The following is a 50,726-nucleotide window of genomic DNA, read 5'->3' as shown; positions in this document are numbered from 1 at the left end:
TCCGGAGGCAGGCCCGGGCCGGAGGTGGCCGAAGGCCAGGGCGAAGCCCCGAAGCCTCCGGGGTGGGCCTGCCGCAGGGCCTGCAGGCCATGGCGCCTCAAGAGGCGAGGGGACCCACACACCACGGGGCGGCCCCACGAAGCGCGCAGGCCCCGACACCCGCACCTCAAAGGCCCGTCAAGCCCCCCGGGGCCCCACACGACCAACCACCAGCACCAAGCACCAAGCACCAAGCACTCAACACTCAACACTCAACACTCAGCAGCAACCCGCTACCCCCGCGAGCGGGCCTTGAACGCCGCCTTGCGCGCCTCCTTGGCCGTCCCCTTGTCCGGGTGCATGCGCCCGACCGCCTCCAGCACGTCCGCCACGTCGGGGTGGTCCACCCGCCAGGCCGACGCGAGGAAGCCACCGTCCCCGCCGGTCAGCCCCACCATCAGAGCGGTCACGTCCTCGGAGCCCGCCCCCGCACCCGCACCGACCGTCTCCGCCCCCGTCCCCCCATCGGCCGCGAGCTGGGCCGCGATCGTGTCCACGGCCAGCCAGAACACGAGCTCCTCGCCGGGCGCCGGCACATCGGCCGCGCCCCGCTCGACCAGCCACACCCGGGCCAGCCCGCCCAGCTCCCGGTCCGCCAGCACCGCACGCACGGACGGCTCCGCGGCCGCCCCCGTGAGGGCGAGCGCCTGCTGGCAGCGCAGCCGTCGCAGCGGCGCGCCCGGGTCGGCCCCGCGGGCCGCGGCCAGCAGCTCGGCGGCGGCCTCCGTGGCCGTACGGCCGACGAGCCAGCCCTCGACCTCGGCGCGGGCGGCCGCCTCGGGGTAGTGCGCGATGCCCGCCAGCAGCGCGTCGGCCCCCTTGTCGGCGAACGCGCCGACGGCCGGCGCCTCGTACCCCGCCTCCAGCAGCCGGGCCCGGATCCCGAAGAGCCCGAGCGGGGTCAGCCGGACCAGTCCGTAGCGGGCGAGGTCCTCCACGGCGTCCGGCACATGGGCTCCGGCGGCGAGCTCCTCGTCGTCCGCCTCCGCCATCAACTCCTCGTCGACCGGGCGGAAGTCCACCAGCCCGATGGGCTCCAGCACCCGGAACCGGTCGTCGAGCCGCATCATCATGTCCGAGACCTCGGCCAGCACGTCGTCCGTCGGGGCGCCCATGTCCGTCGGTACGACGAGCGAGGCGGCCAGCACCGGCAGCGGCACCGGCACGGAGCGCCCGGGGTACGCCCCGGGCCCGCCCTCGGCCACGGTCAGCCGGTACAGCTGCGTCAGCACCGCCTCCAGGAACTCCCGTTCGCGCCGCGGATCCCAGTCCAGCACGGCGAGGTCGACACCGCCTCCGGAGTCGAGGGCTCCGGCGAGTTCGCCGAGGTCGTCCAGGTCCGGTACGGCGGCGTCGGCGAGCACGGTGTCGAGGGCGGTGAGCCAGAGGTCGAGCACGTCGCCGGGCGCCCCGGCGACCATCGCGAGCCGCGGCCCGGGCACGGCCGCGCCCCCGGCCTCGGCCTCGGTCACCGCCGCCAGCCCGCAGTCGACCGCCACCCGCCAGGCCTCGCTCGCCCGCGCGCACCCCTCGTCGTCGGCCGCCAGCCCCAGCGCGGCCGCTGCCTGCGGCAGTCGGGACGCCGGCAACTCGCCGCCCGCCCCCACCGGCGTGGCCGGGCCGGCCCAGCGCGCGATGCGCACCGCACGCACGAACAACGGCGCGGTGAGGGCGTCGCGGGCCAGTTCCGCCTCGGACGGCAGCCGAACCGGCGGCAGCGAGGGGCGCTCTGCGGACATGGCTGGTTCTCCTCGGATGGAGCGGTGTGGGAGCGACGAAACGGGTCGGCGGCGGATCGGCGGTGCATCGACCAGGGACCGACCGGACCGACCGGACCGACCGGACCGACCGGACCGACCGGGGAGCGACGACTACGGAGGCGGGGACCGACGACAACGGACGTGGGGATCGACGACTAAGGGCGAAGAACCCGGCCGTTGCGGACCCATCCATTCCGCTCTCCGACAAGGGGAATTCGAGGGGCATCCGGCCGGCCGACGCACGCCCCAGCCTAGACGCAATTCGCCCCATCCCGTCCGGTTCATGTACACGTCAGCCGCCGTATACCCGCCAGACCTTGACAACTGCCCCGGCCACGCAAGAGATTGACGCGCGTAGAACTCAACAGTGGCTCTACCCACCCCTCACCCTCCACACACCGGAGTAGCCTGACCATGCGTTCCCGTCCCGCCGTGACTGGATCCCTGCCCCGCTCCGCCGCCGTCGCCGCCGTCGTCGCCACCGCTCTGGCCGGCGGCCTCCTGGCCGGTTCCGCCTCCGCCGCCGACACCTCGACGGACGGCACGACCGCCGCGACCCGCATCCACGACATCCAGGGCACCACGCGTATATCCCCGCTCGCCGGCAAGCAGGTCACCGGCGTCGAGGGCATCGTCACCGGCGTCCGCACGTACGGCTCCCGCGGCTTCTGGATGCAGGACCCCGAGGCCGACGACGACGCCGCCACCAGCGAGGGCGTCTTCGTCTTCACCAGCTCGGTCCCGACCGTCGCCGTCGGCGACGCCGTGTCCGTCTCCGGCCTCGTCGGCGAGTACGTCCCCGGTGGCCTGAACTCGGGCAACCAGTCGGCCACCCAGATCTCGAAGCCGAAGGTGACCGTCCTGTCCTCGGGCAACGAGCTCCCCGAGGCCGTTCAGATCAACGAGTACTCCGTCCCCGCGGAGTACGCCCCCCAGGGCGACGCCGCGGCGGCCAACAGCATCAACGGGCTCACCCTCGAGCCCGGCACCTACGCCCTGGACTACTACGAGTCCCTCGAGGGCATGAACGTCCGCATCGGCACCTCCCGCGTCGTCGGCGCCACCGACCCGTACGCCGAGCTGTGGGTCACCGTGAAGGGCTGGGAGCACAACACCCCGCGCGGCGGCACCCTCTACAACTCGTACGAGTCCCAGAACACCGGCCGCCTGCAGATCCAGCAGCTCGCGCCGCTCGCGCAGCAGCCGTTCCCGGTCGCCAACGTCGGCGACAAGCTGACCGGCACCACCGAAGGCCCGCTGGACTTCAACCAGTTCGGCGGCTACACCCTTGCGGCCCGCACCCTCGGCACCGTCCAGTCCAAGAACCTGCAGCGCGAGCGCACCGCCCCGCAGAAGCAGGGCGAGCTCGCGGTGGCGACGTACAACGTCGAGAACCTCGACCCGACCGACCCGCAGGACAAGTTCGACGCGCTCGCCAAGGGCGTCGTCGAGAACCTCTCCTCCCCCGACGTCGTCGCGCTGGAGGAGATCCAGGACGACAACGGCGCCAAGAACGACGGCACCGTCTCGGCCGGCGAGACCCTGCGCAAGTTCACCGACGCGATCAAGGCCGCGGGCGGACCGGCGTACGAGTGGCGCTCGATCGAGCCGGAGAACCTCAAGGACGGCGGCGAGCCCGGCGGCAACATCCGCCAGGTCTTCCTCTTCAACCCCGCGCGCGTCTCGTTCACCGACCGCGACGGCGGCAACGCAACCACCGCCACCGGCGTGGTCCGCGAGGCGGGCCACGCGGCCCTGACCCACTCCCCCGGCCGCATCGACCCGGCCAACCCGGCCTGGCAGGACAGCCGCAAGCCGCTGGCCGGCGAGTTCGTCTTCCGCGGTCGCACGGTCATCGTCATCGCCAACCACTTCAGCTCGAAGGGCGGCGACGAGGGCCTGACCTCCAGCCACCAGCCGGTGCCGCGCTCCTCGGAGACCAAGCGCCACCTGCAGGCGGAGGCCGTGAACTCCTTCGTCAAGGACGTCCTGGCCGTCCAGCCGAACGCGAACGTCATCGCCCTCGGCGACATCAACGACTTCGAGTTCTCGGAGACCGCGCAGAAGCTGGAGGACGGCGGCGCGCTGTACTCCGCGATCAAGTCGCTGCCGCGCGCGGAGCGGTACTCGTACGTCTACCAGGGCAACGCCCAGGTGCTGGACCAGATCCTGACCAGCCCCGGCATCAAGAAGTTCTCGTACGACAGCGTGCACATCAACGCGGAGTTCGCGGACCAGAACAGCGACCACGACCCGCAGGTCCTGCGCTTCATCCCGTAAGCACACGGATCCCGTCACCACAGGCCGGCGCCCCTGAGGCGCGCCTGAACCAGGGGCCCCGGCCGCCGTCCCGGCCGGGGCCCCTGCGACACTCCGTGCATGATCTTCCGCACCGCCACCCGCCAGGACCTGCCGGCCGTGCTCGCCCTGCTCGCCGACGAGGAGCGGGTCGTCGACCCGGCGTCGGTCGCGGTGGGCGAGGCGTACGAGCGGGCCTTCGCCGCGATCGGGGCCGACCCGCGCAACGAGCTGCTGGTCCTGGTCGAAGCGGGGGCGTCCGGGGCCGGCACGGTCGTCGGCTGCCTCCAGATCACCTACATCCCGGGCCTGGGGCAGGGCGGCGCCGAGCGGGCCCTGGTCGAGGCGGTACGGATCCGCGCCGACCGGCGCGGCGGAGGCCTGGGGCGCGACCTGATGCGGCGGGCGGCGGAGCGGGCCCGGGCGCGCGGCTGCGCCCTGGTGCAGCTGACCAGCAACAAGCGGCGCTCCGACGCGCACCGCTTCTACGAGTCGCTCGGGTACGCCCGCAGCCACGAGGGCTTCAAGCTGCCCCTGACGGACTGAGCGCGACCACCGCAGCCAGGACCCACGGACCGAGCGGACCAGATCTCCGGGCGAATCAGGACAGACTCGGGACTTTCGACCCTGGCGTGATGTGCGACACACACCCCTGCCCGAGAGGCCGGTCTTGGTGTTGAGTGTCCTGAACGTCCGATCGCGCGTACCAACGTCGCACTCCCGTTCGGAGGACCGCGTGTTCACCTCCATGTCGCTCGCTCAGGAAATCGGCCTCGGCGTGCTCGTCGTGGCCGCCGTCGTCTGGGTGCTCGGCCTCGGGCACATGCTGTGGGACAGCCGCTTCCACCACCCCGAGCCCGCCGCCCCCCAGGGCCTGGCCTTCATCCCGTCGCAGCGCGGCGTGGAGTCCCACCCGATGGAGCGCGTGGAGCTGACCGAGGAGGAGAAGCGCGCCTTCGCGGGCCTCGTCCGCTCGATCCCCCTGAGCTGAGCCCACCCCCGCGCCGGCCCGGTACGCCGAAGCCCCCGACCGGCATCCCGGTCGGGGGCTTTCGCGTCCGTACGGCGTCCGTACGGCGGGACCGCCCGCGGCGTCAGTTGTGGCTGTGCAGGACGTCGTTCAGGCCGCCCCAGACCGCGTTGTTCGGGCGGGCCTCGACGGCGCCCGTGGTGGAGTTGCGGCGGAAGAGGATGTTGCTGGCGCCGGAGAGCTCCAGGGCCTTGACGACCTGGCCGTCCGGGAGGGTGACGCGGGTGCCCGCGGTCACGTACAGGCCGGCCTCGACGATGCACTCGTCGCCCAGCGCGATGCCGATGCCGGACTCGGCGCCGAGCAGGCAGCGCTCGCCGATGGAGATGATCTGCTTGCCGCCGCCGGAGAGGGTGCCCATCGTGGAGGCGCCGCCGCCGATGTCGGAGCCGTCGCCGACGACCACGCCGGCGGAGATGCGGCCCTCGACCATGGAGGTGCCCAGGGTGCCCGCGTTGAAGTTGACGAAGCCCTCGTGCATGACGGTGGTGCCCTCGGCGAGGTGCGCGCCGAGCCGGACGCGGTCGGCGTCGGCGATGCGCACGCCCTTGGGGGCGACGTAGTCGGTCATGCGCGGGAACTTGTCGATCGAGGTGACCTGGAGGTGCAGGCCCTCGGCGCGGGCGTTCAGGCGGACGGTCTCGACCTGGTCCACGGCCACCGGGCCGAGGGAGGTCCAGGCGACGTTGGTCAGGAGGCCGAAGACGCCGTCCAGGTTCTGGCCGTGCGGCTTGACCAGGCGGTGGCTGAGCAGGTGCAGGCGCAGGTAGGCGTCGTGCGCGTCGAGCGGCTTGTCGTCCAGGGAGGCGATGACCGTGCGGACGGCGACGACCTCGACGCCGCGGACGGCGTCCGTGCGGATCGCCTTCGCGGCGGCCGCGCCCAGCAGTTCGACGGCCCGCTCGGCGGAGAGCCGCTCGGTGCCGGCCTCGCCCGGCTCGGTGACGAGCTCCGGGGCGGGGAACCAGGTGTCGAGGACGGTGCCGTCGGCGGTGATGGTGGCAAGTCCGGCGGCGACGGCGCCGGTGGTACGCGTAGTCATGTAGGAAACGCTAACCAACGACGGGCGCTGCGGGCGAACCGGTCTCATGTGCCGGTCGATCATCGGGGACGGTCAGGCGGGCGGTACGGCGTGCGGTACGGGCGCCCGCGGCGAGCACGATGGCCCCGGCGGCCGCGCCCAGCACCGCGCACAGCGGCCACAGCAGGCCCGGGGCGGCGGCGTACAGACCGGCCCCGAGCGGGGCGGCGAGCACGACGCCGCTGACGGAGACGCCCGCGTACAGGCTCTGGAAGCGGCCCACGGCGTGGGCGGGGGCCTCGTCGGCGACGTACGCGGTGGCCGTGGTCTTGTAGAGGATCTCGCCGAGGCTGACCAGGACCATCATGGCGACGGTGGTGGCCACGCCGGCGCCGAGCAGCAGCATCGCGTAGCCGGCGGCGACCAGGACGAGGCCGGTGCCGATGATGTGCAGCGGTGAGCGGGAGCGCAGGGCCAGGGCGGCGGGGATCTCCAGCAGCAGGATCACCCCGCCGTTGATCGCGATGAGCAGCCCGTAGGCGCGGGTGTCCATGCCGTGGTCGGCGAGGTAGGCCGGGAAGGTCGAGTACTGCTGCCGGTAGACGAGGTCGATGACGAGGATCGCGCCGAGCAGGGCGAGCATCGCGGGCCGGGCGCGCAGCTCGTGCCAGAGGCCCGGCCCCTGGCCGGCGGCGACCGCGGTGGTGGTGGTCCTGGTGGCGCCGCGGGCGGGGACGGCGCGGGCGGTCCAGAAGGCGAAGAAGAGGGTGCCGATGCCGTCCGCGACGAAGATCCAGTCGTACGACAGGGTGGTGGCGATCAGCGCGCCGAGGGGTGGCCCGACGGTGAACCCTCCGTTGGAGACGCAGCGGATGACGGCGAAGGCCTGCCGGCGGGCGCCCTCGGGGACGGTGACGGCGACCAGGGCGGAGTTGGCGGCCCGGACGACCCCGCTCGCGTACTGGGCGGCGGGCAGCGCCGCGCACAGCAGCGGGGTGGACAGCAGCGGCAGGGCCAGGAGGGCCGCGCCGCCGAGCGCGGAGGCGGTGAGCAGCACCCGCCGGTGACCGAAGCGGTCCCCGAACCAGCCTCCGGTGAAGTTGCCGGCCACCAGGCCGATGCCGCTGACGCCCATGACCAGGCCCGCGGCGGCGGCGCCGAAGCCGCGGGGACCGGTCAGGTACACGAAGACGAAGACGAAGGTGAAGCTGACGACGGCGTTGACGAACACCCCGCCGGCCAGCAGCCACACGACCTTCGGGACCTCCCGCAGCCCCTGCGGACCTGCGGCGCCCCGCTCCTCCCCCGACCCGCCACCCCGGCCCCTGAACCCTGCACCACGCTCCTCACGTGCCGTCCGCCGACGCCTCACGCCCGCTCCCCCTCCTCGACCGACTAAGTTCCTTTTGGGAACTGACTCTGCCAGCATGGGACCGTGGGGGTCAACGGCTTTCGGCACGGAGGGGAGTGGGGCGGATGGCCCAGCGGACGCGGCTCGACGACGCGGACTGCGCCATCGCGCAGGCCCTGGACGTCGTCGGCGACTGGTGGACGCTGCTGATCGTGCGGGACGCGGCCCGCGGGCTGACCCGCTTCGAGGAGTTCCAGGGGGAGCTCGGGGTGTCCCGCAAGGTGCTCGCGGAGCGGCTGCGGCTGCTCGTGGAGGCCGGGGTGCTGGGCCGCGAGCCCTACCAGGAGCGGCCGGTGCGGTACGCGTACCGGCTGACCGCGCGCGGGCGGGCCCTGGTGCCGGTCCTGATCGCGCTCCAGGACTGGGGCGACCAGTGGCTGCTGGGCGAGGGCGAGCTGACGGCCACCGCCGGGGACTCCTCGCGCGAGGCCGAGCGGGTGCACGCGCTGGTGGGCACCCGGGTGCCGGAGCTGGCGCTGCCGGACCAGGACGGCTCGCCGCGGGACCCGGTGGCGGCGGCGGAGTTCACCGTCCTGTACTGCTTCCCGGGGGCGTACGCGCGCGGCGAGTCGTATCCGCCGGGCTGGGGCGGCATCCCGGGTGCGGGGGGCTGCACGCTGGAGTCGCGCACGTTCCGGGACCGGCTGGCGGAGTTCACGGCCGCAGGCGCGGCGGTGCGGGGCGTCTCGACGCAGCGGCCGGACGAGCAGCGGGAGTTCGCGGCGGCCGAGGGTCTGGGCTTCCCGCTGCTGTCGGACGCGGAGCTGGGCCTGGCGGCCGCCCTGCGGCTGCCGACGTTCCGGGCGGCGGGAGCGAGCCGGCTGAAGCGGCTCACGCTGGTCGTGGACCGCGGGCGCACGGTACGGGCCGCCCTCTATCCCGTGACGGACGTCGCGGGCAGCGTGGCGGCGGCCCTGGACGCGGTCCGGGGCTGACGCGACCAGGGGCCGTCACCGCAGGCCACCGCTCAGCGCAGCACGCGCCGCAGCATGTCCGCGACGTACTCCGGGTCGTACGGCGCGCCGGTGAGCAGCACCTGGAGGCCGAACCCGTCCATCATCGCGACCAGTGCCCGCGCCGTCCGCGGATCGGTCCGCCGGGACAGGTGCGCGGTGACCGCCTCGCACCACTCGGCCGCGACCGGTCGCAGCGCGGGTCGGCGCAGGGCGGCGAGGTAGAGCTCGTACTCCAGCTCCACGTCGGTGCGGTCGCCCGCCGGGCTTCCCGCCAGCCACTCCCCCAGCAGCCGGGCGAGCTCGTCGGCCAGGTCGACGTACGGGTCGTCGAGGGCCGTGCTCGCGCCGACCCGCTCGGCGAACCGGGCGTTGATCCGCCGCAGCGCGGCGACCAGCAGGTCGTCGAGCGTCGCGAAGTGGTAGGTGGTGGAGCCCAGCGGCACGTCGGCCTCGGCCGCGACGGCCCGGTGGCCGAGCCCGGCGATCCCCTTGGTGCCCACCACGCGGATCGCCGCGTCGAGGATGCGCTCGCGGCGCTCGGGGTCGTACCGGCGGGCGGCGGCCATCAATGGGCCCCCGCGCCGCCCATGTTGAGCAGCACCACCCCGGCGATGATCAGCACGATCCCGGCCAGGCGCGCGGCGTTGGCCGCCTCGCCCATGAAGAGCATCCCGATGGTGGCGATGGCCGCCGTCCCCACGCCGGACCAGATCGCGTACGCCGTGCCCACCGACATCGACTTGAGCGCCTGGGCGAGCAGGGTGAAGGCCACGGCGTAGCCCACGAGGGTGCCGAGCGAGGGCCAGAGCTTGCTGAAGCCGTGGCTGTACTTCATCGCGGTGGTCCCGGCCACCTCTGCCGCTATGGCCGCGGCCAGCAGGACGTAAGGCATGCGTACGAGCGTACACAACGATGCGTACACCCGTACACAACGATACGAACGCACGTGCGCGGCGGGTGTGGGTACCGCCGTCCGGGGGAACGGGACACCCGGGCTACCGTGTCCCCTCCAGGGGGAGAAGAATCCAGCCACACGGAGTACAGGCATGACGCAGAACCAGGGGTGGGGACCACCGCCGTCGGACCCGAACGGCAGCAACCAGAACGGCGGCGACGCGAACCGCGGCAACCCGAACGGCGGCGCCCCGTACGGACAGCCCCACGGCGCCCCGTACGGAGCGCCCTACGGGGCACCCGGCGGCTGGGCGGGCGGCTGGGCGCCCCCGCCGCCCCGGCCCGGGGTGATCCCGCTGCAGCCGCTCGGCCTCGGCGACGTCCTCTCCGGGGCGTTCTCCACCTTCGGCCGCTACTGGAAGCAGCTGGTCGGCGTCATGCTGGCGGTCCAGGGCGCCGGGCTCCTCGTCCTCGTGGGCGCGGCAGCCCTCGGCCTCGCGCTCGTGTGGGAGCACCTCGACGGCGTCTTCGACCTGCCGGCCGGAGCGACCCCGGCCGACGAGGACCTGGTGCCGGTGCTGTGGACGCTGATCCCGCTGGGGCTGCTCCTCTGCGCGCTGATGCTGCTGGGCTGGGCGGTGATCAGCGCGCTGGTCCCGAACGTGCTCCAGGAGGCCGTACTGGGCCGCCGCACCACCTTCGGCGCGATGTTCCGCCGGTCCTGGTCCCGGCTGCCGGCCATGCTCGGCACCCTGCTGCTCACCATGGTGACCGCGGGCCTGCCGTGGCTCGTGGCCCTGGTGGTCGGCATCGTGGTGGCCGCCACCGCGGACTACACGCAGCCCGAGCCGCCCGCGGCGCTCCTGGCCCTGCCGCTGATCGTCCTGCTCGCGCTCCCGCTCACCGTCTGGTTGGGCGTCAAGTTCAGCCTCGCCCCGGCCGTCGTGGTGATGGAGAAGCTCGGCCCGGTCGCGGCGCTGCGCCGCTCGTCCCGGCTGGTCAAGGGCTCCTGGTGGCGGATCTTCGGCATCACGCTGCTGACCCTCGCGATCGCCGCCGTGATCGGCTACCTCATCCAGCTGCCGTTCATGCTGGTCGGCTTCTTCGCCATGGTGCCGACCGCGTTCGCCGCGGCCGACCCCGACGCCGGGACCGGGGCCCTGGTCGGCGGGGTGGTCGTCTACTTCCTGTCCATCCTGATCGGCAGCGTCGTCTCGCAGGTCTTCCAGATGGGCCTGCCGCAGCTGGCGAGCGGCCTGCTCTACGTCGACCAGCGCATCCGGCGCGAGGACCTCGCGCCCGCCCTGGCCGCCGCGGCGGCGGCCGCACCGGCACAGCCGCCGGTGCCCGGCGGACCCCCGCCGGGCACCTTCTGACGGTCCGGAGGACCGGAACGACGGGGTGTCCGGTCAGCCGATCGTGAACCAGGCGGACCGGGACTTCTTCCACTCCGGGTGGGTGAGGTCCTTGGCCTCGACACCGTCCCCGTAGAGGTCGGCGGAGCCGCTGTCGGTGATCAGCTGGACCCGGGCACCGGGCACGGTCAGGTCCGGGACCTCGACCACGGACTCCCAGCCGCCCGCGTCGGCGGTCGGCAGGTCCTCGACCTCGACCGGCGCGTGGCCGGCGACACCGTCCCAGGAGTACAGGGCGTACGGGTCGGTGTTGTCGTCCGCGGCCCAGCTGCCGGCCAGGACCAGGTACTGGCCGGCGGCGTTCTTGCGGATGTCGCGGAGCGACAGGCCGCCCAGGTCCAGCTCGATCGGCGCGCCGAAGACCGCCTTGGCGCCGGTGGCCAGCACCTGGTCCATGTTGGTCACCGGCACGACCAGTGCCTTGCCGCCGGGCACGGCCGGGGCGAGCGGGGCGCGGAAGCCGATGTACGCGGTGGTCGTCGAGCCGGGCGCGAACTCCAGGCCCTCGACGTTGAAGCCGTCGATCTGCTTCGGCGCCTGGCCGGTGGCCGTGCCGGCCGCGAAGCCGTAGCGGTTGCCGTTCGCCTTGTCCCAGGCCACCAGGTCGTCGCGCAGCTTGCGGTACGAACGCCCGTAGGTGAGCTGGGCGTTCGCGCCCGTACCGGTGACCTTGGTGGTGAAGACGGTGTTGCGGTCGGCCTTGTACTCGCCGTCCTTGTTGTTGCCGAGCGAGCCGGTCCAGTAGATGATGTCGCCGACCCGGGCCGCGCCCTCGATGTCGATCTCCTTGGTGGCGCCGATCTGGGAGCTGAAGTCCCAGGTGCGCACCGGCGCGCCGGAGCGGGAACGGTCGTACAGGCGGAGCACGTTGGACTCGTCGTCCGCGACGACCGCGTAGCCGCCGCCGAGGTCGACCGCGGCCGAGGCGTCGGAGGAGCCGGTCAGGTAGCGGGCGTCCGCCGGGTTCTGCACCGCGGCGGAGGCGGCGTACGACAGGGTCTTGGTGGCGGTCTTGCCGCCCAGGCCGGTCACCTTGACGGTCAGGTTGGCGTAGCCGCGGCCGCGCGCGGCCACCGCGAGGGTACGGACCGCGCCGGTACCGGTGACGGTCACGTCCGAGGTCGCGGCCACCGAGCTCTTGCTGCTGGCCGACGCGGCCACGGTCAGCGCGCTCGCGTCCGCGCCGCTCTGACCGACGGTCACGGTGACGACCGGGTCGCCCACGCCCCCGACGGCACCCGACAGGTAGGCCGCCGACAGGCTGATGGTCGGCGTCCCGTAGGTCACGGCCTGCGCGGGCGTGGTCAGCCCGGCGACCAGCAGGGCGGCTGCGCCGGCGAGCCCGGCGGCGTGGCGAACGGTCACGGCGGTTTCCTCTCACGTGCGCCGTCACGGCGTGACGGCCGTGAGAAGGCTCGGCTCGCCGCGCCAACTCCGCGTGCACGCCACCCGTACGGCGGACGAACACCCGGCGGCCCCCCGCCGGAACGCGCGAAGGCCCCCGACACCGAGGTGCCGGGGGCCTTCGCGAAGCGCCTGGAGGGCGGTACCCGAACGGACCGTGCTCGAACGGGCCGTGCTCAGACGTTGAAGCCGAGGGCGCGGAGCTGCTCGCGACCGTCGTCGGTGATCTTGTCCGGGCCCCACGGGGGCATCCAGACCCAGTTGATCCGCAGCTCGTTGACGATGCCGTCGGTCGCGGACTTGGCCTGGTCCTCGATCACGTCGGTCAGCGGACAGGCCGCGGACGTCAGGGTCATGTCCAGGGTCGCGATGTTGGCGTCGTCGATGTGGATGCCGTAGATCAGGCCCAGGTTCACCACGTCGATGCCCAGCTCGGGGTCGACCACGTCGTAGAGGGCCTCGCGGACCTCCTCCTCGGTGGCCGGCTTCGTGGTCACCTCGGGCGTTGCGTTCTCGCTCATGCCGTCTTCCTCTCGGCGCCCTCGCCCAGGGCCTGGGCGGTCGCGTCCTTCCACGCCATCCAGCTCAGCAGCGCGCACTTCACGCGGGCCGGGTACTTCGAGACGCCGGCGAACGCGACCGCGTCCTCCAGCACCTCCTCCATCGCCTCGTCGGGCTCGATCTTGCCCTTGGACTGCATCAGCTCCAGGAACGTGCTCTGGATCTTCTGCGCCTCGGCGAGCTCCTTGCCGACCATCAGCTCGTTGAGGACCGACGCGCTCGCCTGGCTGATGGAGCAGCCCTGGCCCTCGTACGAGACGTCCGTGAGCGTCTCGCCGTCGTACTTCACCCGCAGCGTGATCTCGTCGCCGCACGTCGGGTTGACGTGGTGCACCTCGGCGTCGCCGTCACGCAGACCGCGGCCGTGCGGGTGCTTGTAATGGTCCAGGATCAGCTCCTGGTACATCGAATCCAGCTTCACTGAAGCGCTCTCCTACCCGAAGAAGTTGCGTACGTGCTCCAGGCCGTCGACCAGGGCGTCGACATCGGCCGGGGAGGAGTACAGGTAGAACGACGCTCGCGTGGTCGCAGGAATTCCGTAGCGCAGGCAGACCGGGCGCGCGCAGTGGTGTCCCACGCGGACCGCGATGCCCTGCTCGTCCAGGACCTGGCCGACGTCGTGCGGGTGGATGTCGCCGAGCACGAAGGAGATCGCGGCGCCGCGGTCCTCGGCCGTGGTGGGGCCGATGATCCGCAGGTCGGGAACCTCCTGCAGGCGCTTCAGCGCGTACTCGGTGATCGCGTGCTCGTGAGCGGCGATCTTGTCCATGCCGATGGCGTTCAGGTAGTCCACGGCCGCGCCGAGGCCGACGGCCTGGGCGATCGGGGGCGTGCCCGCCTCGAACTTGTGCGGCGCCGGGGCGTACGTCGAGGAGTGCATCGAGACGGTCTCGATCATCTCGCCGCCGCCGAGGAACGGCGGCAGGTCCTCGAGCAGCTCCTGGCGGCCCCACAGGACGCCGATGCCGGTCGGGGCGCACATCTTGTGACCGGTGAAGGCCACGAAGTCGGCGCCCAGCGCCTGCACGTCGAGCGGCATGTGCGGGGCGGCCTGGGAGGCGTCGAGCAGCACCAGCGCGCCGACCTCCTGGGCCCGGCGCACGATGGTGTCGACGGGGTTGACGGTGCCGAGCAGGTTGGAGACCAGCGCGAAGGAGACGATCTTCGTCTTCTCCGTGATGAGCTCGTTGATGTTCGACAGGTCGAGGCGGCCGTCGTCGGTGAGGCCGAACCACTTCAGCTTCGCGCCCGTGCGCTGCGAGAGCAGCTGCCACGGCACGATGTTGGAGTGGTGCTCCATCTCCGTGATGACGATCTCGGTCTCGTGGTCCACCCGGTAGGGCTCGTCGGCCCAACCGAGCATGTTCGCGACCAGGTTGAGCGACTCCGAGGCGTTCTTGGTGAAGATCACCTCGTCGCGGCTCGGGGCGTTGATGAACGCGGCGACCTTGTCGCGCGCGCCCTCGTACAGCGCCGTGGCCTCCTCGGCGACCAAGTACACGCCACGGTGGACGTTGGCGTTGTGCCGCTCGTAGTACTCGTTCAGCGCGTCGAGCACCTGGCGCGGCTTCTGCGAGGTCGCCGCGGAGTCCAGGTAGACGATCTTCTTCCCGTCGTGGACCACACGATCCAGCAGGGGGAAGTCCTTGCGGATCGCCTCGGTGTCGAGGAGGCCAGGCAGCTGTGTCACGCGGTCGCGCCACCCTTCACGTACTTGTCGTAGCCCTCGGCCTCGAGCTGGTCCGCGAGCTCGGCGCCGCCGGACTCGACGATGCGGCCGTTCGCGAACACGTGCACGTAGTCGGGCTTGATGTAGCGCAGGATGCGCGTGTAGTGGGTGATGAGCAGGGTGCCCACGTCACCGGTGTCGCGCACGCGGTTGACGCCCTCGGAGACGATGCGCAGGGCGTCGACGTCCAGGCCGGAGTCGGTCTCGTCGAGGATCGCGATCTTCGGCTTGAGGAGCTCCAGCTGGAGGATCTCGTGGCGCTTCTTCTCACCGCCGGAGAAGCCCTCGTTGACGTTGCGCTCGGCGAAGGCCGGGTCCATGGAGAGACGCTCCATGGCCTCCTTGACCTCCTTCACCCAGGTGCGCAGCTTGGGGGCCTCGCCGCGGACGGCGGTGGCGGAGGTGCGCAGGAAGTTGGAGACCGAGACGCCGGGGACCTCGACCGGGTACTGCATGGCGAGGAAGACGCCGGCGCGGGCGCGCTCGTCGACGGACATCTCGAGGACGTCCTCGCCGTCGAGGGTCACGGTGCCACCGGTGATCGTGTACTTCGGGTGGCCGGCGAGGGAGTAGGCCAGGGTCGACTTGCCGGAGCCGTTGGGGCCCATGATGGCGTGCGTCTCGCCCTGCTTGACGGTCAGGTCGACGCCCTTGAGGATCTCGCGGGAGCCGTTCTCCGCCTCGACGGAGACGTGCAGGTCGTGGATTTCAAGCGTAGCCATGGGTGCCTCAGGACTCCTGGGTGAGGGAGACGAGCACGTCGTCCCCTTCGATCTTGACGGGGTAAACGGGGACGGGGCGCGTCGCGGGGAGGCCGGACGGCTTGCCGGTGCGCAGGTCGAAGGCCGACCCGTGCAGCCAGCACTCGATCTGGCAGTCCTCGACCTCACCCTCCGACAGGGAGACGTTCGCGTGCGAGCAGATGTCGTTGATCGCGAACACCTCGCCGTCGGTGGACACGATCGACACCGGGGTGCCGTCGAGCTCCACCCGCTTGGGGGTGTTCTCCTCCAGCTCGCTGAGCGCGCACGCCTTGACGTAGGTCATCAGACGGCCGCCTCGAGCTCGTTCTCGATCTTCGCGATGAGTCGCTCCTCCAGGTCGGCGACGCCGATCTGCTGGACCAGCCCGGCGAAGAAGCCGCGGACCACCAGGCGGCGGGCCTCGTCGGCCGGGATGCCGCGCGCCTGGAGGTAGAAGAGCTGCTCGTCGTCGAAGCGGCCGGTCGCGGAGGCGTGGCCGGCGCCGACGATCTCGCCGGTCTCGATCTCCAGGTTCGGCACGGAGTCGACCCGCGCGCCGTCGGTGAGCACGAGGTTGCGGTTGAGCTCGTAGGTGTCGGTGCCCTCGGCGGTCTTCTCGATGAGGACGTCGCCGATCCAGACGGCGTGGGCCGCCTCGCCCTGCAGTGCGCCCTTGTAGACCACGTTGGACTTGCAGTGCGGCACGTTGTGGGTGACCAGGAGGCGGTGCTCCTGGTGCTGGCCGGCGTCGGTGAAGTACAGGCCGAGCAGCTCGGCCTCGCCGCCGGGGCCCGCGTACGCGACGCGCGGGTGGATGCGGACCAGGTCGCCGCCGAAGGTCACGACGAAGGACTTGAAGCTCGCGTCCCGGCCGACCAGCGCGTTGTGCTGGGAGCAGTGGACGGCGGTGTCGTCCCAGTCCTGGATGGAGACGACGGTGACCTTGGCGCCGTCGCCGACGAGGAAGTCGACGTTGGCGGCGCGCACGCCGTCACCGGTGTGGTCGATCACGATGACGGCCTCGGCGAACGGCTTCACGTCGAAGACGGTGTGGCCGAAGGTGGTGCCGCCCTCGCCGTGCAGCGAGACGCGCACGGGCTCGGTGAGGACGGTCTCCTTGGGCACGGTGACGACCGTGGCCTTGGCGAAGGACGAGAACGCCTGGGCGGCGACGCGGTCGACCGGCGTGCCGGCCTTGCCGACGCGCTCGTCGGCGCGCTCCACCGACTCGACGGTGACCCCTTCGGGGGCGTCGATCTGGGCCTTCATGCTGCCGTTGGCGGTCGCGGTGCCGTCGTGGAGTCCGCGCAGGCGCTCCAGCGGGGTGAAGCGCCACTCCTCCTCGCGGCCGTGCGGCACGGGGAAGTCCGCCACGTCGAAGGACGGGGGTGCGCTCATCCGGGTGGCGACGGTGGACTCCGCGGCCACCGCGATCGCTCCGGCGGTGGTCGACCCCGCCGGGATGTTCTGAGCCTCAGCCATGGCTGTCGTTTTGCTCTCTTCCTACGTCGTTGCGGTCCTCGGCCCGCGAGGGACGGACCGTGGAGCTGGTGGTGGGGCGGGTGGCGGTCAGCCGACCGCGCCCTCCATCTGCAGCTCGATCAGCCGGTTGAGCTCCAGGGCGTACTCCATGGGCAGCTCCTTGGCGATCGGCTCGACGAAGCCGCGCACGATCATGGCCATGGCCTCGAACTCGGTCATGCCGCGGCTCATGAGGTAGAAGAGCTGGTCCTCGGAGACCTTGGAGACGGTGGCCTCGTGGCCCATCGACACGTCGTCCTCGCGGACGTCGACGTACGGGTACGTGTCGGAGCGGGAGATCTGGTCCACGAGCAGCGCGTCGCAGAGCACGTTGGACTTGGAGCCCGAGGCGCCCTCGCCGATCTCGACCAGGCCGCGGTACGAGGTGCGGCCGCCGCCCCGCGCCACCGACTTGGAGACGATGTTGGAGGAGGTGTTCGGCGCCATGTGGACCATCTTCGAGCCGGCGTCCTGGTGCTGGCCCTCGCCGGCGAAGGCGATGGAGAGGGTCTCGCCCTTGGCGTGCTCGCCCATCAGGTAGACGGCCGGGTACTTCATGGTGACCTTGGAGCCGATGTTGCCGTCGATCCACTCCATGGTCGCGCCCTCGTACGCCACGGCACGCTTGGTGACGAGGTTGTACACGTTGTTCGACCAGTTCTGGATCGTCGTGTAGCGGCAGCGGCCGCCCTTCTTCACGATGATCTCGACGACGGCGCTGTGCAGCGAGTCCGAGGAGTAGATCGGGGCGGTGCAGCCCTCGACGTAGTGGACGTACGCGTCCTCGTCCACGACGATCAGCGTCCGCTCGAACTGGCCCATGTTCTCCGTGTTGATGCGGAAGTAGGCCTGCAGCGGGATCTCGACGTGGACGCCCTTGGGCACGTAGATGAACGAGCCACCGGACCACACGGCGGTGTTCAGGGAGGCGAACTTGTTGTCGCCGACCGGGATGACGGTGCCGAAGTACTCCTTGAAGAGCTCCTCGTGCTCCTTCAGCGCGGTGTCGGTGTCGACGAAGATGACGCCCTGCTCCTCCAGGTCCTCGCGGATCTGGTGGTAGACGACCTCCGACTCGTACTGGGCCGCGACACCGGCGACGAGGCGCTGCTTCTCCGCCTCCGGGATGCCGAGCTTGTCGTACGTGTTCTTGATGTCCTCGGGCAGTTCCTCCCAGGAAGCGGCCTGCTTCTCGGTGGAACGCACGAAGTACTTGATGTTGTCGAAGTCGATGCCCGACAGGTCGGAGCCCCAGGTCGGCATGGGCTTCTTGTCGAACAGCTTCAGGCCCTTGAGGCGGAGCTTCAGCATCCACTCGGGCTCGTTCTTCTTCGACGAGATGTCCCGGACGACGTCCTCGCTGAGACCGCGCTTGGCGGCGGCACCGGCCGCGTCGGAGTCGGCCCAGCCGTACTCGTACTTGCCCAGGCCCTCGAGCTCAGGGTGAGCAATCTCCGTGGTCATGCGGGGTTCCTCCCGGCCGTGCTTGCAGATGCTGATGAAGTGGTCTGTGGGGCGGCGCCGCGCGGAATGAACGTGGTGCACACCCCGTCGCCGTGGGCGATGGTGGCGAGCCGCTGCACATGGGTCCCGAGCAGCTTGGAGAAGACCTCGGTCTCCGCCTCGCAGAGCTGCGGGAACTGCTCGGCGACGTGGGCGACCGGGCAGTGGTGCTGGCAGAGCTGTTCTCCGCTGTGCGGACCGGGAGCGCTCTTCGCCGTAGCAGCGTACCCGTCCACGGTCAACGCCTTGGCGAGGGCCTCGGTACGGTCCGCGGGCTCGGCCGCGTCCACGGCCTGCCGGTAGGCCTCCGCCTGGGCGGCCAGCCGGTCGCGCGCGAACGCCGCGACGGCCGCCTCGCCCTGTTCTCCGCCGCCCGCGGCCTTCGAGATCCAGCGCAGGGCGTCGACGGCGAGCTTGTCGTACGACTGGTCGAAGGCGTCGCGACCGCAGTCGGTGAGCGCGAACACCTTGGCGGGTCGGCCCCGGGTGCGCGCTCCGTAGACGCGCTGCTCACGGGGGGCGACCACGTCGTCGGCGACGAGTGCGTCGAGGTGGCGGCGGACGGCGGCCTGGGTGAGGCCGAGTCGCCCGGCGAGGTCGGCCACGGTCGAGGGACCGTGGTCCAGGATCGAGCGCGCGACCCGGTTGCGGGTTGACCGCTCCCCGGTAGCGAGGTCCCCGTGAGGGGTCTCGATCATCCGTGCCTCGTTTTTCACAACGCCATTGTTGCGTAATTGCCGAAGAGCCGACAAGCCGTGACGAGCGCCACTCCAGGTGTCTTCTATCACTAAGGGTTACCTAATCTGTCGACGCAGAGTAATTCGGAGTCTGGAATTCCGTATTCGTTCCGGTCCGTTCCGGTGACTGCGCCGCAGGCCGGGGCACCCGTGGCCGCCGGGACCCGTCCGGGAACCGACCCCCCGCTCCCCCGACGGCCCGGGCCGCCCCCCACGCTTCGTAGACTCGCCCCCATGAGTGATGACACGGCCGGCCCCGCCGTGCGCGTACGGGGCCTGGTCCAGCGGTACGGCGACAAGACCGCCGTCGACGGACTCGACCTCGACGTCCGGCGCGGCACCGTCACCGCGGTGCTCGGCCCCAACGGCGCCGGCAAGACCACCACCGTCGAGACCTGCGAGGGCTACCGCCCGCCCGCCTCCGGCACCGTCCGCGTCCTCGGCCTCGACCCCTACACCGACGCCGAGGCCCTGCGCCCCCGCATCGGCGTGATGCTCCAGTCCGGCGGCGTCTTCTCCGGCGCCCGCGCCGTCGAGATGCTGAGCCACATGGCGAAGCTGTACGCGCACCCGCTGGACGTGGCCACCCTCGTGGAGCGCCTCGGCCTCGGCGGCTGCGGGCGCACCCCGTACCGGCGCCTGTCCGGCGGCCAGCAGCAGCGCCTCGCGCTCGCCATGGCCGTCGTGGGCCGCCCCGAACTGGTCTTCCTCGACGAGCCCACCGCCGGCCTCGACCCGCAGGCCCGCCGCGCCACCTGGGAGCTGGTGCGCGAGCTGCGCGCCGACGGCGTGGGCGTCGTCCTCACCACCCACCACATGGACGAGGCCGAGCAGCTCGCCGACGACGTCGCGATCATCGACGCCGGCAAGGTCATCGCCCAGGGCAGCCCCGAGCAGCTGTGCCGCGGCGGCGCCGAGAACACCCTGCGCTTCACCGGCCGCCCGGGGCTCGACCTGGCCTCCCTCCTCAAGGCCCTGCCCGACGGCAGCGCGGCCGTCGAGCTCACCCCCGGCGCCTACCGCATCACCGGCAGCGTCGGCCCGCAGCTGCTGGCCACCGTCACCTCCTGGTGCGCGCAGAACGGCGTGATGCCCGACGGCATCTCCGTCGAGCGGCACACCCTGGAGGACGTCTTCCTCGAGCTGACCGGTAAGGAGCTGCGCGGATGAGCGCCGGCACGTTCACCCCGAAGCCGGGCGCGGCGCCGCTGGCCCGCATGATCGGCGCGCAGGCCGCGCTGGAGACGCGCATGCTGCTGCGCAACGGCGAGCAGCTGCTGCTGACCGTGATCATCCCGGCCATGCTGCTGGTCCTGTTCGCCACGGTCGACGTGATCGACACGGGCGCGGGCAGGTCGGTCGACTTCCTCGCCCCCGGCGCGCTGGCGCTCGCCGTCATGTCCACCGCCTTCACCGGCCAGGCCATCGCCACCGGTTTCGACCGCCGCTACGGCGTGCTGAAGCGGCTGGGCGCCTCGCCGCTGCCGCGCTGGGGCCTGATGGCCGCCAAGACCCTGTCGGTGCTGGTCACCGAGGTGCTCCAGGTGGCGCTGCTGACCGCGATCGCCCTCGCGCTCGGCTGGTCGCCGCACGGCAACCCCCTCGCGGTGGCACTCCTGCTGCTGCTGGGCACCGCCGCGTTCTCGGGTCTGGGGCTGCTGATGGCCGGCACCCTCAAGGCCGAGGTCACCCTCGCCGCGGCGAACCTGGTGTTCCTGCTCCTGCTGGTCGGCGGCGGGGTCATCGTGCCGCTGGACAAGTTCCCCGGCGCGGTCCGCCCCGTCCTGGAGCTGCTGCCGGTCTCCGCCCTGTCGGAGGGGCTGCGCGACGTGCTCCAGCACGGCGCCGGGCTCCCCTGGGAGCAGCTGGGCCTGCTGGCCGGATGGTCGGTGCTCGGGCTGGGTCTGGCGGGTCGGCACTTCCGCTGGGAGTAGCGGGCGGGTCAGGATGGACGCCTCCACTGACCACGGAGCCGGGGGGCGGACATGGTGGCGCGAGAGGCCGCGTTGCGGCTGGACGGGCAATGGGCACGGATCAGGGCGGGGGCGGCCGAGGTGCCGCCCGCCGACGCCGAGGCGCTGCTGGCGGAGCTGATCGGGGCGCTGCGCGAGCCCGCCCGGACCGATCCGGAGTGCGCCGCGCGGCTCGGGCTGCGGCTGAGCGACCTGGCCGCGCGCCGGTTCGCGGAGGGGGACCGGCCGGCCGCACTGGCCGCGATCGAGGAGGGCCTGCGGTACGCCGAGCAGGCCGCGCCGCACTCCCCCGAGTACGCCCGCTGGTACGCCCGCGGGCTGATCAACCACGGCGTGTGGCTGGCCTGGCCGCTGAGCGACGCCGACCGGCTGCCGCGGTTCCCGCTGGGTCCGGGCGGCGAGGCGGTGCCCGGCCCCATCGAGCGGGCGGCCGGCGAGCGGGCCCGTGATCTGACGCTGGCCGCGGTGGAGGTGTGGCGGCAGCTCGACCAGCGGGATCCGGTCAACATCAGGGGACTCGCGCAGGCCGAGGTGTTCGCCGGCGACCGGCTCGCCGAACTGGGCCTGGCGGCGGACGCGGTGGCCTGGGCGGCGGACGCCGAGGCCGGCTTCCGCGCCCTGGCCCGGGCCGGCGGCCCCGGGTACGAGGAGGCGGAGGAGGCGGTCAAGCACCTCGGCCGGCAGTTGGAGCTCCGGCTGCGCCTGCTGTCCTTCGACACCCTGGCCGCCCTGCGCGCGGACGGGCGGCTGCCCGAGGCTCTGCTGCCGCACGCCGTGCTCGCCGCCCGGATCCAGGGCGTGGACCCGCTGGTGATCGCGGCCGGGCTGCAGGTCGACGAGGGGGCGGTCCGGGCCACCCTGAGCGCGCGGCCGTGGCGGGCCGTATGGCGCTTCGAGGTGCGCGGTCCTGACGGCTTGTGGGACGTACTGGGACATCCCTGGCGCGGCTCGGCCGACGTGACGGATCGCACGGCGGAGGAGACCGGGGCGGGCCTGGTGCGGGACTTCACCACCTCCCCGGACTACCCCGGGGACGCAACTCCCTGGCGGGTCCTGGTGTGGTGGCACGAGGAGGGCGACCCGGCCGGTTCCCGCTTCCGGCTGACGCACACGCCGTCGGGGGGCCACACCGGCACCCCCTCGTGAAAGTTTGCACAAGGCGCGGCCTACGATAGGGCCCGTGTTGAACCCCTTCGCCTCCATCGCCCGGCGCTGGACGCCCACACCCCGGGTGCTCCGGCGCGCGGCGCTCGCCGCCGTCGTCATGAGCGTGGTCATCGTCGTCACCGGCGGGGCCGTCCGGCTCACCGGCTCCGGCCTGGGCTGCGACACGTGGCCCAAGTGCACCGACGACAGCCTGATCGTCACGTCGGCCCAGGGCTTCCACGGCGCGATCGAGTTCGGCAACCGGATGCTCACCTACGTGCTGTGCGCGGCGGTGGGCTGGGCGATCCTGGCGGCCCGTTCGGCCAAGCCGTGGCGGCGCTCGCTGACGAAGCTCGGCTGGACGCAGTTCTTCGTCGTCATGGGCAACGCGGTGCTGGGCGGCATCACCGTCTGGCTGGGGCTCAACCCCTACAGCGTGGCGGCGCACTTCCTGCTCGCCACCTCCCTCATCACCGTCACGACGGTCACCTGGGTGCGCGCCGGCGAGGGCGACGGCGCCCCGCGGCCGCGCGTGCCGGGCCCGGTGCGCAAGCTGGGCTGGGCCCTGGCGGGCACGTCCTTCGTGTTGATCGCCGCGGGCACCGTGGTGACGGGCTCCGGCCCGCACGCCGGTGACAGCAGCGACGTGCCGCGGATGCCCTTCGACTGGGCCACCACCGCCCACGTGCACGCCATCGCCGCCTGGCTGGTGTGCGCGCTGGCCGTGGCGATGTGGCTGGTGCTGAAGGTGGTCGACGCCCCGGACGACACCCGGGCGCGCGCCCGCGACCTGCTGGTGGTGCTGCTGGCCCAGGGCGCGATCGGGTACGTGCAGTTCTTCACGAAGCTGCCCGAGGTGCTGGTGGCCGCGCACATGCTGGGCTCGTGCCTGGTGTGGATCGCGGTGCTGCGGGTGGTCCTGGGCCTGCGCGAGCGGCCGGTGGCCACCGCGGGCATCCCCGCGCAGAGCGACCCGGCGCTGTCCGCGGCCCACTGACCGGGCCCCGCCCGGCGGGGACCCGCTGACCGGGGACCCGCCGACCGGAGGCCCGCCGGCCGGCGGCCCGCCCCGCGGGTCAGCCGCCGCCCGCCAGCCCGTACACGCGCCGGGCGTTGCCCGCCGCGATCATCCCGGCGACCCGCTCCGCGTCCCGTAGGGACCAGGCCCCGTCGCCCACCCAGCCGCCCAGGACCCGGGCCAGCGCGTCGCCGAACACGCGCGCGCCGACCACGTGCAGTTCCGGCAGCGCCCGGCCCCCGCTGGAGAACAGCAGCTTGCCGAAGGGCGCGAGTTCGAGGAACTCCGCCAGGACCTCGGCCGCCCGCGCACCGGTGTGCGCGAGGGCCGGGCCGAGGTCGGCGTACACGTGCGGGAAGGCGCCGGCCAGATGCGCCGCGTGCCGGTGGTACGGGTACCCGTGTAGCAGTACGACGTCGGTACCGAGCCCGGCGGTGGCACGGACGAAGTCCGTCAGCAGGGCCGGATCGGTGCGGTCGATGCGGCGGCGCGGGTCCCCGGGCCCGGCGTGCAGTTGCAGCGGCAGCCCGGTGGCCACCGCGCTCCACAGCAGGTGCCGCAGCAGTACGGGATCCACGCCGCCCCCGCCTTCGCGGGGCCCGACGGCCGTGCTGGGCGTCGCCGCCCGCGCCAGGGCCCGGGACTCCAGCCAACGGGCCGCCGCCCCGCGCACCTCACCGGGACCCGGCGGGTCGGGCGCGAAGGCGAGCGCCGCGCCGGCGCCGGCCACGGACGTGAAGGCCACGGCGGAGGCGGCCGCCCCGTGGACGGCCCCGGCGAGCTGGGCGAGGAAGGTCTCGACGGTCCCGGAGGTATCGGCGACCCGGCCGGCCAGCAGTTCGAGGCGGACGATCTCGTGGGCCTCGGCGGCCCCGGCCGCGGCCAGCTCGCCGGGGGCGGTGAGGTCGCCGGGCAGTCCGGTGTCGACCAGGTACGTGGTGATCCCGGAGCCCCGCAGCAGCCGGCGGCCGGACTCGACGACGCCGAGCTCGCGGCGCCGGGCGAGGTAGCGGGCCGGGGCGCAGTGCGGTTCGAGGCCCAGCAGGGGCGGGCACCAGCGCCGTACGGCGAAGCCGGTCTGGGTGTCGAAGAAGGTGGTGCCGGGGGCGGGCGGGCCCGCGGCGCGCCCCAGATGGGCCTCGAAGGTGCCGAGGCCGAGCTCCGTGCGGAGCACCCCGTGGCAGTACTGGTCCACCAGGGACGGCGTGTCGATCATCCGGGCATCCCGTTGCGGACGTCGGGAATCCCGCCGGGACGGTCCGGCGGAATGTGCTTCCACACGTCCTAACGGGTGACGGGCGCGTCAGGTGTTGCTGCCGCGCGCGACCGTACCGTCGTTCGAAGGGTCTCGGGCAGCGCCGCCGGGGCTCCGCGGCAGGGGTGCCGGAGGCCCGGGGCGGGGTGCCGGAGGGGTCAGGAAGGGCTGCCGAGCTGGATGCCGGCCATCCGCTTCCACTCGTACGGGCCGGTCTTCACCTTGGCGGCGAATTCGCCGTCGAAGTCCTCGTGCAGGGTCAGTCCGGCCTTCTCGGCGGCCAGCTGCGCGACGTCGTGGCTGGGGGCCACCAGGTCGCCCCAGCCGCCGTCCTCGCCGACGAGCACGATGCGGGTGCCCATCTGGCCGATGTAGGCGAGCTGCCCCTCGGCGCCGCCGTGCTGCTTGGAGAAGTCGCCGATCCGCTTCGCGAGCTTCGCCGCCGTGCGCTCCTGCTTGGTGTCTGCCATGACTCGATGCTACCGGCGGGTAATCACGGGAGGAAGGGGGCGCGGCGCGGGACGGAGGTCACACCGCCCGCGCCCGCGACCACGGCGTCAGCGCAGGAACGGGTCCACGGCCACGGCCACGAAGAGCAGCGACACGTAGGTGATGGACCAGTGGAAGAGGCGCATCTCCTTGAGCTTGCCGCCCGTCACACCGGACTTGGCGCGGGCCTGGAGGGCGTGCGCCTCCCACAGCCACCAGCCGCCGGCCGCCAGCGCCACGGCGGTGTAGAACCAGCCGGTGTAGCCGAGCGGGGTGAGCAGCAGCGAGACGGCGACCATCACCCAGCTGTAGACGACGATCTGGCGGGCCACCACCTGGTTCGAGGCGACGACCGGGAGCATCGGTACGCCCACCCGGGCGTAGTCCTCCTTCACCTTCATGGACAGCGGCCAGTAGTGCGGCGGCGTCCAGAAGAAGATGACGAGGAAGAGGATGACCGCGGCCCAGGACATCGAATTGGTGACCGAGGACCAGCCGATGAGCACCGGCATGCAGCCGGCGATGCCGCCCCAGACGATGTTCTGTGCGGTACGGCGCTTGAGGATCATCGTGTAGACGACGACGTAGAAGAGGAGCGCACCGAGCGACAGGGCGGCCGACAGCCAGTTGACGAGCAGGCCGAACCACAGGGTCGACACCACGGCCAGGACGAGGCCGAAGACCAGGCCCTCGCGCGGGCTGACCATGCCGGTCACCAGCGGCCGCTGCGACGTGCGGTCCATCAGCGCGTCGATGTCGCGGTCGATGTACATGTTGAGCGCGTTCGCACCGCCCGCCGACAGGTAACCGCCGAGGCAGGTCGCCAGAACCAGCCACAGTGAGGGCACGCCCTGCTCGGCCAGGAACATCACCGGCACTGTGGTGATCAGCAGAAGTTCGATGATCCGCGGCTTGGTCAAAGCCACGAAACCCATGGCCCGGGCCCCGAACGGCCGGTGACCGGGGCTCGTCCCGAGCACCCCCGCTGGACGGGATTCGACGGCCGTCACGCACACCCCTGACAGAGACTCCCAGCAAGCTTTCGGGCGTGAATGCCCCGTAAAGACTTGCGCGTACCACGCCACTGTAGACGTTGCCCATACGTGGCCCTGCGCGGGGGTCGGCTCGTGTTGGACCGACCGGATCACACGTACGGGTGTGATCTCGGGGGTGCGCCGACCCCGCGATCCGACCCGGACGGGCGGTGGGCACTCGAATAGCCGCACGCCCCGTCGACGGTAGGCTCGGAAACACAACCGGTGCGCGTTTGGCCACCGGGAGACCGGTGACCTTCGTCACCGGGATTCGACATGTGGAGAGGAGCCCTGACCCAGGGTGAGCACCAAGCCGACCACCACAGAGCTCGACTGGACCGAGTTGGACCAGCGGGCCGTTGACACCGCCCGCATCCTGGCCGCGGATGCCGTACAAAAGGTCGGCAACGGCCACCCGGGTACGGCGATGAGCCTGGCACCCGCCGCCTATCTCCTGTTCCAGAAGGTCATGCGCCACGACCCCGCCGACCCCGAGTGGGTCGGCCGCGACCGCTTCGTGCTGTCCGCGGGCCACTCCTCGCTGACCCTCTACACCCAGCTCTACCTGGCCGGCTTCGGTCTGGAGCTGGACGACCTGAAGTCGTTCCGCACCTGGGGCTCCAAGACCCCGGGCCACCCGGAGTACGGACACACCAAGGGCGTCGAGACCACCACCGGCCCGCTGGGCCAGGGTGTCGCCAACGCGGTGGGCATGGCCATGGCCGCCCGCTACGAGCGCGGCCTGTTCGACCCGGAGGCCGCCCCGGGCACCTCTCCCTTCGACCACATGGTCTACGCCATCGCCGGCGACGGCTGCCTCCAGGAGGGCATCTCCTCCGAGGCCTCCTCGCTGGCCGGCCACCAGAAGCTGGGCAACCTGGTCCTGCTCTGGGACGACAACCACATCTCCATCGAGGGCGACACCGAGACCGCGGTCTCCGAGGACACCCTCAAGCGCTACGAGGCCTACGGCTGGCACGTCCAGCGCGTCGCGCAGCAGGAGAACGGCGACCTCGACCCCAAGGCCCTGTACGCGGCCCTGGAGGCCGCCAAGGCCGAGACCGGGCGCCCGTCCTTCATCGCGGCCCGCTCGATCATCGCCTGGCCGGCCCCGCACGCCCAGAACACCGAGGCCGCCCACGGATCGGCGCTGGGCGACGACGAGGTCGCCGCCACCAAGCGCGTCCTGGGCTTCGACCCCGAGCAGACCTTCGAGGTCTCCGACGAGGTCATCTCGCACACCCGCAAGGCCCTCGACCGCGGCCGCGAGGTGCGCGCCGAGTGGGAGAAGGAGCTCGCCGCCTGGCGCACCGCCAACCCGGAGCGCGCCGCCGAGTTCGACCGCATCCAGGCCAACGAGCTGCCCGCGGGCTGGGAGGACAAGCTCCCGGTCTTCGAGCCCGGCACCGGTGTCGCCACCCGCGCCGCCTCCGGCAAGGTGCTCCAGGCGCTCGGCTCGGTCATCCCGGAGCTGTGGGGCGGCTCGGCCGACCTGGCCGGCTCCAACAACACCACCATCGACAAGAACTCCTCGTTCCTGCCGGAGGGCAACCCGCTGCCGGAGGCCGACCCGTACGGCCGCACCATCCACTTCGGCATCCGCGAGCACGCCATGGCCGCGGAGATGAACGGCATCGCGCTGCACGGCCACACCCGCATCTACGGCGGCACCTTCCTGGTGTTCTCCGACTACATGCGCAACGCCGTGCGTCTGTCCGCCCTGATGCACCTGCCGGTGACGTACGTGTGGACGCACGACTCCATCGGCCTGGGCGAGGACGGCCCGACCCACCAGCCGGTCGAGCACCTGGCCTCGCTGCGCGCCATCCCGGGCCTGGCCGTGGTCCGCCCGGCCGACGCCAACGAGACCGCCATCGCCTGGCGCGAGATCCTCAAGCGCCACACCAAGGTCTTCGGCAAGGGCACCCCGCACGGCCTGGCGCTCACCCGCCAGGGCGTGCCGACCTACGAGCGCAACGAGGACGCGGCCAAGGGCGGCTACGTGCTCTTCGACGCCGAAGGCGGCGACGCGCAGGTCGTGCTGATCGGCACCGGCTCCGAGGTCCAGCTGGCCGTGGCCGCCCGCGAGGCGCTGCAGGCCGAGGGCATCCCGGCCCGGGTCGTGTCGATGCCCTCCGTGGAGTGGTTCGAGGAGCAGGACCAGGAGTACAAGGACAGCGTCCTGCCGCCGTCGGTCAAGGCCCGCGTCGCGGTCGAGGCCGGCATCGGCCTGACCTGGCACCGCTACGTCGGCGACGCCGGCCGGATCGTGTCGCTGGAGCACTTCGGCGCCTCGGCCGACGCGAAGGTGCTGTTCCGCGAGTTCGGGTTCACCCCGGAGGCCGTGACCGCCGCCGCCAAGGAATCGATCGCCGCCGCCGCGCGCTGACGCAGGCACCGGCACCAGAGGAGATGCAATTCCCATGACAGACGCACTCAAGCGCCTCTCGGACGAGGGCGTGGCGATCTGGCTGGACGACCTGTCGCGCAAGCGCATCACGTCCGGCAACCTGGCCGAGCTCATCGACCAGAGCCACGTCGTCGGTGTGACGACCAACCCGTCGATCTTCCAGAAGGCGATCAGCAGCGGCGACGGCTACGAGCAGCAGCTGAAGGACCTGGCGGCCCGCAAGGTCACCGTCGACGAGGCCATTCGCATGATCACCACGGCGGACGTCCGCGACGCCGCCGACATCCTGCGCCCGGTCTACGACGCGACCGACGGCCAGGACGGCCGGGTCTCCATCGAGGTCGACCCCCGCCTGGCGCACAACACCGGCGCGACCGTCGCCGAGGCCAAGCAGCTGGCCTGGCTGGTGGACCGCCCGAACACGCTCATCAAGATCCCGGCGACCAAGGCCGGCCTGCCGGCGATCACCGAGGTCATCGGCCTCGGCATCAGCGTCAACGTGACGCTGATCTTCTCGCTGGAGCGCTACCGCGAGGTCATGGACGCGTACCTGGCGGGCCTGGAGAAGGCCAAGGAGCGCGGGCTGGACCTGTCGAAGATCCACTCGGTCGCCTCGTTCTTCGTCTCCCGCGTGGACTCCGAGATCGACAAGCGCCTGGACAAGGTCGGCACCGACGAGGCCAAGGCCCTCAAGGGCAAGGCGGCCCTCGCCAACGCCCGCCTGGCCTACCAGGCGTACGAGGAGGTCTTCTCCTCCGACCGCTGGGCCGCCCTGGACCGCGCCCACGCCAACAAGCAGCGCCCGCTGTGGGCCTCGACCGGCGTCAAGGACCCGGCGTACAAGGACACCCTGTACGTCGTGGACCTGGTCGCCCCGGGCACGGTCAACACCATGCCCGAGGCCACCCTGGAGGCCACGGCCGACCACGGCGAGGTCACCGGCGACACCGTCCGCGGCACCTACGACCAGGCCCGCGCCGAGCTCGACGCGGTCGCGGCCCTGGGCATCTCGTACGACGATGTTGTCCAGCTGCTCGAGGACGAGGGCGTCGAGAAGTTCGAGGCGTCCTGGAACGACCTGCTCAAGTCGACCGAGGCGGAGCTGAACAAGCTCGCCCCCACGGAGGCCTGAAAACCTTGTCTGTAAACGGAGCGAACCCGCTTCGTGACGCACAGGACCGGCGGCTCCCGCGGATCGCGGGGCCGTCCGGCCTGGTCATCTTCGGCGTTACGGGCGACCTCTCGCGCAAGAAGCTGATGCCCGCCGTCTACGACCTCGCGAACCGGGGTCTGCTGCCGCCGGGCTTCTCCCTGATCGGCTTCGCCCGCCGCGAGTGGGAGCACGAGGACTTCGCGCAGGTGGTGCACGACGCGGTCAAGGAGCACTCGCGGACGCCCTTCCGCGAGGAGGTCTGGCAGCAGCTGGTGCAGGGCTGCCGTTTCGTCCAGGGCGACTTCGACGACGACGCCGCGTTCGAGACGCTCGCGTCGACCATCGAGGAGCTCGACAAGGCCCAGGGCACGGGCGGCAACTTCGCCTTCTACCTGTCGGTCCCGCCGAAGTTCTTCCCGAAGGTGGTCCAGCAGCTCAAGGAGCACGGGCTCGCCCAGAAGGACGGCTCGTGGCGACGTGCCGTCATCGAGAAGCCGTTCGGCCACGACCTGGCCAGCGCACAGGAGCTCAACAAGATCGTCCACGAGGTCTTCCCCCGGGACGAGGTCTTCCGCATCGACCACTACCTCGGCAAGGAGACCGTCCAGAACATCCTGGCGCTCCGCTTCGCCAACACGATGTTCGAGCCGATCTGGAACCGGTCGTACGTCGACCACGTGCAGATCACCATGGCCGAGGACATCGGCATCGGCGGCCGCGCCGGGTACTACGACGGCATCGGCGCCGCCCGTGACGTCATCCAGAACCACCTGCTCCAGCTGCTCGCGCTGACCGCGATGGAGGAGCCCGGCTCCTTCCACCCCAAGGCGCTGGTGGCCGAGAAGCTGAAGGTCCTCAGCGCCGTCGAGGTGCCCGAGGACCTGGGCAAGCACACCGTGCGCGCCCAGTACACCTCCGCCTGGCAGGGCGGCGAGAAGGTCGTCGGCTACCTCGAAGAGGACGGGATCAACCCCGCGTCGAAGACCGACACCTACGCCGCCATCCGCCTGGAGATCAACAACCGCCGCTGGGCGGGCGTGCCGTTCTACCTGCGCACCGGCAAGCGGCTGGGCCGCCGCGTCACCGAGATCGCGGTGGTCTTCAAGCGCGCCCCGTACCTGCCGTTCGAATCCGGCGCGACCGAGGAGCTGGGGCAGAACGCCCTGGTCATCCGCGTGCAGCCGGACGAGGGCGTCACGGTGCGGTTCGGCTCCAAGGTGCCCGGCACCTCCATGGAGGTCCGGGACGTCACGATGGACTTCGCCTACGGCGAGTCCTTCACGGAGTCCAGCCCCGAGGCGTACGAGCGCCTGATCCTCGACGTCCTGCTCGGTGACGCGAACCTGTTCCCGCGCCACCAGGAGGTCGAGCTGTCCTGGAACATCCTCGACCCGATCGAGCAGTACTGGGACGCGCACGGCAAGCCGGCCACCTACCCGGCGGGCACGTGGGGTCCCGTCGAGGCCGACGAGATGCTCGCACGAGACGGACGGAGCTGGCGCCGGCCATGAAGATCGATCTCACGGAGACCACCTCCAGCAAGATCAACGCCGCGCTGGTGCAGGCGCGCCGGGACATCGGCACGCCTGCCATCGGCATGGTGCTCACCCTCGTCATCGTCACCGACGAGGAGAACGCCTACGACGCGCTGAAGTCCGCCAAGGACGCCTCCCACGAGCACCCCTCGCGGATCATCGTGGTCATCAAGCGCGCCACCCGCTCCCCCCGCAACCGCCGCGACACGCGGCTGGACGCGGAGCTGCGGGTGGGTGCCGACTCCGGCACCGGCGAGACGGTCGTCCTGCGCCTGCACGGGGAGCTGACGGGCCACGCCCAGTCGGTGGTCCTGCCGCTCCTGCTGCCGGACGCCCCCGTCGTGGTGTGGTGGCCCGACAGCGCGCCGTCGGACGTGGCCGGCGACCCGCTGGGCGCGCTCGCCCAGCGCCGCATCGTCGACACGTACGCCGCCGAGGACCCGTACGCGGAGCTGGCCGCCCGTGCCGGGACGTACGCCCCCGGTGACACGGACCTGTCGTGGACCCGGATCACCCCGTGGCGCTCGATGCTGGCGGCCGCGCTCGACCAGCAGACGGTCACCGTCACCGGTGCGACCGTCGAGGGCGAGGACGACAACCCCAGCTGCGAGCTGCTGGCCATGTGGCTGGCGGACCGTCTGGACGTCCCGGTGCGCCGGACCCGCTCGACGGGCCCGGGCCTGACCGCGGTGCGGCTGGAGAGCGCCGGCGGCACGATAGTCCTCGACCGGGCCGACGGCTCGCTGGCGACGCTGTGCATGCCGGGGCAGCCGGACCGCGCGGTGGCGCTCAAGCGCCGTGACACCGCCGAGCTGCTGGCCGAGGAGCTGCGGCGACTGGACCCGGACAACACCTTCGAGTCCTCGCTGAAGTTCGGCGTCGAGCGGCTGGAGGCGCAGGGCGCGGCGGCCGACCGCTCCGCGCAGGGCGCCGGGGCCGCGGACGCTCCGGCCGACGTGGCCGACACGGCCGACACGGCGGCGGGCGCGGTCGAGGCCGAGGCCACCGAGCCCGGTGGGACCGAGGCCGGTGGCGAGCCCGTTCCGGCCGGGAAGGCCGCCCCGAAGGCCGGGCCGTCGAAGAAGGCCCCGGCCAAGAAGGCGGTGGCCTCGTGAGCACCCCCCAGGTGGTCGTGCACCGTGACAAGGAGCTGATGGCCCAGGCCGCGGCCGCGCGCCTGATCACCAGGATCGTGGACGCCCAGGCCGCCCGCGGCTCCGCCTCCGTGGTCCTCACGGGCGGGCGCAACGGCAACGGCCTGCTGGCCGCCCTCGCCGCCGCCCCCGCCCGGGACGCGGTGGACTGGTCGCGGATCGACCTCTGGTGGGGCGACGAGCGGTACGTCCCGGCCGACGACCCGGAGCGCAACCACGTCCAGGCCCGCGAGGCGCTGCTGGACGCGGTCCCGGTCGACCCGGCCCGGGTGCACGCGATGCCCGCGCTGGACGGCCCGTACGGCGCGGACGTGGACGCGGCGGCCGCCGCGTACGCCGACGAGCTGGCCCGGGCGGCCCGCCCGGAGGACCACGGCCCGGTGCCGCGGTTCGACGTGCTGATGCTCGGCGTGGGGCCGGACACCCACGTGGCCTCGCTCTTCCCGGAGCTGCCGGGCGTGCGCGAGCAGGCCCGTACGGTCATCGGCGTGCACGGCGCGCCGAAGCCGCCGCCGACCCGCATCTCGCTGACCCTCCCGGCCATCCGGGCGGCCCGCGAGGTGTGGCTGCTGGCCGCGGGTGAGGACAAGGCCGGCGCGGTCGCCATCGCACTGGGCGGCGCGGGCGAGGTCCAGGCCCCGGCCGCGGGCGCCTACGGCCACGTGCGCACGCTGTGGCTGCTCGACCGGGCCGCGGCGGCGAAGCTCCCGCCGGCGCTGTATCCGCCGGCGTCGGCGTAGCCGCCGTACCGCGTACGACGAAGGGCCCCGCTCTCCTGCGAGAGCGGGGCCCTTCTCGATCCGGTCAGCTGCGGCCGCGCAGCTCGCGGTAGGTGGCGACCAGGGCCCGGGTGGAGGCGTCCAGACCGCCGACCTCCGCGTCACCGGTCAGCGCCGGCTCGATCCGCTTGGCCAGGACCTTGCCGAGCTCCACGCCCCACTGGTCGAAGGAGTCGATGTTCCAGACCGCGCCCTGGACGAACACCTTGTGCTCGTAGAGGGCGATCAGCTGGCCGAGCACGGACGGCGTCAGCGAGGACGCGAGGACCGTGGTCGTCGGGTGGTTGCCGCGGAAGGTCTTGTGCGGGACCAGCGGCTCGGCGACGCCCTCCGCCCGCACCTCCTCCGGGGTCTTGCCGAAGGCCAGCGCCTGCGTCTGGGCGAAGAAGTTGGCCATCAGCAGGTCGTGCTGGGCGGCCAGGGCCGGCGGCAGCACCCCGACCGGCTCGGCGAAGCCGATGAAGTCCGCCGGGATCACCTTCGTGCCCTGGTGGATCAACTGGTAGTAGGCGTGCTGGCCGTTGGTGCCGGGAGTGCCCCAGACCACCGGGCCGGTCTGCCACTCCACCGGGTTGCCGTCCCGGTCCACCGACTTGCCGTTGGACTCCATGTCCAACTGCTGCAGGTAGGCGGTGAACTTGGAGAGGTAGTGCGAGTACGGGAGCACCGCGTGCGACTGCGCGTCGAAGAAGCTGCCGTACCAGATGCCCAGCAGACCCATCAGCAGCGGCGCGTTCTGCTCCGCCGGCGCCGTCCTGAAGTGCTCGTCCACCAGCCGGAATCCGGCCAGCATCTCGCGGAAGCGGTCCGGGCCGATGGCGATCATCAGGGAGAGGCCGATGGCCGAGTCGTACGAGTAGCGGCCGCCGACCCAGTCCCAGAACTCGAACATGTTGGCCGTGTCGATGCCGAACGCGGCGACCTTCTCGGCGTTGGTGGAGAGCGCCACGAAGTGCTTGGCGACGGCCTCTTCGGCGCCGAGGCCCTCCAGCAGCCAGGTCCGGGCGGACGTGGCGTTGGTGACGGTCTCGATGGTCGTGAAGGTCTTGGACGCGACGATGAACAGCGTCTCGGCCGGGTCCAGGCCGTGCACGGCCTCGTAGAGGTCCGCACCGTCGACGTTGGAGACGAAACGGACCGTCAGGTCGCGGTCGGTGAAGGTGCGCAGCACCTCGTACGCCATCGCCGGACCGAGGTCGGATCCGCCGATGCCGATGTTGACGACGTTGCGGATGCGCCGGCCGGTGTGGCCCGTCCACTCCCCCGAGCGGACCCGCTCGGCGAAGGCCGCCATCTTGTCGAGCACCGCGTGGACGGCGGGGACGACGTTCTCCCCGTCGACCTCGACCACCGCGTCCACGGGCGCGCGCAGGGCGGTGTGCAGGACCGCCCGCCCCTCGGTGGTGTTGATCTTCTCGCCGCGGAACATCGCGTCCCGCAGTTCCGTCACGCCGGTCGCGGCGGCCAGATCGCGCAGCAGGCCCAGCGTCTCGTCGGTCACCAGGTGCTTCGAGTAGTCGATGTGCAGGTCGCCGACGCGCAGCGTGTACCCGGTGCCGCGGCCCGGGTCCGCGGCGAAGAGTTCCCTCAGGTGAGTGTCTGCGAACTGCTCCCGGTGCTTGGCCAGCGCGGCCCATTCGGGGATCCGGTTCAGCTTTGCCTTCGTCTCGGACATCAACCCACTTCTTCCGTCCTGTCGTGCCCCGCCACCCCCCAACCTAAAGGATCAGGACGCCCGTACCGGACACAAACGGGCCCGGCCCGCGGGAGAGGTGCCTCCCGCGGGCCGGGCCCGGAAGTCATGCGGTGTACCGCGGCTCAGATCTCGCCCCGCAGCTTGGCGAGCGCCTCCGCGAGGATGGCCTCGCCGTCGGCGTCCGTACGCCGCTCGCGCACGTACGCGAGGTGGGTCTTGTACGGCTCGGTCCGCGGCGGGGCCGGGGGGTTGTCCCGGTCCTGACCGGCCGGGAAGCCGCAACGCGGGCAGTCCCAGGTGTCCGGTACCTGCGCGTCGCTCGCGAAGCTCGGCTGCGTCTCGTGCCCGTTCGAGCACCAGAAGGAGATGCGCAGGCGCGGCGCGGACTCGCCGCGCTCGGCCTCACCCATCGGCCCCGCTCCGACCCGGCTTCCACGGATCGCGTTGCCACTTGCCACGGTCGTAACTCCCTGCGTAATGGTGCCGCGTTCGCGTCGTCATTGTCCGCCGCGGGCGCCCCAGTGTACGGAACTCCCAACGCGCGTCCAATGGCCGGAGTTACTTCTCGGTCAGCTGTCGAGCTTCAGCACCAGACCAAGTGCGACAATGCACGCGAACCAGCACGTGCCGACCACGATGGTGATGCGGTCCAGGTTGCGCTCCGCCACCGAGGAGCCGCCGACGGAGGACTGCATGCCGCCGCCGAACATGTCGGAGAGGCCGCCGCCCTTGCCCTTGTGCATCAGCACCAGCAGCATCAGCAGCAGGCTGAAGACGATCAGGGCGATCGAGAACCCCATAATCACGGCTGGATCCTACTTTCCTGGTAAATCGAGGCCTGGCTGCCGCCCTGAGTGGGGCGAGGCGGGGGCCAGTGGCTGCTGATTCAGCCCCCTGGCCCCCGCAAGAGTACGACGGATCCGCCCTACCGCCTACTCACCGCCGTGATCGCGGCGAGCGGCACGGGATCACTGGTCGCGGAACCGGACGATCTTCACGAACTCGTCCGCGTCCAGGGACGCTCCACCGACGAGGGCGCCGTCCACGTCGGGCTGGGCCATGATCGCGGCGATGTTGCCAGCCTTGACGGAGCCGCCGTACTGGATGCGGACCTTGTCGGCCACGTCCTGCGAGTACAGCTCGGCCAGGCGGCCGCGGATGGCCCCGCAGACCTCCTGGGCGTCCTCGGGGGTGGCGACCTCGCCGGTGCCGATGGCCCACACCGGCTCGTACGCGATCACGACGGTCTCGGCCTGGTCGGCCGGGACGTCCTTGAGGCCCCCGTCGACCTGCGCCAGCGTGTGCGCGACCTGGTTGCCCGCCTTGCGGACGTCCAGGCCCTCGCCGACGCACAGGATCGGGGTGATCCCGTGCGCGAAGGCGGCCTTGACCTTGGCGTTGCACAGCTCGTCGGACTCGCCGTGGTACTGGCGGCGCTCGCTGTGGCCGACGGCCACGTACGTGCACTTCAGCTTCGACAGCATGAGGCCGGAGATCTCGCCGGTGTAGGCGCCGGACTCCTGCGCCGAGATGTCCTGGGCGCCGTACTTGATCTTCAGCTTGTCGCCGTCGACCAGGGTCTGGACGGAGCGCAGGTCGGTGAAGGGCGGGAGCACCGCCACCTCGACCGCGTCGTAGTCCTTGTCGGCGAGGGCGAAGGCGAGCTTCTGGACGTGGGCGATGGCCTCGAGGTGGTTGAGGTTCATCTTCCAGTTGCCCGCCATCAGCGGGGTACGAGAGGTCACGGGTCAGCCTTCCAGTGCTGCGATGCCGGGGAGGGACTTGCCCTCGAGGTACTCCAGGCTGGCGCCGCCGCCCGTGGAGATGTGCCCGAAGGCGTTCTCGTCGAAGCCGAGCAGGCGCACGGCCGCGGCCGAGTCGCCGCCGCCGACGACGGTGAAGGCCTCGCTGTCGACCAGGGCCTGCGCGACGGCGCGCGTGCCGTTCGCGTAGTCGGGGTGCTCGAAGACGCCCACCGGGCCGTTCCAGAAGACGGTCGCGGCATCGGCGATCTTCGACGCGTACAGCTCGCGCGTCTTGGGGCCGATGTCCAGGCCCTCCTTGTCGGCGGGGATCTTGTCCGCGTCGACGGTCTCGAAGTCGGCCGGGGTCTTGCCCTTGAGGTCGGGGAACTCCGTGGAGACGAGGACGTCGACCGGGAGGACCAGCTCGACGCCGGTCGCCTCGGCCCGCTCCATGTATTCGGTGACCTTCTCCACCTGGTCCTTCTGGAGCAGGGAGATGCCGACCTCGTAGCCCTTGGCGTACAGGAAGGTGTACGCCATGCCGCCGCCGATGAGGATGCGGTCGGCCTTGCCGAGCAGCTCGTCGATGACGGCGAGCTTGTCGGAGACCTTGGCGCCGCCGAGGACGACCACGTAGGGGCGCTCGACCTCGGCGGTGAGCTTCTTGAGGACGCCGACCTCGGTGGCGATGAGGGAGCCGGCCGCGTGCGGCAGGCGGGCCGGGAGGTCGAACACCGAGGCGTGCTTGCGGTGCACCGCGCCGAAACCGTCGCCGACGTAGACGTCGGCGAGCTCGGCGAGCTGGTCGGCGAAGGCGCCGCGCTCGGCGTCGTCCTTGCTGGTCTCTCCGGGGTTGAAGCGGAGGTTCTCGATGACGGCGACCTGGCCGTCGGCGAGGGCGGCGACGGTCTCCTTGGCGGAGGAGCCGACGGTGTCGGTGGCGAACGCGACGTCCTGGCCCAGCAGTTCGCCCAGGCGGCGGGCGGCCGGGGCGAGGGAGAAGGCCGGGTCCGGGGCGCCCTTGGGGCGGCCCAGGTGGGAGGCCACGACCACGCGGGCGCCGGCCTCGGCGAGCTTCGCGATGGTCGGCTGGACGGCGCGGATGCGGCCGTCGTCCGTGATCTCGGTGCCGGCGAGCGGCACGTTGAGGTCGGCGCGGACGAAGACCCGCTTGCCGGAGACGCCCTCGGCGAGAAGTTCGTCGATCGTCTTCATGCTGTTTATGACTCCTTTGGCGCCCGTGCGGGGCGAAGAACGACAGGAAAACTACAGGGTCCGAGCGGCGCCTCGTCGCGCCACCCGGACCCTGTGCTTCACATCGTGGTGTTCCTAGCCCTGGCTCAGAGCTGGCCGCCGACGAAGACCGTCAGGTCCACGAGGCGGTTGGAGTAGCCCCACTCGTTGTCGTACCAGCCGACGACCTTGACCTGCTTGCCCTGGACCATGGTCAGGGAGGAGTCGAAGGTGCAGGAGGCCGGCCAGTTCACGATGTCGGAGGAGACGATCGCGTCCTCGGTGTAGTCGAGCACGCCCTTCAGCTGGCCCTCGGCGGCCTTCTGGAAGGCCGCGTTGATCTCGTCCTTGGTGACCTCGCGGTCGAGCTCGAGGACGAGGTCGGTGACCGAACCGGTCGGGACCGGGACGCGCATCGCGATGCCGTCGAGCTTGCCCTTGAGCTGCGGCAGGACCAGGGCGGTGGCCTTCGCGGCACCCGTCGAGGTCGGGATGATGTTCTCGGCGGCGGCGCGGGCGCGGCGCAGGTCCTTGTGCGGGAAGTCGAGGATGCGCTGGTCGTTGGTGTAGGCGTGGACCGTGGTCATCATGCCCTTGACGATGCCGAAGTTCTCGTCGAGGACCTTGGCCATCGGCGCCACGCAGTTCGTGGTGCAGGAGGCGTTGGAGATGACGTGGTGGTTGGCCGCGTCGTACTTGTCCTGGTTGACGCCCATCACGATGGTGATGTCCTCGTCGCTGGCCGGGGCCGAGATGAGGACCTTCTTCGCGCCCGCGGCCAGGTGCTTGGCGGCGTCGGCCTTCTTCGTGAAGATGCCGGTCGACTCGATGACGATGTCCGCGCCCAGCTCGCCCCAGGGCAGGTTGGCCGGGTCCCGCTCGGCCATCGTCTTGAAGGTGTGACCGTTGACCGTGATGCTGTCGTCGGTGTGGCTGACCTCGCCCTTGAGGCGGCCCAGGATGGTGTCGTACTTCAGCAGGTGGACCAGAGTGGCGTTGTCCGTCAGGTCGTTGACACCGACGATCTCGATGTCCGCCCCCTGCTCCAGCATGGCCCGGAAGTAGTTACGGCCGATACGGCCAAAACCATTGATACCTACGCGGATCGTCACGAACCGATCTCCTCGTATGTGCGCCGGCCTGTCCACCGGCGAGCTTTATTTGGGATGTCCCCGACCGCTTCCGACCCTACCTCTCCGTGAGCCCTGGAGTGACATCGACGACGCTCCCGGATCGCCCCGAGTACGTGCCGAAACCCCCGCGGACCCGCGCCGGAGGCTCCGGCGCGGGCCGACGGGGACCCGAGGGCCCGTCACTCAGAGTCAGCGGTGGAGCGAGCGCAGAGCCGTACCGATGAGTACCGATCGGGCTCGCGCGTTCTGGAGGTGTTCCAGGCCGAAGCCGAGGAGCACCGTGTCACGGGTAGTGACCGAGGCGTAGGACTTGAACAGCTCGCCGGTCCGGGACCACGTGCCCGGAACCGAGGGGCTGCCGGCGGGTGCGCCCTGCGCGGTCCACGCCCCCAGGGAGCTCTCGAAGCCCTCGTCCTCGCGCTGCGCGCCCTTGACGACGAGGCGGGCCTCGTCGGCGAAGAGCCCGCGGCCGCCGCTGCCGCCGTCACTGACGTACGACAGCGCCAGCTCGACCTTCTTGCCCGCGTACGGGCTGAGGTCGAAGCCCACCTGCTTCCAACCCCCGGAGGAGCCGCTGAAGCTGTTCCACGCGCCGCTGGAGCCGGTGGCGGTGCAGCCGCCCGCCCCCAGGGTCAGGTAGTGGGCGAGGAACGGGTGGTCGTGGATGAAGAAGCCCTGCCCGCAGTCGGCGGGGACGTCCTTCTTGGTCAGCCCGGACGCCTCGGGAAGCGTGGTCCAGTCCTGGGCGCCGGTGGTGTGCGCCTCCAGCACGGCGTGGTCGTAGCCCGGCTCGGTGTCCCAGTTGAGGGCGAGCCTGAGCTGCGGCTGGTCGGCGGCGGCGACCCCGGTGAGGTCGACCGTGCGGACCAGGCGCCGCCAGACGTCGTCGTCGTGGACGGTCGACGCCATGCCGGAGCCCTTGTAGGGCGCGTACGGGTTCACGACCCCGGCGTACGAGCCGGCCTTCGCGCTGCGGAACTGCGGGAACCGGTCCGCCGGCAGGCTGTCGGAGGTGACCGTGAAGGCCCCGGCCCGGTCCAGCGGGTCGCCGGCGGCGGCGCCGAGCGGGCCGCGGGCGCCGAGCAGGGCGCCGGTGCCGGTGAAGCCGGTGGGACCGGCGGCGTCGGCGCGGCCGTAGGCGCCGAGGTAGTACTGGCTGAAGTCGTCGGTGACGGTGCGGCCCGCCTGGGTGTCGCCACCGGCCTTCGGGCCGGCCTCGACCAGCCGGCCGCCCTCGTTGAGGAAGTCCCGCAGCGCCATCTGCACGGCCCCGGCGGGCGCCTGGCCGGCCGTGTAGTGGACCGCGGCGCGGTAGTGGGACAGCACGCCCAGCGGGTGCGGCACGCCCTGCGCGGCGACGTCCCAGACGGTCGCCGAGCGGCCGCCGGCGCGCAGCGCGTCGACGTACTTGGCCGCCTGCTTGGCCTTGGCGCCCTCCTCGGCGATCACGAGGACGTCGGCGCGGGGCTGCCGGGCCACCGTGTAGCGGAAGCCCTTGCCGGTCACCTTGGTGCCGGCGGCGGTGCGGCCGGTGAACCAGACCTCGACCTCGTCACCGGGGCGGGCGCCCTCGACGGCGGCGCGGTACTGGTCGAAGCGGATGTTGTCGTCGCCTCCGTAGCGCTCGCCGCCCTTCCATGGGGCGAGCGCCTTGGTGTGCGTACGACCGCCGTTGACGCGGTAGTGGAGCGTCTTGGCGCGCAGCGACTTGCGCGCGGTGACGGCGACCTGCTGGGCGCCGCCGCGGGCGTACGAGACGGTGAACGGGTCCGCCGTGAAGGGGGCCGCGGTCCGCCCGACCACCGACACAGGCCGGTCGGGGTGGGCGGCGGTCTCGGCGACGGAGAGCGCGAACGGGACGTTCTTGGCGAACTCGCCCTGGATCAGCTTCTCGTCGTCCGGGAAGTTGAAGCCGGAGCGGCAGTCCTGCGCCTTCCAGCGGTCGTTCGGGTCGATGTCCGAGGCGGTCTGGCAGGTCGTCATCTCCGGGGTGAACATCATCATCCCGTTGACGTTGCCGGCCTGGCCGTCGGCCTCGCCGTTGGTCGTGTACAGCTCCGAGGAGACCTGCGGGTAGTAGCCGGGTACGGCCGGCTTCTCCGGCGTTCCGGCGAGCGCCTTGTAGAGCACGTCGTCCGGCGTGGGGGTGGCGACCTGCCAGCCCACGCCGTAGAGCAGCAGCTCGGCGGCCGAGTGGTAGTTGATGCCGAACTCGAAGCCGATGCGCTTCTCGAAGCGGTCGAGGGCGACGGTCTCGGGCTCGGAGGACGCCCGGGGGCCGCGGTAGGTCTCGCTGAAGGGGTTCGGGGAGGAACCCTCGTCGTCGTAGCCCCACTTGTAGGAGAAGTTCCGGTTGAGGTCGACGCCGTCGGCGGCGGTGATCTTCCCGTCGCCGTTGTTGTCGTGCAGGTTCTTGCGCCAGAGCCGCTCGCCGTCCTTGGCGTGCGTGTAGTCGTACCCGTCCGGGTTGGCGGAGAGCACGAACCACAGCTCGGTGGAGTCGACGATGGCCTTGACCCGCTTGTTCCGGCCGTAGTTGTCGAGGTAGTAGTGCAGCAGCCGCCGGGTCATCTCCGGGGTGATCCACTCGCGGGCGTGCTGGTTCGACATGTACAGCACGGCGGGCTTGGCGCCGTCCTTGGTCCGCCGGGCGTTCTTGGTGACCTTGACGGCGAGGATGTCCTTGCCCCGGACGGTCTTGCCGATGGAGACGACCTTGGCCAGACCCGGGTGGTCGCGGCCGGTCCGGACGATCTCCTCCTTGAGCCCGCCCCTGCCGCTGTACGGACGGAACACCCCGTCGCCGGCGGTGGTGCGGGCGGCGCTCGGCGCGGACCGGCGCTCGGCGAGCCGGACGCCCTGGGCGCGCAGCTCGCGGGCCTGGGATCCGGTGAGGAAGAGCTCGACGCGGGTGGTGCCGTGCGCCGGGGCACGCTCCCCGAGCTCGTGTGCGTCCTGGCCGGCCCTGAGGACCAGCGGGACCTGTGCGCGGGTGATGTCGGCCTCGTAGACCCTCACCTCGTCGGCCGCGGCGGCGGTGCCGTCGGCCGTCGTGCCCGGCTGCGCCATGGCGGCGGGTACGGCTGCCATGGAACCGAGGATCAGCGCGCCGGTGGCGAGGATCGAGCTCGCTCTGCGCCTCATGCGCCCCCCTGCTGTCGTCGATCGGAAACGATCGGAAAGAGCATGTCGATCAGTTGGACATGCGGACGCAAGGCTTTCGGTGCCACGTGGCCATGTCAATAAGGCGTCCCGCTGTCCCAAGTGCCGTACGAGCGGGGGCCGCAGGGCCGGCCGCCCTTCGAACGCAGCGAGGAAGGGACCCCGCGGGCGGGGTCCCTTCCTCGCTGTCCGGGGTCAGCCGGCCAGGTTGTCGGCCATCTCCTCGGTCAGGTTGGACTCCGTGCCGGGGATGCCGAGGTCCTGCGCGCGCTTGTCGGCCATGGCCAGCAGGCGGCGGATCCGGCCGGCCACGGCGTCCTTGGTCAGCGGCGGGTCGGCCAGCGCGCCCAGCTCCTCCAGCGAGGCCTGCTTGTGCTCCATGCGCAGCCGGCCGGCGGCGGCGAGGTGCTCGGGCACCTCCTCGCCGAGGATCTCCAGCGCGCGCTGGACGCGGGCGCCGGCGGCCACGGCCGCGCGGGCCGAGCGGCGCAGGTTGGCGTCGTCGAAGTTGGCCAGCCGGTTGGCCGTGGCGCGGACCTCGCGGCGCATCCGCCGCTCCTCCCACGCCAGCACCGACTCGTGCGCGCCGAGCCGGGTCAGCAGGGCGCCGATCGCGTCGCCGTCGCGCACCACGACGCGGTCCACCCCGCGCACCTCGCGGGCCTTGGCCGCGATGGAGAGCCGGCGGGCGGCGCCGACCAGGGCCAGGGCCGCCTCGGGGCCCGGGCAGGTCACCTCCAGGGAGGAGGAGCGGCCGGGCTCGGTCAGCGAGCCGTGGGCGAGGAACGCGCCCCGCCAGGCGGCCTCGGCGTCGCAGGTGGCGCCGGAGACCACCTGCGGGGGCAGCCCGCGGATCGGGCGACCGCGGCCGTCGACCAGGCCGGTCTGGCGGGCCAGCTGGTCACCGCCGGCGACCACGCGGACCACGAAGCGGGAGCCGCGCCGCAGCCCGCCCGGGGCCATGACGATCAGCTCGGAGCTGTGCCCGAAGATCTCCAGGATGTCCTTCTTCAGCCGCCGCGCGGCGAAGCTGGTGTCGAGCTCGGCCTCGATCACGATGCGGCCGCTCACCAGGTGCAGCCCGCCCGCGAACCGGAGAATGGCCGAGACCTCCGCCTTCCTGCAGCAGGTGCGGGTGACGGGGAGACGGGAGATCTCGTCCTTCACCGCCGGCGTCATCGCCATGGGCCGATCCTTCCATGCATCCGGAAAATACGGTCGTACGCGGCCGCCAGCCGCTCCGGGTCGTGCTTCGGAGAGCCGTCGGTCCTGGCCACCGGCGCCAGCTCGACCGAGGCCCCGAACCGTTTGGCGGCGTCGGCGAGGGACTCGCGGTCGGGCACGGCGGCCTGGTCGGCCAGCACCACGTCCAGGGCGAGTTTAGGGGCGTGTCGGGCCAAAACCTCCAAATGACGCTGCGGAGAGAACCCATCCGTTTCCCCGGGCTGCGGAGCCAGGTTCAGCGACAGCACCCGCCGGGCCTTGGTCTCGGTCAGGGCGTCCAGCAGATCCGGCACCAGCAGGTGCGGAATGACCGACGAGAACCACGAGCCGGGGCCCAGCACCACCCAGTCGGCGTCGAGCACCGCCTCGACCGCCTCCGGCACGGCCGGCGGATCGGACGGGACCAGGTGCACCTCCTGCACCTCGCCGGGGGTCAGGGCCACGGTGGCCTGCCCCCGCACGGTGTCCACGTCGTGCGGCCGGGCCGGGTCGTGGCCCTTGACCAGCGCCTGGAGCTCCAGCGGCACCGCCGACATGGGCAGCACCCGGCCCTGGGCGCCGAGCAGCCGGCCGACCAGGTCGAGGGCGCTGACGTGGTCGCCGAGCTGCTCCCACAGGGCCACGATCAGCAGGTTCCCGACCGCGTGCCCGTGCATCTCGCCCTGGCTGGCGAAGCGGTGCTGGATGACCCGGGCCCAGGTCTGGCCCCACTCGTCGTCGCCGCACAGCGCGGCCAGCGCCTTGCGCAGGTCGCCCGGCGGCAGGACGCCTAGCTCCTCGCGGAGCCGGCCGCTGGAGCCGCCGTCGTCGGCGACGGTGACCACCGCGGTCAGGTCGCCGGTGATCCGGCGCAGCGCGGCCAGCGAGGCGGACAGGCCCATGCCGCCGCCCAGCGCGACGACCTTGGGCTGGGCCCCGCGCCTGCGGCGGCGGGCCGGGCCGGAGACCGCGGACTCGCCACGGCTCGGCCCGAGCCCGCCCAGGCGGCGGAGCCGGAGGGTGCGGCCGGTCACTCGCGCCCCATGTCCCGGTGGACGACGACGGTCTCGACTCCCTCGGAGGAGAGGCGGGCGGCGAGCTTCTCCGACATGGCCACGCTGCGGTGCTTGCCGCCCGTGCAGCCCACGGCGATGGTCACGTACCGCTTGCCCTCGCGGCGGTAGCCGGTGGCGATGAGCTGGAGGAGCTCCGCGTACCGGTCGAGGAACTCCTTGGCGCCGGGCTGGTTGAAGACGTAGCCCGACACCTCCTCGTTCAGGCCCGTGAAGGGGCGCAGCTCGGGGACCCAGTGCGGGTTGGGCAGGAAGCGGCAGTCGACCACCAGGTCGGCGTCGACGGGGAGGCCGTACTTGTAGCCGAAGGACATCACGGTGGCCCGCAGCTCGGGCTCGTCGTCGCCCGCGAACTGGGCGTCCATCTTCGCGCGCAGCTCGTGCACGTTCAGGCTGGAGGTGTCGATCACCAGGTCGGCGTCGCCGCGCAGCTCGCGCAGCAGGTCGCGCTCGGCGGCGATGCCGTCGACGATGCGGCCGTCGCCCTGGAGCGGGTGCGGGCGGCGCACCGACTCGAAGCGGCGGACCAGCGCCTCGTCGGAGGACTCCAGGAAGACGACCCGGTGGGTCACGCCCCGGCCGTCGAGGTCGGCGAGGGATTCGCGCAGGTTGTCGAAGAAGCGGCGGCCGCGCACGTCGACGACGACGGCGATCCGCGCGACGTTGCCCTGCGAGCGGGCGCCCAGCTCCACCATGGTGGGGATCAGGGCGGGCGGCAGGTTGTCCACGACGAACCAGCCGAGGTCCTCCAGGCACTTCGCGGCCGTGCTGCGGCCCGCGCCGGACATGCCGGAGATGATCACCAGCTCGGGGATGGCCGCCTCGGCGGCCTCGCCGGCCTCCACGCTCGTGCCCGTACTCACCTGTGCTCCGTCTCGGTCGTGCTCGGTCATTGCTCTGTCCCCCGAAGGTCGGTCGAGGTCCCCGCGGGCGCGGGGGTCTCGTCCTCAATGATCTCTCCTGTCGCGGTGTTCACGGCAGGACCGGCGGGGGCCGCCTGGGCGAGGGCCGCGGCCACCGTCTCGGCCGTCTTGCGGCCTATGCCGGGGACCTCGCAGATCTGGTCGATTGTCGCCTGCCGGAGCCGCTTCACCGAACCGAAGTGTTTGACCAACGCCTGCTTGCGGGTCTCGCCCAGGCCGGGCACGGCGTCCAGCGGGCTCGACTTCAGGCGCTTGCCGCGCTTGGATCGCTGGTACTGGATGGCGAACCGGTGGGCTTCGTCACGTACCCGCTGGAGGAGGTAGAGCCCCTCGCTGGTGCGGGGCAGCACGACCGGGTCGTCCTCGCCGGGCAGCCAGACCTCCTCCAGCCGCTTGGCCAGGCCGCACACGGCCACGTCGTCCACGCCGAGCTCGGCCAGGGCCCGCTGGGCGGCCGCGACCTGCGGCTGCCCGCCGTCGACCACGACCAGCTGGGGCGGGTAGGCGAAGCGCTTGGGCCGCCCGTCGTCGGCCGGCAGCGGCTCGTCGCCGTCCTCGGCCTCCTCGGCGGTCCACTCGCCGGTCTTCATCTTCTCCTGGAGGTAGCGGCGGAAGCGGCGCGAGACCACCTCGTGCATGGACCGGACGTCGTCCTGGCCCTCGCCGTGCCAGACCTGCGTGTCCCCGACCCGGCCCTTGACCTGGAAGCGCCGGTACTCGCCCTTGCGGGGCAGGCCGTCCTCGAAGACGACCATGGAGGCCACCACGTCCTGGCCCTGGAGGTGGGAGATGTCGAAGCACTCGATGCGCAGCGGGGCGCTGTCGAGGCCGAGCGCCTCGGCGATCTCCTCCAGGGCGCGCGAGCGGGTGGTCAGGTCGCTGGCCCGCTTGGTCTTGTGCAGGGCGAGGGCCTGCTGGGCGTTCCGCCGGACCGTCTCCATCAGGTCCTTCTTGTCGCCGCGCTGCGGGATGCGCAGGGAGACCTGGGAACCGCGGTGCTCGCCCAGCCACTGGGCGACGGCGGCGGTGTCCTCGGGCAGCGCCGGGACCAGCACCTCCTTGGGCACGCTCTCCCCGCTCTCCTCCCCGTACAGCTGCTGGATCGCGTGCTCGACGAGGCCGGCGGTGTCGACGGCCTCGACCTTGTCGGTGACCCAGCCGCGCTGGCCGCGCACCCGGCCGCCGCGCACGTGGAAGATCTGCACGGCGGCCTCCAGCTCGTCCTCGGCCACCGCGATCAGGTCCGCGTCGGTGGCGTCGGCGAGCACGACGGCGTTCTTCTCCATGGCGCGCCGCAGCGCCCCTATGTCGTCGCGCAGCCGGGCGGCCCGCTCGTACTCCATCTCCTCGGCCGCCGCGTGCATCTCCTTCTCCAGGCGGGAGAGGTACGCGCCGGTCCGGCCGGCCATGAAGTCGCAGAACTCCTCGGCGAGTTCGCGGTGCTCCTCCGGGCTGACGCGGCCGACGCACGGGGCCGAGCACTTGCCGATGTAGCCGAGCAGGCAGGGCCGCCCGATCTGGGCGGAGCGCTTGAACACGCCCGCGGAGCAGGTCCGTACGGGGAACACGCGGAGCATCAGGTCCACGGTCTCGCGGATGGCCCAGGCGTGCGCGTACGGGCCGAAGTAGCGCACGCCCTTCTTCTTGGGCCCGCGCATGACCTGGACGCGGGGGTACTGCTCGTTCATGGTCACGGCCAGGGACGGGTAGCTCTTGTCGTCCCGGTACTTGACGTTGAAGCGGGGGTCGTACTCCTTGATCCAGGAGTACTCGAGCTGGAGCGCCTCCACCTCGGTCGAGACCACGGTCCACTCGACGGAGGCGGCGGTGGTCACCATGGTGGCGGTCCGGGGGTGCAGGCCGGCCACGTCCTGGAAGTAGTTGGCCAGCCGCTGGCGCAGGCTCTTGGCCTTCCCGACGTAGATCACCCGGCGGTGCTCGTCGCGGAACCGGTAGACGCCCGGGGAATCGGGGATCTCTCCCGGCGCGGGGCGGTAGCTGGAGGGGTCGGCCATGCCCTCCACCCTACTGGCGGGCACCGACAACGGACCCCGTTGCCCACCCCTGCCGCGCCGCGCCCGCGCCCCTTTCACACGGCCCGCACGGACCCCCCTCGGGTCGCCCCCGGGCGGGGTCACCGGGCGGGGTGGTTCCAGCCCCGCCGGCGTGTGAGGCGCGGGGTCCGGGGCGGGGCCCCGGGAGGGGGTGGCGTGCAGCGCGGGGAGCGGAGCCCCGGGCCGGCGGCCGTGGTCGCACGCCACGGTTTCGGGAAGGGGCGGGGAGGGGCATCGCCCCGCGGGGCCCACCGGACCGCACGGAGGCGGCCCCGCACCGGTGGGGCGGTGCGGGGCCGTGAGGAGGAGGCCGGACCAGGACGGCCCGCCCCCACGACCGGCACCGAAGGGCGGTACCGGCCGCAAGGACGCCCGGGAGGTCAGCCCCGGACGCAGGCACCGGCACCGCGGCGGTGAGCCGCGACCCGGTGCCGACCATGGGTCGCCCGGGCCGTCAGGCCCGGACGCGCGCGCCGGGGCCGGAGGTCCGGCGCCGGGACACCAGGACCGCGCCGGCCACGAGGGCACCCCCGACGCCGGCGAGAGCCGCACCGGCAGCCAGGCCGCCCCCGTCGGCGTCCGACGGTCCGGGACCGGCGGCGGTCACGGCGGCGGTCTCGGCGGCGGTCTCGGCGCGGGCACCACTCCCCGCAGCCGGACCCGCACCCGCGGCGGGCGCCGGCCCGCCGAGGGGGGCGCCGGGGGCGTAGCCGCCGGCCATGCCGGACTTCGCGTAGGCGGACCCCGGCAGCTTGTCGCCGTACGCCGCCCGCACCCGCGCCCGGTAGCCGGCCAGCGAGGTCCCGCCGGCCCCGATCGCCCGCACCGCGTCGTGGTCGAGGGGCAGCACCTTCGTGCCCTTGACCACGTACCACGCGTCGATCTGCGGCTCCCGGAAGACCGTCCCGCCGGGCAGGGCGCGGGCGCCCTGGGCGGCGTACCGGAACTCGTCGTCGCCGGTGGCGATGTTCACCACCTGCCAGCTCCCGCCCAGCGGCGCGGACCACAGCGACGCGGACTGCCCGTCGGAGGAGACGGCCTTGGTGGCCATGAACTCCACGCGGGCCACCGGCGCCCCGGCCCGCCCGGCCACGAAGTCGGGCGAGAGGTAGTGGACGGCGAGGGTGTCGGCCTCGACCCGCGGCCGGGCGGCGGCCACGGAGACCCTGCCCTCGCGGGCGAAGAAGCGGGAGAGGGTGTCGAGCGTCCCGGCCGAAGCCGCCGCCCGGTGTGCGGCGGCGAGGTTCCCGGCGGTCACGGCCGGCGGCTGCGGCTGCTGCTGGGACGGGGCCGACACCCCGGACTGCGAAGGCGACTGCGGTGCGGGCCGCGCCGGGGAGCCGGGCCCGGCGGCCGCGGCCTGCGGGGCCAGGCCCAGGAGCAGGGCGGTGAGGGCGCCTGCCACGGTGGTGGCGTTGCGGCGGAGGGTCATGGCGCTCACGCCCCGATCCGGTAGAGCGAGTGGGTCCAGGAGAACGAGGAGTTGTTCACGTACCAGGCGTGCGAGGCCCAGTTGTAGCGGTAGCTGGAGGGCCACGGATCGCCCCAGTACACCCAGCTGTTGTTGGTGTCGTAGCCGTAGACGACCTGCATGTGGCCGCCGCCGTTGGACCACTGGATGCGGGTCTCGATCGGGCGGTTGTAGTCGATCTCGGTCTGCACGGTGGTGTAGCCCAGCCAGCCGTTCACGTACGAGCCGGTCCTGATGCCGGCCCAGGAGAGGGCGTTCTGCACGTTGCCCAGCGAGGCCTGCCAGTTGGGGCAGTCGTAGCCCTGCTGCCGGTTGAAGGCGGCGTTGCAGAACTGGTTCTGCGAATAGTTCCGGCCGAACCAGGTGGCGATGGTGTTGCCGCTGGCGGCCCAGCACCAGTTGTCCTTCTGCTGGGCCTGCATGGTGATGTTCAGCCGCCTGGTGGCGGCGAACGCCCGCGCCGACGGGGCGTTCGCCGCCGAGGGGGCGGCCGCCGCGGTGTGCCCGCCGTGCGGACCGGTGGCCGCCGTGGCGGAGGCGGTACCGGTGGGCAGGGCGAGCAGCACTGCGGTGACGAGGGCGGCGAGGGAACGCCGCCCGTTCTTCTTGCGCATCGCGGTCCTCCCGAGGAGGGATCCCCCTGTGGGGCCAGGGGGATCGTGGGGATTGGAGGAGCGCGTCCGGACGCTTGTGGAGGAGCATCGGAGGTTGTCGGGATTCGGTCAACACGCTTCAATGCGGCGTGACATTGCAGTGTGAACGGTGAGACTGCGGTGTGAACGCCCCATGCCCCGTCACCTGGGCTTCGGGGCGCCACCGGTGGGATCCCCCGCCCCACCGCGCGTGAACGTTCACATCGAGGAGTAGCCATGCCCCGGCCTCACACCCCGGGAGGCGGTACCGCCGCAGCAGCCGAGAGCCAGCTCGCGCAGCTGCTGCACGCAGGCCCCTTCCACCTCGCGCTGCGCACCGCGCTCGCCGCCCGCGGACTGCCGCTGCAACGCGTGCAGCACCGGCTCGCGGCCCGCGGCATCAAGGTCGGGGTGACCAGCCTGAGTTACTGGCAGCAGGGCGCCCGGCGCCCGCAGCGCGCCGAGTCCCTGAAGGCCGTGGGGGCGCTCGAGCAGATACTGGAACTGCCCGTCGGCTCGCTCACCCGGCTGCTGCTGCCGGCCGTCGCGCGCGGCGAGCCCGGCGGACCGACCGCCCGCCCCTACCGGACGCTCCTGACCGCGGGCGAGGCCGTCGAACAACTGCTGGCCGAGCTGGAGTCACCGGCGGACGGCGGACTGCACACGGTCGGGCACCACGAGCGCGTGCGCATCGGTGCGGGCCGCGAACTGCGCGGCCGCGACTCCCAGCAGGTGGTACGGGCGCACCGCGACGGCATCGACCGCTACCTGGCCATCCACCACGGCGACCCGGGCTGCGACGCCGCGCTCGTGGAGGTGCGGGCGCACGAGAACTGCCGCACCGGGCGGGTGCGCCGGCACCCCGGGACCGGGGTGATCGTGGCGGAGCTGCTGTTCGACGCGCGGCTGCGCCCGGGCGACACGTACGTCTTCGGGTACGGCTTCGAGGACGGCACCGGCGGGCCCTGCGGCGAGTACCTGCGCGGCTTCGGCTACGCGGGCGGGCACTACCTGCTCCAGGTCCGCTTCGACGACGCGGCCCTACCGGTGCGCTGCCGGCGGTTCAGCCAGGCGTCGGCGACCTCGCCGCGCGGCGAGGTCGCCGACCTGACCCCGAACGGTCGGCACCGGGCCGTGCACCTGGTCGAACCGGCGGTGCGGCGGGGGATCCTGGGGATTGCTTGGGATTGGGAGTGAGTTGGGGGGCTGCGCTGGGGGGCGCGGGGGGACTGTGCTGGGGGGCGCGGGGGCTCGCGTTGGGGGCTGCCGGGGGGCGCCTGCTGGGGCTCGCGCGGGCGAGCCGTCACCCTGTGGTGTGTGGGTCCCCCGGCGCTTGAGCCGGTATGGCCTGCAGGCCCTGCGGCAGGCCCACCCCTGGGGCTTCGGGGCCTTCGGCCCTGGCCTACGGCCACCCCAGGCCCGGGCCTGCCTCC

The 50,726-nt window shown here is 72.2% G+C and carries 45 protein-coding genes; 15 read left to right on the top strand and 30 right to left on the bottom strand.

The window, feature by feature from the left end; translation table 11 throughout:
* Positions 1-272: 272 nt before the first annotated feature.
* Entirely contained in the window at positions 273-1,778 is a 1,506-nt protein-coding gene (locus ACIQCH_RS32505; protein ID WP_402586870.1) for a hypothetical protein, read from the bottom strand.
* Between the two features lie 435 nt (positions 1,779-2,213).
* On the opposite strand from ACIQCH_RS32505, the gene ACIQCH_RS32500 reads away from it, so the two are divergent.
* The 3 genes from ACIQCH_RS32500 to ACIQCH_RS32490 all read left to right on the top strand — a co-directional run bounded on the left by ACIQCH_RS32500 (position 2,214) and on the right by ACIQCH_RS32490 (position 5,088).
* Positions 2,214-4,079 (top strand): endonuclease/exonuclease/phosphatase family protein, encoded by a 1,866-nt coding sequence (locus ACIQCH_RS32500; RefSeq protein ID WP_402586868.1) that lies wholly within the window; start codon positions 2,214-2,216, stop codon positions 4,077-4,079.
* Positions 4,080-4,178: 99 nt separating this feature from the next.
* Positions 4,179-4,643, top strand: coding sequence for a GNAT family N-acetyltransferase (locus tag ACIQCH_RS32495; protein WP_402586866.1), 465 nt, complete (start codon positions 4,179-4,181; stop codon positions 4,641-4,643).
* Between the two features lie 190 nt (positions 4,644-4,833).
* Positions 4,834-5,088, top strand: coding sequence for a hypothetical protein (locus ACIQCH_RS32490; RefSeq protein WP_402586864.1), 255 nt, complete (start codon positions 4,834-4,836; stop codon positions 5,086-5,088).
* A 103-nt stretch (positions 5,089-5,191) separates the two neighbouring features.
* Here ACIQCH_RS32490 and dapD read toward each other — a convergent pair whose 3' ends face one another.
* Both dapD and ACIQCH_RS32480 read right to left on the bottom strand, forming a co-directional pair.
* On the bottom strand, positions 5,192-6,169 hold the full coding sequence (gene dapD / locus ACIQCH_RS32485) for a 2,3,4,5-tetrahydropyridine-2,6-dicarboxylate N-succinyltransferase (RefSeq protein WP_402586862.1): 978 nt from the start codon (positions 6,167-6,169) through the stop codon (positions 5,192-5,194).
* Between the two features lie 10 nt (positions 6,170-6,179).
* The gene (locus ACIQCH_RS32480) at positions 6,180-7,400 is read right to left on the bottom strand and encodes an MFS transporter (protein ID WP_402586860.1); all 1,221 of its coding nucleotides are present in this window, start codon (positions 7,398-7,400) and stop codon (positions 6,180-6,182) included.
* Positions 7,401-7,624: 224 nt separating this feature from the next.
* On the opposite strand from ACIQCH_RS32480, the gene ACIQCH_RS32475 reads away from it, so the two are divergent.
* Positions 7,625-8,494 (top strand): winged helix-turn-helix transcriptional regulator, encoded by an 870-nt coding sequence (locus tag ACIQCH_RS32475; protein ID WP_402586858.1) that lies wholly within the window; start codon positions 7,625-7,627, stop codon positions 8,492-8,494.
* A gap of 32 nt (positions 8,495-8,526) precedes the next feature.
* Here the strand turns inward: ACIQCH_RS32475 and ACIQCH_RS32470 are convergent, their stop codons facing one another.
* Together ACIQCH_RS32470 and ACIQCH_RS32465 are read right to left on the bottom strand one after the other, a co-directional pair.
* A complete protein-coding gene (locus ACIQCH_RS32470) occupies positions 8,527-9,081 on the bottom strand; it encodes a TetR/AcrR family transcriptional regulator (RefSeq protein ID WP_402586856.1) in 555 nt (184 codons plus the stop codon).
* A complete protein-coding gene (locus ACIQCH_RS32465; RefSeq protein WP_402586854.1) occupies positions 9,081-9,407 on the bottom strand; it encodes a DMT family transporter in 327 nt (108 codons plus the stop codon). Before ACIQCH_RS32465 ends, ACIQCH_RS32470 begins: the two co-directional genes overlap by 1 nt.
* 154 nt (positions 9,408-9,561) lie before the next feature.
* Between ACIQCH_RS32465 and ACIQCH_RS32460 the strand changes: the two genes are divergently transcribed.
* Positions 9,562-10,785, top strand: a complete 1,224-nt coding sequence (locus tag ACIQCH_RS32460) for a hypothetical protein (RefSeq protein WP_402586852.1) — start codon at positions 9,562-9,564, stop codon at positions 10,783-10,785.
* A 33-nt stretch (positions 10,786-10,818) separates the two neighbouring features.
* On the opposite strand, the gene ACIQCH_RS32455 is transcribed toward ACIQCH_RS32460, so the two are convergent.
* The 9 genes from ACIQCH_RS32455 to ACIQCH_RS32415 form a co-directional block, all read right to left on the bottom strand.
* A complete protein-coding gene (locus ACIQCH_RS32455; RefSeq protein ID WP_402586876.1) occupies positions 10,819-12,147 on the bottom strand; it encodes a hypothetical protein in 1,329 nt (442 codons plus the stop codon).
* A 257-nt stretch (positions 12,148-12,404) separates the two neighbouring features.
* Entirely contained in the window at positions 12,405-12,749 is a 345-nt protein-coding gene (locus ACIQCH_RS32450; RefSeq protein ID WP_030197688.1) for a metal-sulfur cluster assembly factor, read from the bottom strand.
* A complete protein-coding gene (sufU, locus tag ACIQCH_RS32445) occupies positions 12,746-13,210 on the bottom strand; it encodes a Fe-S cluster assembly sulfur transfer protein SufU (RefSeq protein ID WP_030197691.1) in 465 nt (154 codons plus the stop codon). The genes ACIQCH_RS32450 and sufU overlap by 4 nt, the downstream gene beginning before the upstream one ends.
* Positions 13,211-13,222: 12 nt before the next feature.
* The gene (locus tag ACIQCH_RS32440) at positions 13,223-14,479 is read right to left on the bottom strand and encodes a cysteine desulfurase (RefSeq protein WP_402586849.1); all 1,257 of its coding nucleotides are present in this window, start codon (positions 14,477-14,479) and stop codon (positions 13,223-13,225) included.
* On the bottom strand, positions 14,476-15,240 hold the full coding sequence (gene sufC / locus ACIQCH_RS32435) for a Fe-S cluster assembly ATPase SufC (protein WP_402586847.1): 765 nt from the start codon (positions 15,238-15,240) through the stop codon (positions 14,476-14,478). The genes ACIQCH_RS32440 and sufC overlap by 4 nt, the downstream gene beginning before the upstream one ends.
* A gap of 7 nt (positions 15,241-15,247) precedes the next feature.
* Positions 15,248-15,565, bottom strand: a complete 318-nt coding sequence (locus ACIQCH_RS32430) for a bifunctional 3-phenylpropionate/cinnamic acid dioxygenase ferredoxin subunit (protein ID WP_030197700.1) — start codon at positions 15,563-15,565, stop codon at positions 15,248-15,250.
* Complete coding sequence (sufD, locus tag ACIQCH_RS32425) at positions 15,565-16,743, bottom strand: Fe-S cluster assembly protein SufD (RefSeq protein WP_402586844.1); 1,179 nt, start codon at positions 16,741-16,743, stop codon at positions 15,565-15,567. Before sufD ends, ACIQCH_RS32430 begins: the two co-directional genes overlap by 1 nt.
* An 87-nt stretch (positions 16,744-16,830) precedes the next feature.
* Complete coding sequence (gene sufB / locus ACIQCH_RS32420) at positions 16,831-18,246, bottom strand: Fe-S cluster assembly protein SufB (RefSeq protein WP_402586842.1); 1,416 nt, start codon at positions 18,244-18,246, stop codon at positions 16,831-16,833.
* The gene (locus ACIQCH_RS32415; RefSeq protein WP_402586840.1) at positions 18,243-18,983 is read right to left on the bottom strand and encodes a helix-turn-helix transcriptional regulator; all 741 of its coding nucleotides are present in this window, start codon (positions 18,981-18,983) and stop codon (positions 18,243-18,245) included. Before ACIQCH_RS32415 ends, sufB begins: the two co-directional genes overlap by 4 nt.
* A 273-nt stretch (positions 18,984-19,256) precedes the next feature.
* On the opposite strand from ACIQCH_RS32415, the gene ACIQCH_RS32410 reads away from it, so the two are divergent.
* The 4 genes from ACIQCH_RS32410 to ACIQCH_RS32395 are packed head-to-tail and all read left to right on the top strand — an operon-like array spanning position 19,257 to position 23,138.
* Entirely contained in the window at positions 19,257-20,192 is a 936-nt protein-coding gene (locus tag ACIQCH_RS32410; protein ID WP_402586838.1) for an ABC transporter ATP-binding protein, read from the top strand.
* Complete coding sequence (locus ACIQCH_RS32405; protein ID WP_402586837.1) at positions 20,189-20,956, top strand: ABC transporter permease; 768 nt, start codon at positions 20,189-20,191, stop codon at positions 20,954-20,956. The genes ACIQCH_RS32410 and ACIQCH_RS32405 overlap by 4 nt, the downstream gene beginning before the upstream one ends.
* A 51-nt stretch (positions 20,957-21,007) precedes the next feature.
* The gene (locus ACIQCH_RS32400) at positions 21,008-22,141 is read left to right on the top strand and encodes a hypothetical protein (protein ID WP_402586835.1); all 1,134 of its coding nucleotides are present in this window, start codon (positions 21,008-21,010) and stop codon (positions 22,139-22,141) included.
* Positions 22,142-22,145: 4 nt separating this feature from the next.
* A complete protein-coding gene (locus tag ACIQCH_RS32395) occupies positions 22,146-23,138 on the top strand; it encodes a heme A synthase (RefSeq protein ID WP_402586834.1) in 993 nt (330 codons plus the stop codon).
* A gap of 79 nt (positions 23,139-23,217) precedes the next feature.
* Here the strand turns inward: ACIQCH_RS32395 and ACIQCH_RS32390 are convergent, their stop codons facing one another.
* From ACIQCH_RS32390 to ACIQCH_RS32380, 3 genes are all read right to left on the bottom strand, one after another.
* Positions 23,218-24,375: an amidohydrolase family protein gene (locus tag ACIQCH_RS32390; protein ID WP_402586832.1), complete on the bottom strand. Its 1,158-nt coding sequence runs from the start codon at positions 24,373-24,375 to the stop codon at positions 23,218-23,220.
* Between the two features lie 197 nt (positions 24,376-24,572).
* Positions 24,573-24,884: a hypothetical protein gene (locus ACIQCH_RS32385; protein ID WP_402586830.1), complete on the bottom strand. Its 312-nt coding sequence runs from the start codon at positions 24,882-24,884 to the stop codon at positions 24,573-24,575.
* Positions 24,885-24,971: 87 nt separating this feature from the next.
* Positions 24,972-25,919: a heme o synthase gene (locus ACIQCH_RS32380; RefSeq protein WP_402586828.1), complete on the bottom strand. Its 948-nt coding sequence runs from the start codon at positions 25,917-25,919 to the stop codon at positions 24,972-24,974.
* Between the two features lie 319 nt (positions 25,920-26,238).
* On the opposite strand from ACIQCH_RS32380, the gene tkt reads away from it, so the two are divergent.
* From tkt to pgl, 5 genes are read left to right on the top strand one after another with little or no spacing between them, the layout of a single operon-like run.
* On the top strand, positions 26,239-28,326 hold the full coding sequence (gene tkt / locus ACIQCH_RS32375; protein ID WP_402586826.1) for a transketolase: 2,088 nt from the start codon (positions 26,239-26,241) through the stop codon (positions 28,324-28,326).
* 34 nt (positions 28,327-28,360) lie between these two features.
* Positions 28,361-29,479: a transaldolase gene (gene tal, locus ACIQCH_RS32370; RefSeq protein WP_402586824.1), complete on the top strand. Its 1,119-nt coding sequence runs from the start codon at positions 28,361-28,363 to the stop codon at positions 29,477-29,479.
* 5 nt (positions 29,480-29,484) lie between these two features.
* Entirely contained in the window at positions 29,485-31,011 is a 1,527-nt protein-coding gene (gene zwf / locus ACIQCH_RS32365) for a glucose-6-phosphate dehydrogenase (protein WP_402586822.1), read from the top strand.
* A complete protein-coding gene (gene opcA / locus ACIQCH_RS32360) occupies positions 31,008-32,150 on the top strand; it encodes a glucose-6-phosphate dehydrogenase assembly protein OpcA (protein ID WP_402586820.1) in 1,143 nt (380 codons plus the stop codon). Before zwf ends, opcA begins: the two co-directional genes overlap by 4 nt.
* Positions 32,147-32,929, top strand: coding sequence for a 6-phosphogluconolactonase (gene pgl, locus ACIQCH_RS32355; protein WP_402586818.1), 783 nt, complete (start codon positions 32,147-32,149; stop codon positions 32,927-32,929). Before opcA ends, pgl begins: the two co-directional genes overlap by 4 nt.
* A gap of 64 nt (positions 32,930-32,993) precedes the next feature.
* On the opposite strand, the gene pgi is transcribed toward pgl, so the two are convergent.
* The 13 genes from pgi to ACIQCH_RS32290 form a co-directional block, all read right to left on the bottom strand.
* Positions 32,994-34,643, bottom strand: a complete 1,650-nt coding sequence (gene pgi, locus ACIQCH_RS32350; RefSeq protein WP_402586816.1) for a glucose-6-phosphate isomerase — start codon at positions 34,641-34,643, stop codon at positions 32,994-32,996.
* Between the two features lie 143 nt (positions 34,644-34,786).
* Positions 34,787-35,122 (bottom strand): RNA polymerase-binding protein RbpA, encoded by a 336-nt coding sequence (locus ACIQCH_RS32345; RefSeq protein ID WP_007263454.1) that lies wholly within the window; start codon positions 35,120-35,122, stop codon positions 34,787-34,789.
* A gap of 111 nt (positions 35,123-35,233) precedes the next feature.
* Positions 35,234-35,464 carry a preprotein translocase subunit SecG gene (gene secG / locus ACIQCH_RS32340; protein ID WP_402586874.1) on the bottom strand — a complete coding sequence of 77 codons (231 nt, stop codon included), beginning with the start codon at positions 35,462-35,464 and terminating at the stop codon, positions 35,234-35,236.
* Positions 35,465-35,632: 168 nt separating this feature from the next.
* Complete coding sequence (gene tpiA / locus ACIQCH_RS32335) at positions 35,633-36,409, bottom strand: triose-phosphate isomerase (RefSeq protein WP_402586814.1); 777 nt, start codon at positions 36,407-36,409, stop codon at positions 35,633-35,635.
* 3 nt (positions 36,410-36,412) lie between these two features.
* Positions 36,413-37,624 carry a phosphoglycerate kinase gene (locus ACIQCH_RS32330; RefSeq protein WP_402586812.1) on the bottom strand — a complete coding sequence of 404 codons (1,212 nt, stop codon included), beginning with the start codon at positions 37,622-37,624 and terminating at the stop codon, positions 36,413-36,415.
* A gap of 125 nt (positions 37,625-37,749) precedes the next feature.
* Positions 37,750-38,754, bottom strand: a complete 1,005-nt coding sequence (gene gap / locus ACIQCH_RS32325) for a type I glyceraldehyde-3-phosphate dehydrogenase (protein ID WP_402586810.1) — start codon at positions 38,752-38,754, stop codon at positions 37,750-37,752.
* 210 nt (positions 38,755-38,964) lie between these two features.
* The gene (locus ACIQCH_RS32320; protein ID WP_402586808.1) at positions 38,965-41,919 is read right to left on the bottom strand and encodes a M14 family zinc carboxypeptidase; all 2,955 of its coding nucleotides are present in this window, start codon (positions 41,917-41,919) and stop codon (positions 38,965-38,967) included.
* 213 nt (positions 41,920-42,132) lie between these two features.
* On the bottom strand, positions 42,133-43,122 hold the full coding sequence (gene whiA, locus ACIQCH_RS32315; protein WP_030197759.1) for a DNA-binding protein WhiA: 990 nt from the start codon (positions 43,120-43,122) through the stop codon (positions 42,133-42,135).
* Complete coding sequence (gene yvcK / locus ACIQCH_RS32310) at positions 43,113-44,174, bottom strand: uridine diphosphate-N-acetylglucosamine-binding protein YvcK (RefSeq protein ID WP_402586806.1); 1,062 nt, start codon at positions 44,172-44,174, stop codon at positions 43,113-43,115. The genes whiA and yvcK overlap by 10 nt, the downstream gene beginning before the upstream one ends.
* The gene (gene rapZ, locus ACIQCH_RS32305; RefSeq protein WP_402586804.1) at positions 44,171-45,106 is read right to left on the bottom strand and encodes an RNase adapter RapZ; all 936 of its coding nucleotides are present in this window, start codon (positions 45,104-45,106) and stop codon (positions 44,171-44,173) included. Before rapZ ends, yvcK begins: the two co-directional genes overlap by 4 nt.
* On the bottom strand, positions 45,103-47,151 hold the full coding sequence (gene uvrC, locus ACIQCH_RS32300; RefSeq protein WP_402586802.1) for an excinuclease ABC subunit UvrC: 2,049 nt from the start codon (positions 47,149-47,151) through the stop codon (positions 45,103-45,105). Before uvrC ends, rapZ begins: the two co-directional genes overlap by 4 nt.
* Positions 47,152-47,644: 493 nt before the next feature.
* Positions 47,645-48,622: a hypothetical protein gene (locus ACIQCH_RS32295; RefSeq protein WP_402586872.1), complete on the bottom strand. Its 978-nt coding sequence runs from the start codon at positions 48,620-48,622 to the stop codon at positions 47,645-47,647.
* A 5-nt stretch (positions 48,623-48,627) separates the two neighbouring features.
* Positions 48,628-49,275 carry a papain-like cysteine protease family protein gene (locus ACIQCH_RS32290; RefSeq protein WP_402586801.1) on the bottom strand — a complete coding sequence of 216 codons (648 nt, stop codon included), beginning with the start codon at positions 49,273-49,275 and terminating at the stop codon, positions 48,628-48,630.
* A 255-nt stretch (positions 49,276-49,530) separates the two neighbouring features.
* Between ACIQCH_RS32290 and ACIQCH_RS32285 the strand changes: the two genes are divergently transcribed.
* Positions 49,531-50,490, top strand: coding sequence for a hypothetical protein (locus tag ACIQCH_RS32285; protein ID WP_402586799.1), 960 nt, complete (start codon positions 49,531-49,533; stop codon positions 50,488-50,490).
* The last annotated feature ends 236 nt before the right edge of the window (positions 50,491-50,726 follow it).

It is taken from the genome of Streptomyces sp. NPDC093225, assembly GCF_044753805.1.
GTDB lineage: Bacteria > Actinomycetota > Actinomycetes > Streptomycetales > Streptomycetaceae > Streptomyces.
The sequence above is the reverse complement of the archived record's forward strand: the minus strand, read 5'-3'. Positions and strand labels throughout refer to the sequence as shown.

Coding starts and splice junctions, on each gene's coding strand:
- ACIQCH_RS32505 (WP_402586870.1), bottom strand. CDS start 1,778: ATGTCCGCAGAGCGCCCCTCGCTGCCGCCGGTTCGGCTGCCGTCCGAG.
- ACIQCH_RS32500 (WP_402586868.1), top strand. CDS start 2,214: ATGCGTTCCCGTCCCGCCGTGACTGGATCCCTGCCCCGCTCCGCCGCC.
- ACIQCH_RS32495 (WP_402586866.1), top strand. CDS start 4,179: ATGATCTTCCGCACCGCCACCCGCCAGGACCTGCCGGCCGTGCTCGCC.
- dapD (WP_402586862.1), bottom strand. CDS start 6,169: ATGACTACGCGTACCACCGGCGCCGTCGCCGCCGGACTTGCCACCATC.
- ACIQCH_RS32475 (WP_402586858.1), top strand. CDS start 7,625: ATGGCCCAGCGGACGCGGCTCGACGACGCGGACTGCGCCATCGCGCAG.
- ACIQCH_RS32470 (WP_402586856.1), bottom strand. CDS start 9,081: ATGGCCGCCGCCCGCCGGTACGACCCCGAGCGCCGCGAGCGCATCCTC.
- ACIQCH_RS32465 (WP_402586854.1), bottom strand. CDS start 9,407: ATGCCTTACGTCCTGCTGGCCGCGGCCATAGCGGCAGAGGTGGCCGGG.
- ACIQCH_RS32460 (WP_402586852.1), top strand. CDS start 9,562: ATGACGCAGAACCAGGGGTGGGGACCACCGCCGTCGGACCCGAACGGC.
- ACIQCH_RS32450 (WP_030197688.1), bottom strand. CDS start 12,749: ATGAGCGAGAACGCAACGCCCGAGGTGACCACGAAGCCGGCCACCGAG.
- sufC (WP_402586847.1), bottom strand. CDS start 15,240: ATGGCTACGCTTGAAATCCACGACCTGCACGTCTCCGTCGAGGCGGAG.
- ACIQCH_RS32430 (WP_030197700.1), bottom strand. CDS start 15,565: ATGACCTACGTCAAGGCGTGCGCGCTCAGCGAGCTGGAGGAGAACACC.
- sufD (WP_402586844.1), bottom strand. CDS start 16,743: ATGGCTGAGGCTCAGAACATCCCGGCGGGGTCGACCACCGCCGGAGCG.
- sufB (WP_402586842.1), bottom strand. CDS start 18,246: ATGACCACGGAGATTGCTCACCCTGAGCTCGAGGGCCTGGGCAAGTAC.
- ACIQCH_RS32415 (WP_402586840.1), bottom strand. CDS start 18,983: ATGATCGAGACCCCTCACGGGGACCTCGCTACCGGGGAGCGGTCAACC.
- ACIQCH_RS32410 (WP_402586838.1), top strand. CDS start 19,257: ATGAGTGATGACACGGCCGGCCCCGCCGTGCGCGTACGGGGCCTGGTC.
- ACIQCH_RS32405 (WP_402586837.1), top strand. CDS start 20,189: ATGAGCGCCGGCACGTTCACCCCGAAGCCGGGCGCGGCGCCGCTGGCC.
- ACIQCH_RS32400 (WP_402586835.1), top strand. CDS start 21,008: ATGGTGGCGCGAGAGGCCGCGTTGCGGCTGGACGGGCAATGGGCACGG.
- ACIQCH_RS32390 (WP_402586832.1), bottom strand. CDS start 24,375: ATGATCGACACGCCGTCCCTGGTGGACCAGTACTGCCACGGGGTGCTC.
- ACIQCH_RS32385 (WP_402586830.1), bottom strand. CDS start 24,884: ATGGCAGACACCAAGCAGGAGCGCACGGCGGCGAAGCTCGCGAAGCGG.
- tal (WP_402586824.1), top strand. CDS start 28,361: ATGACAGACGCACTCAAGCGCCTCTCGGACGAGGGCGTGGCGATCTGG.
- opcA (WP_402586820.1), top strand. CDS start 31,008: ATGAAGATCGATCTCACGGAGACCACCTCCAGCAAGATCAACGCCGCG.
- pgi (WP_402586816.1), bottom strand. CDS start 34,643: ATGTCCGAGACGAAGGCAAAGCTGAACCGGATCCCCGAATGGGCCGCG.
- secG (WP_402586874.1), bottom strand. CDS start 35,464: ATGGGGTTCTCGATCGCCCTGATCGTCTTCAGCCTGCTGCTGATGCTG.
- ACIQCH_RS32330 (WP_402586812.1), bottom strand. CDS start 37,624: ATGAAGACGATCGACGAACTTCTCGCCGAGGGCGTCTCCGGCAAGCGG.
- ACIQCH_RS32320 (WP_402586808.1), bottom strand. CDS start 41,919: ATGAGGCGCAGAGCGAGCTCGATCCTCGCCACCGGCGCGCTGATCCTC.
- whiA (WP_030197759.1), bottom strand. CDS start 43,122: ATGGCGATGACGCCGGCGGTGAAGGACGAGATCTCCCGTCTCCCCGTC.
- rapZ (WP_402586804.1), bottom strand. CDS start 45,106: ATGACCGAGCACGACCGAGACGGAGCACAGGTGAGTACGGGCACGAGC.
- uvrC (WP_402586802.1), bottom strand. CDS start 47,151: ATGGCCGACCCCTCCAGCTACCGCCCCGCGCCGGGAGAGATCCCCGAT.
- ACIQCH_RS32295 (WP_402586872.1), bottom strand. CDS start 48,622: ATGACCCTCCGCCGCAACGCCACCACCGTGGCAGGCGCCCTCACCGCC.
- ACIQCH_RS32290 (WP_402586801.1), bottom strand. CDS start 49,275: ATGCGCAAGAAGAACGGGCGGCGTTCCCTCGCCGCCCTCGTCACCGCA.
- ACIQCH_RS32285 (WP_402586799.1), top strand. CDS start 49,531: ATGCCCCGGCCTCACACCCCGGGAGGCGGTACCGCCGCAGCAGCCGAG.